Source organism: Paractinoplanes bogorensis (assembly GCF_018829635.1).
Lineage (GTDB): Bacteria > Actinomycetota > Actinomycetes > Mycobacteriales > Micromonosporaceae > Actinoplanes > Actinoplanes bogorensis.
This window is the reverse complement of record NZ_JAHKKG010000017.1, coordinates 115344-171249: the sequence shown is the minus strand read 5'-3', so window position 1 is coordinate 171249 and position 55906 is coordinate 115344. Positions and strand designations below refer to the sequence as shown.

The 55906-nt window shown below is 70.1% G+C and carries 57 protein-coding genes (2 of these 57 only partly in view); 22 read left to right on the top strand and 35 right to left on the bottom strand.

What is annotated here, in order from left to right; genetic code table 11:
* A protein-coding gene (locus tag KOI35_RS42065; RefSeq protein ID WP_215795324.1) for a LysR family transcriptional regulator crosses the window boundary here: on the bottom strand, positions 1-19 show its beginning. 878 nt of this gene lie to the left of the window's left edge; 19 of the gene's 897 nt are visible here — the first part of the coding sequence; its start codon is at positions 17-19; its stop codon lies beyond the left edge, outside the window.
* A 70-nt stretch (positions 20-89) separates the two neighbouring features.
* Between KOI35_RS42065 and KOI35_RS42060 the strand changes: the two genes are divergently transcribed.
* Positions 90-1136, top strand: a complete 1047-nt coding sequence (locus KOI35_RS42060) for a TDT family transporter (RefSeq protein WP_215795323.1) — start codon at positions 90-92, stop codon at positions 1134-1136.
* On the opposite strand, the gene KOI35_RS42055 is transcribed toward KOI35_RS42060, so the two are convergent.
* On the bottom strand, positions 1079-1699 hold the full coding sequence (locus KOI35_RS42055) for an HAD family hydrolase (protein ID WP_215795322.1): 621 nt from the start codon (positions 1697-1699) through the stop codon (positions 1079-1081). The two genes, KOI35_RS42060 and KOI35_RS42055, sit on opposite strands and share 58 nt — an antisense overlap.
* A 41-nt stretch (positions 1700-1740) precedes the next feature.
* Between KOI35_RS42055 and KOI35_RS42050 the strand changes: the two genes are divergently transcribed.
* Positions 1741-2049 (top strand): hypothetical protein, encoded by a 309-nt coding sequence (locus tag KOI35_RS42050; RefSeq protein WP_215795321.1) that lies wholly within the window; start codon positions 1741-1743, stop codon positions 2047-2049.
* On the opposite strand, the gene KOI35_RS42045 is transcribed toward KOI35_RS42050, so the two are convergent.
* The gene (locus KOI35_RS42045) at positions 2050-2439 is read right to left on the bottom strand and encodes a hypothetical protein (protein WP_215795320.1); all 390 of its coding nucleotides are present in this window, start codon (positions 2437-2439) and stop codon (positions 2050-2052) included.
* Positions 2440-2489: 50 nt separating this feature from the next.
* Positions 2490-2909, bottom strand: coding sequence for a PaaI family thioesterase (locus tag KOI35_RS42040; protein ID WP_215795319.1), 420 nt, complete (start codon positions 2907-2909; stop codon positions 2490-2492).
* Between the two features lie 188 nt (positions 2910-3097).
* Between KOI35_RS42040 and KOI35_RS42035 the strand changes: the two genes are divergently transcribed.
* Entirely contained in the window at positions 3098-3346 is a 249-nt protein-coding gene (locus KOI35_RS42035; protein WP_215795318.1) for a hypothetical protein, read from the top strand.
* Between the two features lie 6 nt (positions 3347-3352).
* On the opposite strand, the gene KOI35_RS42030 is transcribed toward KOI35_RS42035, so the two are convergent.
* From KOI35_RS42030 to KOI35_RS42015, 4 genes are all read right to left on the bottom strand, one after another.
* On the bottom strand, positions 3353-4621 hold the full coding sequence (locus KOI35_RS42030; protein WP_308121389.1) for a PrsW family intramembrane metalloprotease: 1269 nt from the start codon (positions 4619-4621) through the stop codon (positions 3353-3355).
* Positions 4618-5184, bottom strand: a complete 567-nt coding sequence (locus KOI35_RS42025) for a hypothetical protein (protein WP_215795317.1) — start codon at positions 5182-5184, stop codon at positions 4618-4620. Before KOI35_RS42025 ends, KOI35_RS42030 begins: the two co-directional genes overlap by 4 nt.
* Before the next feature lie 72 nt (positions 5185-5256).
* Positions 5257-5823, bottom strand: a complete 567-nt coding sequence (locus KOI35_RS42020; RefSeq protein ID WP_215795316.1) for an RNA 2'-phosphotransferase — start codon at positions 5821-5823, stop codon at positions 5257-5259.
* A 43-nt stretch (positions 5824-5866) separates the two neighbouring features.
* Positions 5867-6643: a class I SAM-dependent methyltransferase gene (locus tag KOI35_RS42015; protein WP_215795315.1), complete on the bottom strand. Its 777-nt coding sequence runs from the start codon at positions 6641-6643 to the stop codon at positions 5867-5869.
* Positions 6644-6661: 18 nt separating this feature from the next.
* Here KOI35_RS42015 and KOI35_RS42010 point away from each other — a divergent pair, with 18 nt between their 5' ends.
* A complete protein-coding gene (locus KOI35_RS42010; protein ID WP_215795314.1) occupies positions 6662-7039 on the top strand; it encodes a PPOX class F420-dependent oxidoreductase in 378 nt (125 codons plus the stop codon).
* A gap of 83 nt (positions 7040-7122) precedes the next feature.
* Here KOI35_RS42010 and KOI35_RS42005 read toward each other — a convergent pair whose 3' ends face one another.
* A complete protein-coding gene (locus tag KOI35_RS42005; RefSeq protein WP_014687221.1) occupies positions 7123-7332 on the bottom strand; it encodes a BldC family transcriptional regulator in 210 nt (69 codons plus the stop codon).
* Between the two features lie 304 nt (positions 7333-7636).
* Entirely contained in the window at positions 7637-8476 is an 840-nt protein-coding gene (locus KOI35_RS42000; RefSeq protein WP_215795313.1) for a DUF8083 family protein, read from the bottom strand.
* 155 nt (positions 8477-8631) lie between these two features.
* On the opposite strand from KOI35_RS42000, the gene KOI35_RS41995 reads away from it, so the two are divergent.
* Positions 8632-9711 (top strand): Glu/Leu/Phe/Val family dehydrogenase, encoded by a 1080-nt coding sequence (locus tag KOI35_RS41995; protein WP_215795312.1) that lies wholly within the window; start codon positions 8632-8634, stop codon positions 9709-9711.
* 218 nt (positions 9712-9929) lie between these two features.
* Positions 9930-10145 carry a DUF3073 domain-containing protein gene (locus tag KOI35_RS41990; RefSeq protein ID WP_215795311.1) on the top strand — a complete coding sequence of 72 codons (216 nt, stop codon included), beginning with the start codon at positions 9930-9932 and terminating at the stop codon, positions 10143-10145.
* A 298-nt stretch (positions 10146-10443) separates the two neighbouring features.
* Here the strand turns inward: KOI35_RS41990 and amcA are convergent, their stop codons facing one another.
* The 5 genes from amcA to KOI35_RS41970 all read right to left on the bottom strand — a co-directional run bounded on the left by amcA (position 10444) and on the right by KOI35_RS41970 (position 15135).
* Positions 10444-10680 (bottom strand): multiple cyclophane-containing RiPP AmcA, encoded by a 237-nt coding sequence (gene amcA / locus KOI35_RS48080; RefSeq protein ID WP_246614641.1) that lies wholly within the window; start codon positions 10678-10680, stop codon positions 10444-10446.
* Positions 10646-11752: a cyclophane-forming radical SAM peptide maturase AmcB gene (gene amcB / locus KOI35_RS41985; protein ID WP_308121394.1), complete on the bottom strand. Its 1107-nt coding sequence runs from the start codon at positions 11750-11752 to the stop codon at positions 10646-10648. Before amcB ends, amcA begins: the two co-directional genes overlap by 35 nt.
* A gap of 175 nt (positions 11753-11927) precedes the next feature.
* Positions 11928-13079 carry a phosphoribosylformylglycinamidine cyclo-ligase gene (gene purM, locus KOI35_RS41980; RefSeq protein WP_215795309.1) on the bottom strand — a complete coding sequence of 384 codons (1152 nt, stop codon included), beginning with the start codon at positions 13077-13079 and terminating at the stop codon, positions 11928-11930.
* A 34-nt stretch (positions 13080-13113) separates the two neighbouring features.
* Positions 13114-14673 carry an amidophosphoribosyltransferase gene (gene purF, locus KOI35_RS41975; protein ID WP_215795360.1) on the bottom strand — a complete coding sequence of 520 codons (1560 nt, stop codon included), beginning with the start codon at positions 14671-14673 and terminating at the stop codon, positions 13114-13116.
* Positions 14674-14763: 90 nt separating this feature from the next.
* Positions 14764-15135 (bottom strand): sterol carrier family protein, encoded by a 372-nt coding sequence (locus KOI35_RS41970; RefSeq protein ID WP_308121388.1) that lies wholly within the window; start codon positions 15133-15135, stop codon positions 14764-14766.
* 157 nt (positions 15136-15292) lie between these two features.
* Here KOI35_RS41970 and KOI35_RS41965 point away from each other — a divergent pair, with 157 nt between their 5' ends.
* Positions 15293-17287 carry a carboxypeptidase-like regulatory domain-containing protein gene (locus KOI35_RS41965; protein WP_215795308.1) on the top strand — a complete coding sequence of 665 codons (1995 nt, stop codon included), beginning with the start codon at positions 15293-15295 and terminating at the stop codon, positions 17285-17287.
* A gap of 75 nt (positions 17288-17362) precedes the next feature.
* Here KOI35_RS41965 and purL read toward each other — a convergent pair whose 3' ends face one another.
* The 6 genes from purL to KOI35_RS41935 all read right to left on the bottom strand — a co-directional run bounded on the left by purL (position 17363) and on the right by KOI35_RS41935 (position 24466).
* Positions 17363-19930, bottom strand: coding sequence for a phosphoribosylformylglycinamidine synthase subunit PurL (gene purL, locus KOI35_RS41960; RefSeq protein ID WP_215795307.1), 2568 nt, complete (start codon positions 19928-19930; stop codon positions 17363-17365).
* Positions 19930-20637 carry a phosphoribosylformylglycinamidine synthase subunit PurQ gene (gene purQ, locus KOI35_RS41955; protein ID WP_215795358.1) on the bottom strand — a complete coding sequence of 236 codons (708 nt, stop codon included), beginning with the start codon at positions 20635-20637 and terminating at the stop codon, positions 19930-19932. Before purQ ends, purL begins: the two co-directional genes overlap by 1 nt.
* Complete coding sequence (purS, locus tag KOI35_RS41950) at positions 20634-20891, bottom strand: phosphoribosylformylglycinamidine synthase subunit PurS (protein WP_215795306.1); 258 nt, start codon at positions 20889-20891, stop codon at positions 20634-20636. The genes purQ and purS overlap by 4 nt, the downstream gene beginning before the upstream one ends.
* A gap of 332 nt (positions 20892-21223) precedes the next feature.
* On the bottom strand, positions 21224-22645 hold the full coding sequence (gene purB, locus KOI35_RS41945) for an adenylosuccinate lyase (protein WP_215795305.1): 1422 nt from the start codon (positions 22643-22645) through the stop codon (positions 21224-21226).
* Positions 22642-23949 carry an MFS transporter gene (locus KOI35_RS41940; protein WP_215795304.1) on the bottom strand — a complete coding sequence of 436 codons (1308 nt, stop codon included), beginning with the start codon at positions 23947-23949 and terminating at the stop codon, positions 22642-22644. Before KOI35_RS41940 ends, purB begins: the two co-directional genes overlap by 4 nt.
* A complete protein-coding gene (locus KOI35_RS41935; RefSeq protein WP_246614639.1) occupies positions 23939-24466 on the bottom strand; it encodes a winged helix-turn-helix domain-containing protein in 528 nt (175 codons plus the stop codon). Before KOI35_RS41935 ends, KOI35_RS41940 begins: the two co-directional genes overlap by 11 nt.
* A 133-nt stretch (positions 24467-24599) precedes the next feature.
* On the opposite strand from KOI35_RS41935, the gene KOI35_RS41930 reads away from it, so the two are divergent.
* Positions 24600-25052: an SCP2 sterol-binding domain-containing protein gene (locus KOI35_RS41930; RefSeq protein ID WP_215795303.1), complete on the top strand. Its 453-nt coding sequence runs from the start codon at positions 24600-24602 to the stop codon at positions 25050-25052.
* Between the two features lie 8 nt (positions 25053-25060).
* Here KOI35_RS41930 and purD read toward each other — a convergent pair whose 3' ends face one another.
* A complete protein-coding gene (gene purD, locus KOI35_RS41925) occupies positions 25061-26302 on the bottom strand; it encodes a phosphoribosylamine--glycine ligase (protein ID WP_215795302.1) in 1242 nt (413 codons plus the stop codon).
* A gap of 117 nt (positions 26303-26419) precedes the next feature.
* On the opposite strand from purD, the gene KOI35_RS41920 reads away from it, so the two are divergent.
* The 3 genes from KOI35_RS41920 to KOI35_RS41910 all read left to right on the top strand — a co-directional run bounded on the left by KOI35_RS41920 (position 26420) and on the right by KOI35_RS41910 (position 30540).
* The gene (locus tag KOI35_RS41920) at positions 26420-27712 is read left to right on the top strand and encodes an adenylosuccinate synthase (protein WP_215795301.1); all 1293 of its coding nucleotides are present in this window, start codon (positions 26420-26422) and stop codon (positions 27710-27712) included.
* A gap of 1 nt (position 27713) precedes the next feature.
* Positions 27714-28670, top strand: coding sequence for a diacylglycerol kinase family protein (locus tag KOI35_RS41915; protein WP_215795300.1), 957 nt, complete (start codon positions 27714-27716; stop codon positions 28668-28670).
* 61 nt (positions 28671-28731) lie between these two features.
* Positions 28732-30540: a MinD/ParA family ATP-binding protein gene (locus KOI35_RS41910; protein WP_215795356.1), complete on the top strand. Its 1809-nt coding sequence runs from the start codon at positions 28732-28734 to the stop codon at positions 30538-30540.
* Here KOI35_RS41910 and KOI35_RS41905 read toward each other — a convergent pair.
* Both KOI35_RS41905 and KOI35_RS41900 read right to left on the bottom strand, forming a co-directional pair.
* The gene (locus KOI35_RS41905) at positions 30537-30959 is read right to left on the bottom strand and encodes a DUF3151 domain-containing protein (RefSeq protein WP_215795299.1); all 423 of its coding nucleotides are present in this window, start codon (positions 30957-30959) and stop codon (positions 30537-30539) included. The genes KOI35_RS41910 and KOI35_RS41905 overlap by 4 nt on opposite strands.
* Before the next feature lie 78 nt (positions 30960-31037).
* Positions 31038-32027 (bottom strand): ADP-ribosylglycohydrolase family protein, encoded by a 990-nt coding sequence (locus KOI35_RS41900; protein WP_308121386.1) that lies wholly within the window; start codon positions 32025-32027, stop codon positions 31038-31040.
* A gap of 19 nt (positions 32028-32046) precedes the next feature.
* Here KOI35_RS41900 and KOI35_RS41895 point away from each other — a divergent pair, with 19 nt between their 5' ends.
* On the top strand, positions 32047-33282 hold the full coding sequence (locus tag KOI35_RS41895; RefSeq protein WP_215795297.1) for an LOG family protein: 1236 nt from the start codon (positions 32047-32049) through the stop codon (positions 33280-33282).
* Here the strand turns inward: KOI35_RS41895 and KOI35_RS41890 are convergent.
* Together KOI35_RS41890 and fbaA are read right to left on the bottom strand one after the other, a co-directional pair.
* Complete coding sequence (locus KOI35_RS41890) at positions 33244-33759, bottom strand: hypothetical protein (protein ID WP_215795296.1); 516 nt, start codon at positions 33757-33759, stop codon at positions 33244-33246. The genes KOI35_RS41895 and KOI35_RS41890 overlap by 39 nt on opposite strands.
* A 110-nt stretch (positions 33760-33869) precedes the next feature.
* Positions 33870-34895, bottom strand: coding sequence for a class II fructose-bisphosphate aldolase (gene fbaA, locus KOI35_RS41885; protein WP_215795295.1), 1026 nt, complete (start codon positions 34893-34895; stop codon positions 33870-33872).
* Between the two features lie 171 nt (positions 34896-35066).
* On the opposite strand from fbaA, the gene KOI35_RS41880 reads away from it, so the two are divergent.
* From KOI35_RS41880 to KOI35_RS41860, 5 genes are all read left to right on the top strand, one after another.
* Positions 35067-36632: a hypothetical protein gene (locus tag KOI35_RS41880; protein WP_215795294.1), complete on the top strand. Its 1566-nt coding sequence runs from the start codon at positions 35067-35069 to the stop codon at positions 36630-36632.
* The gene (locus KOI35_RS41875; RefSeq protein WP_215795293.1) at positions 36629-36793 is read left to right on the top strand and encodes a hypothetical protein; all 165 of its coding nucleotides are present in this window, start codon (positions 36629-36631) and stop codon (positions 36791-36793) included. The genes KOI35_RS41880 and KOI35_RS41875 overlap by 4 nt, the downstream gene beginning before the upstream one ends.
* Positions 36794-36846: 53 nt before the next feature.
* Positions 36847-38220, top strand: coding sequence for a 3' terminal RNA ribose 2'-O-methyltransferase Hen1 (locus KOI35_RS41870; RefSeq protein ID WP_215795292.1), 1374 nt, complete (start codon positions 36847-36849; stop codon positions 38218-38220).
* The gene (locus KOI35_RS41865) at positions 38217-40706 is read left to right on the top strand and encodes a polynucleotide kinase-phosphatase (protein WP_215795291.1); all 2490 of its coding nucleotides are present in this window, start codon (positions 38217-38219) and stop codon (positions 40704-40706) included. The genes KOI35_RS41870 and KOI35_RS41865 overlap by 4 nt, the downstream gene beginning before the upstream one ends.
* A gap of 212 nt (positions 40707-40918) precedes the next feature.
* Positions 40919-41734: a DedA family protein gene (locus tag KOI35_RS41860; RefSeq protein ID WP_308121385.1), complete on the top strand. Its 816-nt coding sequence runs from the start codon at positions 40919-40921 to the stop codon at positions 41732-41734.
* A gap of 441 nt (positions 41735-42175) precedes the next feature.
* On the opposite strand, the gene KOI35_RS41855 is transcribed toward KOI35_RS41860, so the two are convergent.
* From KOI35_RS41855 to KOI35_RS41835, 5 genes are all read right to left on the bottom strand, one after another.
* Positions 42176-42850 (bottom strand): class II aldolase/adducin family protein, encoded by a 675-nt coding sequence (locus KOI35_RS41855; protein ID WP_215795290.1) that lies wholly within the window; start codon positions 42848-42850, stop codon positions 42176-42178.
* Between the two features lie 106 nt (positions 42851-42956).
* Positions 42957-43334, bottom strand: a complete 378-nt coding sequence (locus KOI35_RS41850; RefSeq protein ID WP_014440216.1) for an ArsR/SmtB family transcription factor — start codon at positions 43332-43334, stop codon at positions 42957-42959.
* Between the two features lie 57 nt (positions 43335-43391).
* Complete coding sequence (locus KOI35_RS41845) at positions 43392-43787, bottom strand: hypothetical protein (RefSeq protein WP_215795289.1); 396 nt, start codon at positions 43785-43787, stop codon at positions 43392-43394.
* A 452-nt stretch (positions 43788-44239) separates the two neighbouring features.
* Positions 44240-45724, bottom strand: coding sequence for a hypothetical protein (locus tag KOI35_RS41840; RefSeq protein WP_215795288.1), 1485 nt, complete (start codon positions 45722-45724; stop codon positions 44240-44242).
* Between the two features lie 73 nt (positions 45725-45797).
* On the bottom strand, positions 45798-46676 hold the full coding sequence (locus KOI35_RS41835) for a hypothetical protein (RefSeq protein WP_308121384.1): 879 nt from the start codon (positions 46674-46676) through the stop codon (positions 45798-45800).
* Between the two features lie 346 nt (positions 46677-47022).
* Here KOI35_RS41835 and KOI35_RS41830 point away from each other — a divergent pair, with 346 nt between their 5' ends.
* Complete coding sequence (locus tag KOI35_RS41830; protein WP_203376813.1) at positions 47023-47199, top strand: hypothetical protein; 177 nt, start codon at positions 47023-47025, stop codon at positions 47197-47199.
* A gap of 197 nt (positions 47200-47396) precedes the next feature.
* On the opposite strand, the gene clpB is transcribed toward KOI35_RS41830, so the two are convergent.
* Entirely contained in the window at positions 47397-49982 is a 2586-nt protein-coding gene (gene clpB / locus KOI35_RS41825) for an ATP-dependent chaperone ClpB (protein ID WP_215795287.1), read from the bottom strand.
* Between the two features lie 180 nt (positions 49983-50162).
* Here clpB and KOI35_RS41820 point away from each other — a divergent pair, with 180 nt between their 5' ends.
* From KOI35_RS41820 to KOI35_RS41805, 4 genes are all read left to right on the top strand, one after another.
* Positions 50163-51371: a sugar efflux transporter gene (locus KOI35_RS41820; RefSeq protein ID WP_215795286.1), complete on the top strand. Its 1209-nt coding sequence runs from the start codon at positions 50163-50165 to the stop codon at positions 51369-51371.
* A gap of 19 nt (positions 51372-51390) precedes the next feature.
* Positions 51391-51888 (top strand): cation:proton antiporter regulatory subunit, encoded by a 498-nt coding sequence (locus tag KOI35_RS41815; protein ID WP_215795285.1) that lies wholly within the window; start codon positions 51391-51393, stop codon positions 51886-51888.
* On the top strand, positions 51888-53096 hold the full coding sequence (locus tag KOI35_RS41810; protein ID WP_215795284.1) for a cation:proton antiporter: 1209 nt from the start codon (positions 51888-51890) through the stop codon (positions 53094-53096). Before KOI35_RS41815 ends, KOI35_RS41810 begins: the two co-directional genes overlap by 1 nt.
* A 128-nt stretch (positions 53097-53224) precedes the next feature.
* Positions 53225-53671, top strand: a complete 447-nt coding sequence (locus KOI35_RS41805; RefSeq protein WP_215795283.1) for a hypothetical protein — start codon at positions 53225-53227, stop codon at positions 53669-53671.
* Between the two features lie 32 nt (positions 53672-53703).
* On the opposite strand, the gene KOI35_RS41800 is transcribed toward KOI35_RS41805, so the two are convergent.
* The 3 genes from KOI35_RS41800 to grpE form a co-directional block, all read right to left on the bottom strand.
* On the bottom strand, positions 53704-54138 hold the full coding sequence (locus KOI35_RS41800; protein ID WP_215795282.1) for a heat shock protein transcriptional repressor HspR: 435 nt from the start codon (positions 54136-54138) through the stop codon (positions 53704-53706).
* A 138-nt stretch (positions 54139-54276) separates the two neighbouring features.
* Entirely contained in the window at positions 54277-55479 is a 1203-nt protein-coding gene (gene dnaJ, locus KOI35_RS41795) for a molecular chaperone DnaJ (protein WP_215795281.1), read from the bottom strand.
* 67 nt (positions 55480-55546) lie between these two features.
* Positions 55547-55906, bottom strand: the 3' portion of a protein-coding gene (grpE, locus tag KOI35_RS41790) for a nucleotide exchange factor GrpE (protein ID WP_215795280.1). Its footprint extends 297 nt past the window's final position; the window shows 360 of its 657 coding nt (coding positions 298-657); its start codon lies beyond the right edge, outside the window — the gene reads right to left on this strand; it ends in the stop codon at positions 55547-55549.

Below are 55906 nucleotides of genomic sequence, written 5' to 3'. Positions count from 1 at the left end.
TCAACGGCGGCAGGGGCATAAAGACAGGTTATGACCTCAGGCGAGATCGACACCTACTGGCCTCGGCTTTCCCGGCGCAGGGTGGAGACATGTTCGGACCCAATTGGTTCGCCTCCGTCATGGGCACCGGGATCGTCGCCACCGCGGCCGCCACGCTGCCCGTCCAGGTGCCCGGCCAGCACGTCTTCGCCACCGCGATGTGGCTGCTGGCCGCCACGCTCCTCGTCGCCCTCGCCGTGGCCACCGCCCGGCGCGGCACCAGCCATCTCGACGACCCGGTGCTGATGCAGTTCTGGGGTGCGCCGCCGATGGCGCTGATGACCGTGGGCGCGGGCACGCTGCTGCTCGGGCCGGCCGAGATCGCCGTACCGGTCGATCTGGTGCTGTGGACCGCCGGGACCGTGCTCGGTCTGATCGTCGCGGTCGCGGTGCCGTACCGGATGATGACCCGGCCCACGCTGGCCGCCGCGCCCGACTCGGCTTTCGGGGGCTGGCTGATGCCGGTGGTGTCGCCGATGGTGTCGGCGGCGACCGGCGCACTGCTCGTGCCGCACGTGCCGGACGGCCGTGACCTGCTGCTGGCCTGCTACGCGCTGGCCGGGATCAGCCTGTTCGCCGCGGTCCTCGTGATCAGCCAGATCTGGGGCCGCCTGGTCCGGCACCAGGTCGGCGCCGCCCGCATGGTGCCGACACTGTGGATCGTGCTCGGACCGCTGGGCCAGTCGGTCACCGCGTTCCACCTGCTGGGCCGCTCGGCCGAGGGGGTGCTGCCTTCGCCGTACGCGGAAGGGGCCCAGATGCTGGCCGTCCTCTACGGCGTACCGACGCTGGGCTTCGCGCTCTTCTGGGGTGCGCTGGCTGCGGCGATCACGGTCAAGACCGTACGGGAGGGAATGCCCTTCTCTCTGACGTGGTGGGGCTTCACCTTCCCGATCGGCACGGTCGTCACCGGCACCGGAGGTATGGCCGCCCGCACCGGATCGCCGCTGCTCACGACGCTGGCCGTGGTCCTCTTCGTGGTGCTGGTGTCGGCCTGGGCGATCGTCGCGACCCGGACCGTACGGAGCGACCTCTGGCGTCAGCCCAGGGCGGCCAGCACGCCCACGCAGTCGATGGCCGTCACCGCCGGGCGATAGTCGAGCGACTCCGGCCAGGACTGACCCCGGGACACCCAGCCCGTACGTAATCCGGCCGCGGCCCCGCCCCCGATGTCGTACTCGGCGTGGTCGCCGACCATCCACCCGCCCTCGTCCAGGTGGCGGCCCACCGAGGCGGCGGCCAGCTCGAAGATCCGGCGGTCGGGTTTGCGCACTCCGGCCCCCTCCGAGATCGTCCAGCCCGCGACCAGGCGGTCCAGGCCGGTGCGGCGCAGCTTGGCCTCCTGCTGGGCGACCGTGCCGTTCGTGACCACCACCGGTACGAAGCCGGCCGCTGCACACGAAGTCAGCGCGGCCGCCACCAACGGGTCGGGCGCCAACTGGTCGACCATGCCCGCACGCAGCTCAACCAGCACCTCGGCCGGCTCCAGGTGGTAACGGGCCGCGATCACCGGGGCCAGTTCGTCCTTCGGCCGGTAGCCGTCCCGATCTTGTTCGACCAGCCACGGCACCTCGGTATCCCCGAACCGTGTACGGGCCCAGGCCTTGAAGGCTGCTGCGCGGTCAATAAGAGTGTTGTCCAGGTCGATGAGCAGCAACATGTATCGATCTTGTCAGGCTTCGCGGGGACGAGGAGGACGGCGTGCTGACATTCACCAACGCGGCGGAGCAGGCGGCCTGGACCATGGCCGAGGCGCTCAGCGAGAAGGCTTTCGCCGCGATGAAGGGCGCCGAGGAGGCGCAGGAGGTGTTCCGCAAGGGGCGGATGGCGATGCGGCGGCAGTTCAAAGCCCGCGGCCTGTCCGAGATCGACGCGGCCATCCGCTGGAAGAGCACGTCACAGGCGCAGGCGGCGCTGGCCGACCACGAGTTCTACATGCAGGAGGCCTCGATGTACAACGAGGCGGCCACGGCGCAGTACGCGAAAGCGCTGTATCTACGCGGTCGATAGTCAGGCGGCACGGTGGCGCAGCGTCGCCACCGTCGAGCCGGCCAGCGCGAGCAGACAGTCGGGCAACTGGCCGTCGGCGATCGCGGCACCGAACAGCGCCTCACCGGTGGAGATGTCGGCGTTCACGTAGGCGCTGACGAAGCGGGCCACCCAGCGCTTGTCGTACCGCGCGTCGTCGATGCCGGGGAAGTCGAGCGTCCACGCACCGCCGGAGGGCACCTGCCCGACCATGGTGGCGGCCAGGCACCAGGCGACGTCATAGGCGCCGACGATGCCGGAGCGGTCGACCACCGAGTCGAACGTGCCCACCACTGCGTCACTGTCGCCGCTCAGGGCACTCTGAAGAACGAGTGCCGCGTCGTCGATAGCGTGCTGTGGTACCTCGGTCACGTCAAAGAAGGTACGTGGAGTGGTCAAGGTTTGCCCGCTGAGACACGGAATCAGGCTCCGCGCAGCAGACAGGTGATGCGGGCCGTGCAGATCCGCTCGCCGCTGTCGTCGGTGATGACGATTTCGTACGTCGCCATGGTGCGTCCCCGGTGCACGGGGGTAGCGACGCCGGTGACCACGCCGGAGCGCGCCGCCTTGTGATGCGTGGCGTTGATGTCGACACCCACTGCGAACGGCCGGTCGACGGTCTGGCCGTGCATCACCGCCCCGACCGAGCCCAGTGTCTCGGCCAGCACGCAGGAGGCTCCGCCGTGCAGCAACCCGTACGGCTGGGTGTTGCCCTCGACCGGCATCGTGCCCACGACCCGCTCGGCCGAGGCCTCGCTGAGCTGGATGCCCATCCGCTCGCCGAGCGAACCACCGCCACCGGTCGTGAAGAGGTCCTGCACGCTGTCGGCCGCTATGTCCATTCGATGAACGTTACCGGCGAGGCCCGGCTCGCGGTGTTGTGACTTGGGCCCTACTCTTCCCTGCGACCGTGTTTCGCAAGGCAAGTGAGGATTATTCAGGGCGGTGCTTAGCCAGTCGTTGACCTGCGGCTGTGTGCAAGTCGAGGTCGGCCCTGAATAACCCTCATTCACATCGCAGGGAGGCCAGCATGACCGAGCCCCAGGAGACCGTCGAGACGCGTGGGAACGAGCGCGTCGACCTCATCGCGCAGGACTCGAGCGGCGACGGCAAGCCCGACGTCTGGGTGTCCGACACCGATGGCGACGGCAAGCCCGACCTGTTCCAGTTCGACACCGATGGCGACGGCAAGGTCGACATCACGATGGTCGACCTCGACCAGGACGGCAACCCGGACATGATCGTGGACGGCGACGGCGGGCACCCGCCGGCCGTCTGAGTCGTCCTAAGCCCCGCCGAGGGCGCTGAGCGCGACCCAGAGCACGGCGATCGCCACGGCCGTGGTGGCGATCGTCGACGCCCGGTGCCGCCACGTGACCGGGCCCGCGACGGCCTCGGGATGACCGAGGCGTCGCAGCACGGCCCGCTGGTCCCGGACGGCCGCCGCACGTACGGCGGCCGCCTCCGGGTCGGCCCGGCTGAGCTCCACCGCCAGCCGGGCCTGAGCGCGTTGCAGACGGCGTACGGCCGCGGAAGCCTCCCGCCCCGCGTGCTCCCCGGCGAGCCGGCGGGCCGCCGCCCGGCGTGACCCCGACCCGAGCACCTCGAGCTCGCCCGCCGTGATCAGCTGCGGATCGCCCAGCCCGGCCAGCCATCCCGCGTAGTAGTCGGCCTCGCGGTCGTGCACCCGCCGGACCAGCCACAGAATCAGCAGCAGCGGCGGCAGGCCCTTGATCAGCAGGACACCGAGCAGGGCCAGGGTGCCGTTGCCGAGGCCATCGACGAGCACCGGCGAGTTCCACAACGCGTGCGAGGCCCACGCGCCCAGCACGGCCAGCACGGCGACGCCGACCCGATGCGGACGGCTCCGCTCCCGCTTGACCACGAGGTAGCCGATGCCGGCGCCGGCCAGCGCACCGAACAGGGTGTGACTCCAGATTCCGGACAGGAAGCCGCGCAGCAGGAAGGTGGCGATCACCGGCTGCACCTGGTCGCCCTGCCCGGCCAGCGCGACCGCGCCGACGGCGAAGACGATGTCCTCGGCGATCTGGAAGCCGAGGCCGACCATCGCCCCGTAGACGATGCCGTCGAGCACGCTGTTGACCTGCGACCGGGCGATCAGCACGACGGCCACCACGCCGAGGGTCTTGGCCACCTCCTCGACCGCCGGCCCGGCGATCGCGGCCCCCCAGTCGGCCGCCAGGTGCGGCGAGCCGAGCTTGGCGACCAGGTTTTCCAGGGCCGCGCTGCCCGGGATCGAGACGGTGGTGGCCACCAGAGCGCCCCACGCGAACGCCAGCGCGAGCAGTTCGGCCGGTTCCCGTTCGATGAAGTCGAGTTCCGACACGAACAGCCAGAACGGCACGGCGAGCAGCGCGAACAGCAGGACCGAGAGGGCCGTGGCCCGCGGGTAGGCGGTGAAGAAGTGCCCGGCCAACTGGGTCATCCGGACGCCGCCGGCGATCAGCAGGGTGAGCACGACCCAGAAGGCCGGTTCCCGGGTGAGAGCGATCATTCCCGTACGGCCGGAGGGCCGCACCACAGAAGCAGTCACTGCGGCTCGCCGTCCTGGCGCAGGGTGCGGGTGCTCGCGTCGATCTGCGGCAGGGTGCGGCCCAGGTCGAGGTCGTTCCCGCTGATCGTCACCTCGATCGTGTGCCCGCCGGCCACGAAGACGGCGTAGCGCCCGCCCCGGCCGGGCGCGGTGTAGCCGCCCTGGAGCCCGGCCAGCCCACCAGCCGTACTGACCGTGAGCTGGGCGCCGGTGACCTGATAGCCGGTGGTGTCGACGATCCGCTTGCGCAGGCGTTCGGCCGCCGCGGTCAGGTCGCCGTCGAACGGCCGGACGGCGATGGCGTAGCGCACCGGTCCGAGCCGGAAGAGCGCCGTGCCCTCGGTGTCGCCGGGCCGGGTGCCGGTCACGTCGAGCACCGCACCGGCCGGGGGCACCACGGTCACTCCGGCGCCGATCGGATAGGGCTCGTCGGTGCTGATCGCCCGCTCGGAGGGCAGCGAACGATCGATCGCCGGCAGTCCGAAGGCCAGCCCGCCCAGGGTGGCGGCGACACCGAGCGCACCGAGGAGATTCGTCAGCTGACGCCGGGTGAGCCTCGCCATGCCTCAACGCTAACGGCGCGTACGCGACCTCGTGACGTACGGCCATTGTGGAGCACGGAGCAGCCTGGGAGATTACGGATTTGTCGGTTCTTCCGAAAGCCGTTCGGCGGGCACGAAAGAGGTCAGCCAGACCCCGTTGGCGCTGCGGTGGAACACGTGACCACCGGCCGCCAGCTCGCCCGCGGCGACCCGCAGCACCACCACGTCGGACGAACGCCGGCCGCCGACGTTCAGCGCGGTCGGTACATCCGGGGAGAGGTGCACATGGTGACGGCTGCGCGGCCGCAGACCCTCGCGGAGGATCGAGGCGAGGTTGTCGCGGGGCGTGCCGTGGAAGAGCACGGACGGCGGCTCGGCGGGCTCGAGACCGAGATCGACATCGACCCCGCGGGAATGCCCTTGGCTGGCCCGGATCCAGTCGGTGCCGTCGTCGCGCCGGGCGATCGCGAAGCGTGCCTTGTCGTTGCCCGCCACGACGAGATCGAGCTCGTCCCGGGTCAGGCCCAGCGCGGCCAGCAGGTCGGCCACCGGCACCCAGCCGTTCGCGTCGAGGGCGAGCCCGGCCGACTCGGGCCGATGCCGCAGCACCAGCGCAAGACGCCGGCTGACCCGCACCTGCTCGCGGCTCAACCCGGTCATCCGGCCAGCTCCGCACCGCTCGTCCGACCGGCTCCAGCCCGGCTCATCCGGCCAGCTCCAGCACGGCCAGATAGTAGGGCCGGTCCTGATCGTCGATCTCCTTGAGCCGCCACCGGGTGCCCTCGATCAGCGTCTCGAGCTCGGCCGCCGAGCAGTTCAGATAGTCGAACCACTCGGTGGCGAGCCGCCGGTAGCGCAACCGCAGCCGCAGCTGGCCGCCGAGCCGGCCGCGCTCCCGGTTGCGCTGGTGATAGCCGGCGTGCACCGGGTCGGTGGTGCCGTACGGGTCGGTGCCCTGGGCGATGATCCGGGCGCCCGGATTGGCCAGCCGGGCCAGCGCCTCCAGCAGGACCGGGGCCCGCTCGGCGCTCTCGAGCAGGCCGAGGTTGTTGCCGAGCAGCAGGAACGTGTCGTAGCGGGCGCTCGCCACGGCGTACCCGTCGACGGTGTTGCGGACGGTGTCACGCAGGCCGCGTTTGCGGGCCACCTCGATCGCCCCGGCCGACGTGTCGAGGCCGGTCACCGCCATGCCTCGACGTTGCAGCTCGACCGCCGTCCGGCCCGCGCCGACCCCGATGTCGAGCACGTGCCCGCGGACCAGGCGCAGCGCCCGGTGGTCGAACCCGCGCCAGTCGCCCGGCTCCGAGAGATAGTGATCGGCCGGCGCCCCGTTGATCAGGCCATCGTCCCGCTCGATCACCTCGATGACCGGCCGGGGCCAGCGCCCACCGGCCAGCGGCCGCGGTCCCACGCCCGAGCGCACCGCGTACGCGTCCTTGATCATCTCGCCGAACACGTCGCCGATGGCTGGCTCTTCCATGACCACTACCCTTGGCCCATGCCGACGCTGGAGCAACTCGGTTCCGAGAAGTACGTCTCCCTGACGACCTACCGCAAGGACGGAACACCGGTGCCCACGGCGGTCTGGGTGCTGCCGGCCGGCGACGGAGTCGCGATCTGGACGGTCACCGACACGTGGAAGGTGAAGCGGGCGCGCAACAACCCGCACGTCACCGTGGCCGCCTGCGATGTGCGCGGCAACGTCCGGGGCGAGGCGGTCGACGGCCGCGCCCGCATCGGCACCCCCGCCGAGCGTGACCACTTCGCCGGCGTGCTCGGCCGCAAATACCGGATGCTCGGTATCTTCGGCACGCTCCGCTACCGGCTGCTGGGCCAGCGCGACCGGATCACCGTAATTGTGGTCGATCCCGCATAAATCGCCCGCGCGAAGATACGAAGAAGGGGCGATCGTCTTCCCCGACGCTCGCCCCTAGCAACGATCTCGCGAATCGACTGAGGTCAGTCGCCCTGGCGCTGCGTGGGAATCTGCCCCTGCAGCAGGGCGCGAACCTCCGACTCCCGGTAACGACGGTGGCCGCCCAGAGTGCGGATCGCACTCAGCTTGCCTGCCTTCGCCCACCGGGTGACGGTCTTCGGGTCGACGCGGAACATCGACGCCACCTCGGCCGGCGTTAGTAGCGGCTCAGGATCGTGCGTACGCGATGCCATCGGTCACTCCTCCACAGGTACCTATAGACAACGGCCGGGGTCCCGCCGGCCGGTGCGTCTCTCATGGTCCGGCTAGTCCCCGATGTCCGACATGGGCCGAACGGACGAAGGTCCCCAGATAGACGGATGAAGCATGCCCGATTTTTGCGTGTTTTCTACGCCAGATAGTGTCTCGTTTAGTCCGATTATCACGCTTCGGCGAGCCACGATCACGAAGAGTGTTCACCTCGGGAGCGCTCCCAGCGTGGGTAATTACACCACAGATATCCGGTTTGTACCGGCCTTTGTGCAGCTCAGGCGCAACTCAGTTGCACCGCTCCAGCAACTGGACGGCCCGCCAGCGATCGACCAGCGTCTCGTAGGTGGCGGAGGCGTCGTCGGCGTCGCCGCGCGAGAGTGCCGAAAGTCCGGCCGCCACCAGTCCGGGTGAATCGTCACCGGACAAAACGTCATCCGGGAGAAGGTTGACGAGGCCGCCGTAGTCAAGCTCGACGATCGAGCGCGGGTGGAACTCCTCGAGCCACCGGGTGCCCTCCTCGACCGCCTCGGTGATCGGGGCGTCGCCCAGCGACTTACGCAGCACGGAGACGGCCCGGTGGGCCCGCCGGCGGGCCTTGGAGATCTCGGTGCGATAGCGCAGCACGCGCTGGCCCGACGCGAGGTCGATCGCCCGCTCCTCCAGGTCGACGAAGACGAACCAGCGCAGCGGCACGCCCCACGTGGCGATCTGCTCGTGCACCCGGGGCACCCCGTGCTCGAGCACCTTGGCCCCGCTGCGCCAGTCCTCCACGATGGCCTTGGCCTGACCGGCCAGCACGGGCGGGACGAAGGCGTCGGCCAGCACGCTGGGCACGCCGTCGCGCGCGTTCAGGGCCGCCTCGGCGACCCGCAGACGCAGATTCCACGGGCACACCAGCAGCGAGTCGCCCCACTGCAGCACGTACGCCTCGTCGGGCAGATCGGGCAGCCGCGTCCAGCCGGCGCCGAGCGCCTCGAGCACGGCCGTCCGCTGGCGGACCGGGCCCTCGACCGGGCCCAGAGCACGGCCCTCACGCGCGTACTTGCGCCAGAAAACCTGACGGTCGCGGTCGAAGGCGGTCAGCGGCTCGTAAACCCTCAGGTACGACGCGAACAGTGACGGCACGGCGCGATCCTTTCACGAATTCGGCCAGGTGGAATCTCCCGCGCGGACGTAATCCGCTCCCGGCCCGCCCGACTAGGCTCGCTATGTCCGGCACCACCCCCGCCGGGCACGACCGGCCCCACGAGGGCCACGACAAAAGGATCAGGAGAACAGCCATGGGCGTGTTCGACACCGAAGGCACCGACGCCACCGGTCACGAACAGGTCGTCTTCTGCCAGGACAGGCAGACCGGCCTCAAGGCGATCATCGGGATCTACTCCACGGCCCTCGGGCCGGCGCTCGGCGGCACCCGCTTCTATCCGTACGAGAGCGAGGACGCCGCTCTCGCCGACGTGCTGAAGCTCTCGCGCGGGATGGCGTACAAGAACGCTCTCGCCGGTCTCGACCTCGGCGGGGGCAAGGCGGTCATCTGGGGCGACCCGGCCCGGGCCAAGTCCGAGGGGCTGCTGCGGGCGTACGGGCGCTTCGTCGAGTCGCTGCACGGCCGCTATTACACCGCCTGCGACGTCGGCACCTACGTCCCCGACATGGACGTCATCGCCCGCGAGACCCGCTACGTCACCGGCCGCAGCATCGAGCACGGCGGTGCCGGCGACTCCTCGATCCTCACCGCCTGGGGCGTCTTCCAGGGCATGCGCGCCGCCGCCGACCACACCTGGGGCCGCCCGTCGCTGGCCGGCCGCACGGTCGGCATCGCCGGTCTCGGCAAGGTCGGGAAATATCTGGCCGGCCACCTGATCGAGGACGGCGCGACCGTGATCGCCACCGACGTCAACGAGGCCGCCCTCAGCTGGGCCCGCACCACCTATCCCCAGATCGAGCTCGTGGCCGACACCACAACGCTGATCACCTCTGATCTCGACGTCTACGCGCCGTGCGCGCTCGGCGGTGCGCTCGACGACGACACCGTGCCGGTGCTGCGGGCCAAGGTGGTGACCGGCGGGGCCAACAACCAGCTGGCCCATCCCGGCATCGAGAAGTCGCTGGCCGAGCGGGGCATCCTCTACACGCCCGACTACCTGGTCAACGCGGGCGGCGTGATCCAGGTGGCCGACGAGATCGAGGGCTTCAACTTCGAGCGGGCCAAGCTGCGCGCGACCGGCATCTTCGACACGACCCGCCGGATCCTCGAGATGGCCGACACCGAGGGCGTCGCCCCGGCCGTCGCCGCCGACCGGCTCGCCGAGCAGCGGATGGCCGAGATCGGCCGCCTGCGCTCGATCTTCCTCGGCTGAACGGGCCGCCTTCGCCTACCCGAACGGTGGGTCGAAGAGGCGAGTTTGGGGCCTGCCGCGCGTTCCGGGACGGAAAACCGCGACGCGCGGCAGTGTCACACGCAACCCGAGGTGCCGAAGACGGCATCGTCCATGTACCGTAAGACCCACGAGAGATGCCTAACGTCATCGGGGCCCGCCTTCGGGCTGCCCCGAATTCTGTGCGAGGGGGTCGAGCCATGGGGCGCGGCCGTGCTAAGGCCAAGCAGACGAAGGTGGCCCGGGAGTTGAAGTATCACTCCCCGAACACCGACCTCACCGCCTTGCAGCGCGAACTGGCGGGTGCCGGTCAGTCCGACCGTCACTTCGACGACGACAAAGATGAGTTCGTCGACGATGACGAGGACGACGCTGAGGACGACCAGGACACCTGGTCGCCGACAACAAGGCGCTGACCCCGTATTGCACAGAGCACGCGGCTGACCGCGTGCTCACGTGCGTCCGTGGTCAACAACCCTACGGTTCACACCGAAGCCCACGCGGGCCAACACTCGCGTGGGCTTCGAACCGGGTTCAACTGCGCAGACCTGCGTGAACGCGAGAATCGCTAACTGCCCGCACTCGCCTCGTTTGTGAGCAGACAGCCGATTTTCGTCGCCGCGGGGTTTGCGGTGCCGGAAATTGGCTGTCTGCTCACAAACCTCGCAGAGGCGAGTGCCGCGGAGCGAAGCGACGCCATGTCCCAGCAGCCATCTATCTGGGTCTGTTGTTCCAGTTGTAGAACGTGGGGATGTTCTCGAAGTGGTTCCAGGCGCACACCGCCGAGCCGTCCTCTGACGTGCTCTCCGCACGTGCTCGCCGGGCTTCCTCCGCTTCGTGCAGGAGTGCCGCCAGACCGTCCCGGGTGTCGTGCACCCGTGTCGTCACCGGATCGGTCCCCTGCTCTTCCGACCGGTCATCGGACAGCCGAGGGCTCGTGATCTCGGGCATGGTCCAGCACTCCCTCCAGTAGGCGAATCTTGCTGTTCCGGCAGTGGTCCGTCTCGGTGGTGTCGAACCGGCCCTGCTCGAAGTAGCGGTTGGCCGCGTGAGCGCCCCCGCAGAAGCCGAAGTATGGACAGGCGGCGCGGCAGGACTCCACGCCACGCAGGAACTCGCCGATCCACGGGGTGTCCGCCGCGCCGGCCAGGATCTCGGCCAGCGGAGTGCTCAGCACGTTGCCACTGGTGAAATCGCCGTAGCGCGGGTCGGAGAAGCCGGCCAGTTCGGGCGAGAGCAGCACCACCGAGCCGTCGTGGGCGATGGTCGGGATCGGGTCGAGCTGCCGGGGCAGCAGATCGTCGGCGGTCTCGTCGAGCACGGCGGCGACGTAGCGCAGGCTCCACTCGACCTCGCGCAGGTGGATGCGCGGATCGGCCCGCCAGGCGGTGACCAGCTCGGCCCAGAAGGCGGTGACGTCGGCGGCCGTGTGCCGGTTGGTCCGCGTGTTCACGCCTTCCAGTTCCTCGACGTTGATGCCGAGCACGTCGCAGCCCAGGCCGAGGAAGTAGTCGTAGAGCTCGGTCGCCGTGCCGGGCCGCGGATCGCCGACCACGCAGAGCGCCGAGAAGCCGATGTCGTGCCGGCGCAGCGCCTCGATGCCCCGCACGATCCGGTCGTACGCCGGTCGGCCACCCCGGGTGACCCGGTCGCCGTTGCGCGGCTCGGGGCCGTCCACGCTGACGCTGACCCGTACGTCGTGGGTCTGGAAGAAATCGCACCAGGCGTCGTCGATCAGGGTGGCGTTGGTCTGCACGTGATGCTCGACGCCAGGCCCGAACGGCTCGAACAGGGCGGCCAGGTGATCGCGGCCGGCGGCCAGCGGCTCCCCGCCGTGCCAGACCACCGAGAACCGGCCGTCGCGGGCCCAGCCCTCGATCGACGCGGCCACGGCCCGGGCCACCTCGACCGGCATCCGGTTGTCGGCGGCCCGGAACGGGAGATAGCAGTAGGCGCAGTCCAGGTTGCAGAGGGTCGTCGGCTGCATGACGACGTAGGTGGGGACACTCGCGATGCCCCGCATCCCGCTCCAGACCGGCGTCATCGCCGCACCCCCGTCCCGTGACTCATGCTTTGCCGCGTTCCCGCAAAAGTGTGCGGAACTCACGTCAGAGGCTAGGCTCTGCGGTCCAGCCGAGTAAACGAAAGATCCGCATGTGCCGGATATCGACACACGCGGATCACTTCGGTTTGAAACGTCAGCCCCGGGTGTACTGGCCCATCATCTGCACCTCACCGGTGCCCTCGATGACCTCGCCGACCTGCCACGCCTCGACGCCACGGCCGGTCAGGTAGGCCATCGCGCGGTCGGCGTCGTCGGACGAGACGATCGCGAACATGCCCACGCCCATGTTGAACGTGGCCTCCATCTCGTGGTCCTCGATCCGGCCCTTGGCCTGGATGAGGTCGAATATGGGCTGCGGTCGCCAGGTCGAGCGGTCGACCACCGCGTCGGCGTTGGCGGGCAGGATGCGGTTGAGGTTGCCCGGGATGCCGCCGCCGGTGACGTGGGAGAACGCGCGGACGTCGGTCTCCTCGATCAGGCCCAGGCAGTCCTTGGCATAGATCTTGGTGGGGGTGAGCAGTTCCTCGCCCAGCGTGCGCTGGCTGCCGAAGTCGTCGACCACCGAGTCGAGACGCATGCGGCCGGCGCCGAGCAGCACGTGGCGTACGAGCGAATAGCCGTTGGAGTGCAGCCCCGAGGACCGCATCGCGATCACCGCGTCGCCCAGCTCGACCCGGTCGCGGCTGAGGATCTCGCTCTCCTCGACCACGCCGACACCGGTGGCGGACACGTCGTATTCGTCCGGGCGCAGCACGCCGGGGTGCTCGGCCGTCTCGCCGCCCAGCAGGGCGCAACCGGCGTAGCGGCAGCCGTCGGCGATGCCGGCGCCGATCTCGGCCACCTTGTCCGGTACGACCTCGCCGCAGGCGATGTAGTCGAGCAGGAACAGCGGCTCGGCGCCACAGGCGACCAGGTCGTCGACGACCATGGCGACCAGGTCGATGCCGATGGTGTCGTGGATGTCGAGCTGCTGCGCGATCACCAGCTTGGTGCCGACGCCGTCGGTCGACGAGGCCAGGATCGGGCTCTTGTACTTCGAGGTGTTCAGCTTGAACAGCCCGGAGAAGCCACCCAGGTCGCCCATCACCTCGGGGCGGGTGGTGCGCTTGACCTTCGACTTGAGCAGCTCGACGGCCCGGTCACCGGCCTCGATCGAGACGCCCGCGTCCGCGTAGGTGGCCGTGCGCTTGCGCACGGCGCGGCCGCCGCCGGCCGTCCAGGGCCGGCGGTCGGCGCCCTCAGCGCCGTTGGACCCGGCACTGTTGCGCTCGGACACGTGCGTCACGGTTCTCCCCTTAAACGTGCTTCGTCAGTGAAACTCATGCGCCGCCGCCCTGACCGGCCAGCTCGCGAACGTCGTACTCGGTCTCGAGCTCGGCGACGGCCGCGGTCGCCGCCTCGTCGGTGGCCGACGGCATCGAGGCGCGCTTGCCGACGCCCTCGAGCAGGTGCTTGCCGATCAGGTTGCCGGCCGGCAACTCGATCGGATAGTGACCATCGAAGCAGGCCATGCAGAGCCGCGTCTTCGGCTGCTCGGTGGCCGACACCAGACCGTCCAGGGAAACATAACCCAGGGAGTCGGCTCCGATCGAGCGGCGGATGCCCTCGTTGTCGAGCCCGTTGGCCAGCAGTTCGGCCCGGGTGGCGAAGTCGATGCCGTAGAAACAGGGCCACTTGACCGGCGGCGACGAGATCCGCACGTGCACCTCGAGCGCCCCGGCCTCACGCAGCATGCGCACCAGCGCGCGCTGGGTGTTGCCGCGGACGATCGAGTCGTCGACCACGACCAGGCGCTTGCCCCGCACGACCTCGCGCAGCGGGTTGAGCTTGAGCCGGATGCCCAGCTGGCGGATCGTCTGCGACGGCTGGATGAAGGTGCGGCCGACGTACGCGTTCTTGGTCAGCCCGGCGCTGAAGGTGATGCCGGACTCTTCGGCGTAGCCGATCGCGGCCGGGGTGCCCGACTCGGGGACCGGGATGACCAGGTCGGCTTCGACCGGGTGCTCGCGGGCCAGCACGCGGCCGATCTCGACGCGGGCCGAGTACATGTTGCGGCCGGCGATCGTCGTGTCGGGGCGGGCCAGATAGACGTATTCGAAGAGGCAGCCCTTGGGCTCGGGCGCGGCGAACCGGGTCGACCGCAGGCCGTGCTCGTCGATCGCGAGCATCTCGCCCGGCTCGACCTCGCGGACGAAGCTGGCGCCGACGATGTCGAGGGCGGCGGTCTCACTGGCGACCACCCAGCCTCGCTCCATGCGGCCGAGCACCAGCGGGCGTACGCCCTGGGGGTCGCGCGCGGCGTAGAGGGTGCTCTCGTCCATGAAGACGAAGCTGAAGGCGCCCTTGAGCCCCGGCAGCACCTCGAGCGCGGCGGCCTCGACCGAGAGATCGGGGCGGCTGGCCAGCAGGGTGGTCACCAGGGCGGTGTCGGAGGTCGCACTGTCGGCTTCGAGGCCCCGCTCGGCGACCTCACGGGCCAGCTCGGCCGTATTGACCAGGTTGCCGTTGTGGGCCAGCGCGATGGTCGTGCCGGCCGTGGTGGCCCGGATCGTCGGCTGGGCGTTCTCCCAGTTCGAACCGCCGGTGGTGGAGTAACGCGTGTGGCCGATCGCCAGGTGGCCCTGCAGGCTGGCCAGGGTCGGCTCGTCGAAGACCTGGGACACGAGGCCGAGATCCTTGTAGACCACCACGCCGGAGCCGTCACTCACCGCGATGCCGGCTGCTTCCTGGCCGCGGTGCTGAAGAGCGAAGAGCCCGAAATAGGTGAGTTTCGCGACCTCTTCCCGGGGGGCCCAGACACCGAAGACGCCGCAGGCATCCTGGGGGCCGCGCTCCTGGGGGTCGAGATCGTCGGTCAACCGGCCGTCGCCTCGGGGCACCTGTTGCTCCCTCATGCTGATCTGCTCGAACTTTGCTGGACCGCTCCGACGGCCCAGTGTACGCGAGCCGCGGGGGTGCGGCTCGGGCTGTCAATCGGCCGCGCCACCGGTCAGCGGAAGGTATTCGGTGAGATCGGTTCGAATGCCGCTCGCCCGCAGCCGTCCGTCACGCAGCGCATCGGCCCAGCTCACACGCTCCGTGGCGACCAGAACCCAGGTGACCGGGTCCGCTTCGACCACATTGGGCGGTGTGCCACGGGTGTGCCTGGGACCAGGAACACACTGAATGGCACCGAAAGGCGGAATCCGGACCTCCACCGATCGGCCAGGCGCCTTGGCCGACAACTCCGCGAGGAGCGCTCGCACAGCGTCACGCAGCACTGATCGCTCGGGCTGGACGCCGCGATCCAGCGCGTCCAACGCTTGGCGGACCGACTCGGATTTATTGTGCGCAGGAGACACGTCGGGACAATACGACTCGCTTCAGCGAGATTGGTACGCGGCCCTGGGTCGCGCTGGGGACGTTTGACAAGGCATAGTGGCCGACGGTGTTTTAGTCGCGGGATGTAACCGGCTCCCCCAATCGGCCGGTGACCGTGCGACCGGAAGGCGGTGGAAGGTGACGACGCACCTACGAGCCCGGGCTGCCCAGGCCGGTGCGTTACTGGCGGTGGTCGTCGGCGGAGTCTTCGCCGCCCCCGCGGTGGCGCTCGCCGAGGCACCCGCCGTGCAGATCACCGACCTCTCGACCGAGGTGCCCTCGGGCGCCAAGATCGACATGACTTTCCAGGTCCGCGAGACCAACGGCAACGACGGCACGCCGGCCACCGTCGAGGTCAACAGCGGTGGCATGCGCTGCGACGGCTGCGGTCGCCGCATCTCCCCGATCTCCGGTGACGGCACCGAGTTCAAGGTCCAGTTCACCGCGCCCGACGTCAACGCCGGTGACACGCGTCAGGTGACCGTACAGATCACCGCCACCATCGTCGGGCAGCAGGGTCGTGAGACCGGCCGGGTGAACCAGCAGATCACGGTCAAGGGTCCCGACGCGCCGCAGGCCGTCCGTCAGGTCTCGGGCCGGGTCAAGGACCAGGACGGCAAGGGCGTCGCCGGGGCGCTGGTCGCGATGCGGGACGGCGCCAACAAGACCTTCCAGGCGACGTCGGACGGCTCAGGTCAATACTCGTTCACCTCGTCCGACAACAACCCGATCACGGCCGGCACGATCTCGATCGCCGCCGGCAAGGACGGCTTCGAAGAGGCCGCGGTCCAGCGGCAGGCCTCGGCCGGCCAGAGCCTGGTCGTGGCGCTGACCCTGAAGTCGACGGCGCCCGCGACGCCGTCCGCCACGGCCACACCGAGCGCGACGGCCAGCGCCTCACCGACGGCCGAGACGAGCGCCGAGGCGGCGCCCGACGAGACCACCACCACCGAGGCTGCCCCCGACAACGCCGCGTCCCAGGAGGACAGCGGCGGCTCGATGCTCTACATCATCATCGGCATCCTGCTGGTCGCGGCCGGCATCGGCGCCATCGTGCTGGTCATGCTGCGCCGCAAGAACAACGACGACAATGACGACGACGACCCGACCGGCCTGCCCGGCTCCGGCGGCGTCGTGCCGCCGAGCCAGGGCCGCTACGGCGGCGACGCCACCCGCGTCGCGGCGCCGGTCGGCGGCGGCCGGGCCAACGACGCGACCATGATCGCTCCGCTGTCCGGGGCACCGTCCATGGCGGACGCTCCGACGGTGATCCACCGCATGCCCGCCGCCGAGGACGAGTTCCCCGACCCCTACGGTGCGCCGATGCCGCCGCAGGGTGGCTACGCGGGTTCGGGCGCGGCCGCCGGTGGCTGGGACCAGCCGGGTGGTGGCACCAACCAGTACGGCGGGGGCACGCAGCAGTACGGCGGCGGCACCCAGCAGTACAACGGCGGCGGCCAGTACGGCGACTCCACCCAGTACGGCCGGCCGCAGGACGACGCCAACGACTACGGCCAGTCGGCCGACCAGCAGCAGGGTGCCGGCTACGGAGCGTACGGCGAGCCCACCGGCATGTACCGGCCCGACGCCGGGCACGACGACGGTGGCTACGGCGGCTACGACCAGGGTGGCGGCTACGGCGACCAGCAGCAGTACGGCGGTGGCCAGTACGGCGGCGCCCCTCAGGGCGGCGGCTACCAGGGCGGCGGCTACGCAGCGGAGCCGGCCGACCAGGGTGGTTACGGATCGTGGGGCGCCCCCGGCGACGGCATCGACAACAACGGCTACGGCCCGCAGGGCACCGGTCAATACGGCGCTCCGCAGGGCGGCCAGCAGTACGGCAATGCCCCCCAGGGCGGCGGCCAGTACGGCGGCGCCCCTCAGGGCGGCCAGTACGGCGGTGGCGGCTACGACGACGGCTACCAGGACGACCAGCGCGGCGGCTACGACCCGCGCCAGGGCGGCTACCAGGGTGGCGGTTACCCGGGCAACGACCAGGCCGGCTATGACGACCAGCAGCAGTACGGCAACCAGCAGGGCGGCTACGACCAGCGCGGTGGTGGCAACTACGGCGGCCAGCCGCGCCAGGGTCAGGACTCGCCGGCCCCGCGCCGCGGCGGTCACGACTACTGAGTTTCCCGGGCACGACGAAGCACAAAGAAAGCCGGCCAGCGATTTCGCTGGCCGGCTTTCTCGTGTCAGTGACCGCTAGGCGATCGGACCGCCCGGCGTCGAATCCTTGGCCTCGGATGCCGAGGCCGCCGACGTGCCGTCCGCCTCGATCGGGGCGGCCGACTCCATGGCCGCGCCGGAGGCTCCCGCGATCAGCACCTCGTCGCCGCGGTCGGACCCGGCCGGCGCGGACGGGTCGGCCGCGTGCTCCGGGTCGCCGTGCCGGTTGGCCAGCTCGGCCGTGCCACCGAACAGGGCGGGCAGCGTCGCCTCGTGCGCCGTGCGTGCCTCGTCGAGCGGGATGCTGAACTGGTCGCGCACCTCGAGCACCGGCTCGGCCGAGGTGGCACCGAGTTGGACACAGGGCACGCCGTATTCACCGGCCAGGGCCGCGAACGCCTTGTCGTGCCCGCGTGGCACCGCGACCAGCGCACGACCGGCCGACTCGCTGAACAGGTGCACGAAGGCGGACTGGCCGTCGTCGGGCAGCGAAACCGTCACGCCGACGTTGCGCCGCAGGCAGCTCTCGACGAGGACCTGCGCTAGGCCGCCGTCGGAGAGGTCGTGCGCGGCGCTCACGTGACCCGCCTGCGAAGCGCGGGCCATCAGCATGGCCAGGCGACGCTCCTTCTCGAGGTCCACCTTGGGCGGGCGTCCGCCGAGGTGGCCGTGGGTGACCCAGGCCCATTCGGAGCCGGAGAGCTCGCACGAGGTCTCGCCGAGCAGGTAGACGAGGTCGCCCTCGCTGCCGGCCGGGAAGCCCATCGGGATGCGCCGGGCGACGTCGTCGAAGACGCCGAGCACGCCGACCACGGGGGTCGGGTGGATCGCGGCGGCGCCGGTCTGGTTGTAGAAGCTGACGTTGCCCCCGGTCACCGGGGTGCCCAGCTGCTGGCAACCGTCGGCCAGGCCGCGGACGGCCTCGGCGAACTGCCACATCACGGCCGGGTCTTCGGGCGAGCCGAAGTTGAGGCAGTCGGTCACCGCGACCGGTTCGGCCCCGGTGACGGCGACGTTCCGATAGGCCTCGGCCAGCGCGAGCCGCGCCCCCTCGTACGGGTCGAGCCGGGCGAAGCGGCCGTTGCCGTCGACCGACAGCGCGACGCCGAGACCGGTGCGCTCGTCGATCCGCAGCACACCCGAGTCTTCCGGCTGGGCCAGCACGGTGTTGCCGAGCACGTAACGGTCGTACTGCTCGGTCACCCACGTCTTGTCGCACAGGTTCGGCGAGGCGATCATCCGCAGCACGGTCTCGCGCAGTTCGTCACCCGTGGACGGGCGGGGCAGGGTTTCCGCCTTGTCGGCCTGAAGCAGTATCAAGTCGGCGGGCTCGCGGATCGGGCGGGCATAGACCGGGCCGTCGTCGGCGAGCGAGCCCGGCGGCACGTCCACCACGACGTGGTCGTTCCAGGTGATCACGAGTCGGCCGGGCGAACCGTCCTCGCCGGCCGGGGTGACCTCGCCGATCGCGGTGGCCCAGACGCCCCACTTCTCGGCGACGGTCAGCACGCGGTCGAGGTTTTCCGGCGTGACGATCAGGAGCATGCGCTCCTGCGACTCGCTGGCCAGGATCTCGGTCGGCGACATGGACGCCTCACGCAGCGGCACCCGCTCGAGCCACACCCGCATGCCGGTGCCGGCCGCGGCCGCGGTCTCGGTGAGCGCGCAGGTCAGACCCGCGCCGCCGAGGTCCTGGATGCCGGCGACGAGGCCGGCGTCGTACAGCTCGAGGCAGCTCTCGATGAGCAGCTTCTCCATGAACGGGTCGCCGACCTGCACCGACGGGCGGCGCTGCTCGGCACCCTCGTCGAAGGTGGCCGAGGCCAGCACGGAGACACCGCCGATGCCGTCGCGGCCGGTACGCGCACCGAGCAGCACGACGACGTTGCCGACGCCGGCCGCCTCCTTGTGCTGCAGACGCTCGACCGGCAGTACGCCGATGCTCAGCGCGTTGACCAGCGGGTTGCCCTGATAGGTCGGGTCGAAGACGATCTCGCCGCCGATGTTGGGCAGGCCCAGGCAGTTGCCGTAGCCACCGATGCCGGCCACCACACCGGGCAGCACCCGGGCGGTGTCGGGGTGGTCGGCCGCACCGAAGCGCAGCGGGTCCATCACCGCGATCGGGCGGGCGCCCATCGCCAGGATGTCGCGCACGATGCCGCCGACGCCGGTGGCCGCGCCCTGGTAGGGCTCGACGAAGCTCGGGTGGTTGTGCGACTCGACCTTGAAGGTGACCGCGAGCTCGTCGGAGATCTGCACGACGCCCGCGTTCTCGCCGATGCCGGCCAGCATGCGGGTGCCGCGCGGCGCCTTGTCACCGAACTGCCGCAGGTGCACCTTGCTCGACTTGTAGGAGCAGTGCTCGCTCCACATGATCGAATACATCGCCAGCTCGGAGGCGGTGGGACGGCGACCGAGGATCTGCCGGATCCGGTCGTACTCGTCGTCCTTGAGGCCGAGCTCGGTGTGCGGCTGCAGCTCGTCGGAGGTGCTGAGAGCGCGCTGCACCGTGTCGGGGCCGCCGTCGAACTCGTTGACCAGCACGTCGGTCGCGGCAAAGCCCGTCTGCTTCGGCGCCGCGGACGTGTCCGGCTGCGTCGTCATTACTGGTGTCCCCCTGCGTTTGCCCCCGCGGACGACCCGGCCAGGGCCCGCAGGACGGAGGTGAAGAAGCCGAGGCCGTCGAGCGACGGACCGGTCAGCGCCTCCACCGCGTGTTCCGGATGCGGCATGATGCCGACGACGTTGCCGGCCTCGTTGGTGATCGCGGCGATGTCGCGCTGCGAACCGTTCGGGTTTCCGCGGATGTAGCGCGCCACCACGCGGCCCTCAGCCTCGAGCTGGTCGAGCGTGCGCTGGTCGGCGACGTAGCAGCCCTCACCGTTCTTCACCGGGATCAGGATCTCCTGACCGGCCGTGAACGAGTTGGTCCACGCCGTGTCGGTCGACTCGACGCGCAGGAACTGGTCGCGGTTGCGGAAGTGCAGGTGCTGGTTGCGGGTGAGCGCACCGGGAAGAAGATGCGCCTCGCAGAGGATCTGGAAGCCGTTGCAGATGCCGAGGACCGGCAGACCGCCGCGGGCGGCGTCGACGATCGAATCCATCGCCGGGGCGAACCGGGCGATCGCGCCGCAGCGCAGGGCATCGCCGTAGGAGAAGCCGCCGGGCAGCACCACCGCGTCGACGCCGTGCAGGTCGGGGTCGCCGTGCCAGAGTCGGACGACGTCGGCGCCGGCGATGCGCGCGGCACGGGCCGCGTCCCCGTCGTCCAGCGATCCCGGGAAGGTGACCACACCGATGCGCATGGTCAGGCGACCTCCGCCGCAGCGTCCTCGTGGACGTGGATGGTGAAGTCTTCGATCACCGGGTTGGCGAGAAGCTTGTCGGCGATCTCGCGAGCCCGATCGAGATCGGGCGCCCCCTCGAACTCGATCTCGATGCGCCGGCCGATGCGGACGGACGTGACATCGGTGACGCCGAGCCTGGGCAGCGCATTCGCAACCGCCTGGCCCTGCGGATCAAGGATCTCCGGCTTCAGCATGACGTCGACCACGACGCGAGCCACGGGCACTCCTGACTGATAGGTGTAAGCACGTGGAGCCTACCTTGCGAACCACGCTACGGGATTCTCGGCCGGTGTCGCGCACGCGACGCTCGGCCCGCTGAGCAGCCAACTCACCGGTGATCTCGACCACCCGTGAGATCAACCGCGGGGTCATCACACGGTGATAGGAGTCAGGTGGGTTCTAGGCGGCGTCGCGCGGGCGTTCTACGGTCAGTTCACGATCTCCGAGAGACCGTGCGGTGGCCGCCCCGCCACCGCACGGACGGGACTCCGCCGGGGCGCGTCGTGATGATCATCTCCGCCGCGCCCTAGCGGCATGTCGGCCCCAGGCTTCAGAGGATCGGAGCCGGGGCGTACTTCGCGGCGTCGGGGTGCGCGGCCACGATCGTCGCGACCCGGTCGGCCACCGTACGCACCTGCGACGGCGCCGCCCCCACGAAGGCGGCGTGATCGGCGACCAGGGTGTCGATCTCGGCCCGGGTCAGCTTGAGCCGGCCGTCGGCGGCGAGCCGGTCGAACAGGTCGTTGACCGTGGCGGCCTTCTCCCGCATCGCGAGCGCGACGGCGACGGCGTGCTCCTTGATCACCTCGTGTGCGACCTCACGGCCGACACCCTTCCGTACGGCCGCAACAAGGATCTTGGTCGTCGCGAGGAACGGCAGGAACCGGTCGAGCTCGCGGGCGATCACCGCGGGATAGGCACCGAACTCGTCGAGCACCGTGAGGAACGTCTGGAACAGACCGTCGGCGGCGAAGAACGCGTCGGGCAGCGCGACCCGGCGCACCACCGAGCACGAGACGTCGCCCTCGTTCCACTGGTCACCGGCCAGCTCGCCGACCATCGACAGGTAGCCGCGGACGATCACGGCGAGACCGTTGACCCGCTCGGACGAGCGCGTGTTCATCTTGTGCGGCATCGCCGACGAGCCGACCTGGCCCGGCTTGAAGCCCTCGGTGACCAGTTCCTGCCCGACCATCAGGCGGATCGTGGTGGCCAGCGAGGACGGCCCGGCGACGACCTGGGCCAGCGCCGAGACGACGTCGAAGTCGAGCGAGCGCGGATAGACCTGGCCGACGCTGCTGAGCACCCGCTCGAAGCCCAGGTGGGAGGCGACCCGCTGCTCGAGCGTGCCGAGCGCGTCGAAGTCGCCGTCGAGCAGGTCGAGCTGGTCGGCCGCGGTGCCGACCGGACCCTTGATCCCGCGCAGCGGATACCGGGCGATCAGGTCGTCGAGGCGCTCGTACGCGATGAGCAGCTCTTCCGCCGCCGAGGCGAACCGCTTGCCCAGCGTCGTGGCCTGGGCCGCCACGTTGTGCGAGCGCCCGGTCATGACCAGGTCGGAGTATTCGACCGCGCGCTCGGTGAGCCGGGCCAGGGTGGCGATCACCCGCGCCCGGATCAGCTCGAGCGACGCCTTGATCTGCAGCTGCTCGACGTTCTCGGTCAGGTCGCGGGAGGTCATTCCCTTGTGGATCTGCTCGAACCCGGCCAGCGCGCTGAACTCCTCGATGCGCGCCTTCACGTCGTGCCGGGTGACGCGCTCGCGGGCCGCGATCGAGGGCAGGTCGACCTGGTCGAGCACCGACTCGTAGGCCTCGACGGCGCCCTCGGGCACGGCCACGCCGAGATCGCGCTGGGCCCGCAGCACGGCCAGCCAGAGGCGGCGCTCCATCCGGATCTTCTCCTCGGGCGACCAGAGGGCGACGAGGTCGGCGGAGGCGTAACGAGCGGCGAGGACGTTCGGGATGGTCACGCCACAGATTCTTTCACGACGCCGGCGGGCTCCTCGGGCAGCTTGTGCGGGAGGGTGCGTACGTCACGGCTGATCAACATGACGGCCACCGAGACCGCCATCAGCACCCCGGCGCCGACCAGAGTCGTCTCGACGCCGAAGACATGCGCGATCGGGCCGGCCGCGAGCTCGCCGATCGGCATGGCCACGAACGATCCGACCATGTCGTACGAGTACACGCGGGCCAGCTTGTCCGGCGGGATGTGCTCCTGCATGGTCGTCTCCCAGGCGACGCCGAACTGCTCGACCGAGAGCCCGGCGATGGCCGCGCCGGCGATCAGGGCCCAGAAGTTCGGGTACGCCCCGAGCAGCAGCAACGGCACCGCCATGCCGAAACAGGCCACGCTGCCGAACAGCAGCAGCCGCCGCACCCGCAGGCGCATCGCGATCAACGCGCCGACGATCATGCCCGCGGTCTGCGCGGCGAGCACGATTCCCCAGGCCCGGCGGCCGATGGTGTCGTCGGCCACGACCGGACCGAGGACGAAGAGGCCGCCACTCCAGACCGCGTTGCCGAGTGCCGCGCCCGCCACGACCACCCAGAGCCACTGCCGGGAGCGGAATTCCGACCATCCCGTACGCAGGTCGGCGAACACGTTAGGCCGAGCCGGCTCGACTGCCGGAACGCCCTCGGAACCGACCGGAGGCTCGGTCGACGCGGCCGGAGCCGGGGCCGGAGTCGCCACCAGCGAGCGCAGGGGGATGAACAGCAGCCCGGACAGAGCGAACGTGACGGCGTCCACGGCGATGCCCCAGCCCGGGTTGGTCGCCGCGACCACGACCCCGGCCAGCGGCGCGCCGAGGATCGCGGCGGAGTTGAGCCCGAGCCGGTTGACGGCGTTGGCCTGCTGGCGGATCTCGGCCGGCACGGTCAGCGGCAGGATCGACGAGCTGGCCGGCAGGGCGAGCGCGCCCACCATGCCGTTCATCGCGCCGAGCACGATGAGCAGGGGGATCGTCGCGTTGCCGGTGAGCACGAGGGCGGCCACCGCGCCCTGGGTCAGCGCCGCGGCCAGGCTGGCGCCCACCATCAGCAAGTGCTTCGGCATGCGGTCGGCGAGCACCCCGCCGAAGAGCAGGAACGCCACGTTGACCAGCGTCCGGGCCCCGACCACGAGACCGAGGTCGGTTGCCGAGCCGGTCAGGTCGAGGACGGCGAAGGCGAGCGCGATCGGCGCGAAGGAGTTGCCCAGCGCGTTGACCGTGCGGCCGGCCAGCAGGAAACGAAAGGGTGCGTGACGCAGCGGCGCGAAGTTACTGCCCATCGGGTGACTCCATCTCGAACATCGCCACAGTGGTGCTGGTGCGGATGGTGCCGGGAGTGCGCGGCGGCTGGGCCGCGTCGTGCAGCTCGCGGAGCGCCTCGCCGACCTTGCCGTGGATCTCGCGCCAGACGACGGGATCGATCCAGAGGTCGCCGTCGCCGAGAACCGAGGCCGTCCCGGCCGTCCAGCGCCCGAGGGCGACACGACGAACGAGCTCGTGCCCGAGCGCGGCGAAGAGCTCGCCCTTCTCCTCGGCCGACTCGGGTTTCCGGTCGAGGCGGGCGTCGTAGCGGTAGCGCTTGGCCACACCGCCGCGGATCTTCTCCTCGCCGACCAGCACGATCACACCGGCCGAGTGCAGGTTGCGCAGGTGGTAACTCGCGTTGGCGTGCGTGAGGCCGAGCTCGCGAGCCACGTCGGCCGCGGTCAGGGCGGCTCCGGTCAAAAGAGACAGGATCTGCAGGCGTACGGGATGGGCCATCGCCCGCAGCGACGCGCCCTCTTCTCCCAAAGACATGTTGGGGAGTCTAGGGACGCCGAGGGCCGACTGTCCAATGAATGTTTGGGAGTGGCACACTGCACGGTGGAGTGGCAACGTTCGCTAAGGTTACTGGCGAGTAGGTATTGAGCTCATCTTGAAAGGTCCACCGATGACTGATTTCAACCCGGACGCTCTCTCCTCGATCGGCCCCAAGGAGTTCGCGGCGCTCGTCAAGGCGACCCCCGACGCGAAGCTCGCCGAGGTGATGGCGGGCGACTCGCGCACCAAGATCCTCGACGAGGTCTTCAACCGCATGCCCACGCTGTTCCGCGCCGAGCGGGCCGGCAACACCAGCACGGTCATCCACTGGATCATCACCGGTGGCGCCGACGGCGCGAGCGACACCTACGAGACGGTGATCGAGAACGGCGCCTGCACGGTCACCAACCAGCCGGCCCGCGACCCCAAGCTGGCCATGACCATGGACGCGGTCACGTTCCTCAAGGTCGTCTCGGGTGACGGCAACCCGATGATGCTGTTCATGACCGGCAAGATCAAGGCCAAGGGTGACCTGGGCCTGGCCGCCAACGTGGCCAAGCTCTTCGACATCCCCAAGGCCTGACCGCTCGGTCAGAGCTTGATGCGTCCCTCGACGGCGCCCAGCGCGATATCAGTGCGGAACTGGGCGCCGTCGAGGCGTACGCCGTCGACCAGGGCGTAGGCCGCCGCGCGGGCCGCAGCCAGGTCGGACCCGGTAGCGGTCACGCTCAGCACCCGGCCACCGGCCGAGACCAGCGCGCCGTCGGCACGACGGGCCGTGCCCGCGTGGATCACGCCCGGCACCTCGGCGCCGTCGATCACGTCGCCCGTACGCGGCGTGGCCGGATAGTTCTGACTGGCCACCACGACGGTGATCGCCGCACCCTCGCGCCACCGCAGCGGCGGCAGCTGGGCCAGCGTCCCGGTGGCGGCCGCGTTCAAGAGTGAACCCAGCGGCGACTCGAGCAGGGCCAGCACGACCTGGGTCTCCGGGTCGCCGAATCGCGCGTTGAACTCGATGACCTTGGGGCCGTCGGGGGTCAGCGCGAGCCCGACATAGAGCAGCCCCGAGAACGGAGTGCCGCGGCGGCGCATCTCGGCCAGCGTCGGCTCGACCGTCTCGGTCAGCACCCGGTCGACCAGGTCGTCCGGCGCCCAGTCGAGCGGAGCGTACGCCCCCATGCCGCCCGTGTTGGGGCCCGCGTCGCCGTCGGCCAGCCGCTTGAAGTCCTGCGCCGGCATCAGCGGGACGGCCGCGGTGCCGTCGGTGACCACGAAAAGCGACACCTCGGGGCCGGACAGGTACTCCTCGATGACGACCGTGCCGCAGTCGGCCGCGTGCTGCTCGGCGGCCGCCCGGTCGTCGGTCACCACGACGCCCTTGCCGGCGGCCAGTCCGTCGTTCTTGACCACGTAGGGCGCGCCGAGCTCGTCGAGCGCCCGGCCGGCCTCGTCCGGGGAAGTGCACGCATACGACCGGGCGGTCGGCACCCCGGCCGCGGCCATCACGTCCTTGGCGAAGGCCTTCGACCCCTCGAGCTGGGCCGCGGCCGCGCTCGGGCCGAAGCAGGCGATGCCCTTGGCCCGCACCGCGTCGGCCACCCCGGCCACCAGCGGCGCCTCGGGCCCGACCACGACCAGGTCGGCGGCCAGCTCGACGGCCAGCGCGGCCACGGCGGCCGGATCGGTCGCCGTGATCTCGTGCAGCTCGGCCACCTGGGCCACGCCCGGGTTGCCGGGGGCGGCGGCCAGGAACTCCACCGACGGGTCGGCGGCGAGGCCGAGGGCAAGGGCGTGTTCACGGCCGCCGGAACCGATCAGAAGTACGCGCACGACGGGCGATCCTACCGGCGGTCCGCTTCCCCACGTCGCACAGCAGGGCAGTCGCGTAAACTTCGGCAGTACCCGGACCTCTGCCGAGTACGACTGTTCGACGGAAGGCTCACGCAAGTGCCGGTGATCGTGTTGGTCGGCGCCCAATGGGGCGACGAGGGCAAGGGCAAGGCCACTGACCTGCTGGGTGACCGGCTCGACTACGTGGTGAAGTTCAACGGCGGCAACAACGCCGGTCACACCGTGGTGATCGAGGGCGAGAAATACGCGCTGCACCTGCTGCCCAGCGGCATCCTGTCTCCGGGCGTGGTCCCGGTGATCGGCAACGGTGTGGTGATCGACCTCAACGTCCTCTTCCAGGAGATCGACGGCCTCGAGTCGCGCGGCATCGACACCTCACGGCTGCGGATCAGCGCGAACGCGCACGTCATCCCGTCCTACAACCGCTCGCTCGACAAGGTCAGCGAGCGCTACCTGGGGGCGCGGCGGATCGGCACCACCGGGCGCGGCATCGGCCCGACCTACGCCGACAAGATGAACCGCGTCGGCGTCCGGGTGCAAGACCTGTTCGACGAGTCGATCCTGCGGCAGAAGGTCGAGGCGGCCCTGTCGTTCAAGAACCAGGTGCTGTCGAAGATCTACAACCGCCAGGCCGTCAAGGTCGACGAGGTGGTCAACGAGCTGCTGTCCTACGTCGAGCGTCTCCGCCCGTACGTGGGAGACACCGCTCTTGAACTTTCCGAGGCGCTCGACGAGGGCAAGGTCGTGCTGTGCGAGGCCGGACAGGCCACGCTGCTCGACGTCGACCACGGCACCTACCCGTTCGTGACCAGCTCGAACGCGACGGCCGGGGGCGCCTGCACCGGTTCCGGCATCCCGCCCACGCGCATCGACCGGGTGGTCGCGGTGCTCAAGGCGTTCACCTCGCGCGTCGGCGAGGGCCCGTTCCCGACCGAGCTGCACGACAAGTTCGGTGACCACCTGCGTGAGGTCGGTCAGGAATACGGAACGACCACCGGCCGTCCGCGCCGGATCGGCTGGCTCGACCTGGTGATGGCCCGGTACGCGCAGCGGATCAACGGCGTGACCGACTTTGTGCTGACCAAACTCGACAATTACGACGATCTCGACGAGATTCCGGTCTGTGTCGCGTACGAGGTGAACGGCGTCCGCCACGACGAGATGCCGATCAGCCAGACCGACTTCCACCACGCGATCCCGATCTTCGAGACGATGCCGGGCTGGAAGCAGAGCATCATGGGCGCCCGCTCGTTCGACGACCTGCCCAAGGAAGCGCAAGACTTCGTGGTGTTCGTCGAGGAGCGCATCCGGGCCCGCATCTCCGTGGTCGGCGTCGGCCCGGCGCGCGACCAGGTCATCGAGCGTCACTCGGTGCTGAGCGGAGCCTGACATGTACGACGTGGTGGTGCTGAGCCTGGCCGAGGGTCAGGGCTCCGGGGGCGGTTGCGGCGACGAGTGCGGCGGCTGTGCCCCCGCCACCGCGTGCGCCCCGCGGGTGCCGGTGCTCAAGTGCGCCGACGCGCTCACCGCGGCCGGCGCCCGGGTCGAGATGATCACCGCCGCCTCCGATCAGGAGATCGACGAGGTCATCGCCCGCTTTGACGGCCCGGCCCGGCCCGACGGCCTGACCTGGCCCGACGCCGACAGCAAGCTGCGTCTCGTGGTGGCCACGTCGACCGACGGTCAACTGCGGGCCGTCGTCCGCCGGCTCGTTCGCCGCTATGCTCCGCCGCCCAGCAAGCGTCCGGACGACCTCGCCGTCGGCCGCACGGTGCCCGACCTGCCGCCGCTGGCGATCCTGCCGCTCGATGCGTCGAACAGCACCGATCTGGCGTTTCAACTGCGTCTTCCCCGTACGCCGGAAGCCGTGGCCGCCGCAGTCCTGAGCGGCCCGGTGCGCCGGCTCGACCTGCTGCGCAACGACGGCGGATCGGTCACGGTGGACGGCGCCCTGGTCGGCGGCATGGACGACGACGGGCGCGCGGTGCCGTGGCGGGGCCGGGTCGAGGTCGACGACGCGGTGCTCTCCGACGGTGACGACCCGATCCTCGCCTGCGCGATCGGCAACGGCGCGGGCTACGCCGAGTTCGCCGGGCTGCGCATGCTCGCCGACGGTGACGCGCTCGACGGCCAGGTCGAGGTCGCGGTGGCCGTCCCGACGATCGTCAAGCAGCGGTTCCGGGGCACCAAGATGCGGGTCGAGGTGCGTCGCGCCCGTGGCCGCGCGGTGTCGGTGCTCCCCCGCGACGGCGAGATCCAGTTCCTCGACGACGGGGTCGGCGGGGCAATGAACCGCAAGCGTTCATGGTGGACCGAGGCCGGAGCCTGGGCAGTGTACGCAAGCTGACCTACTGTTCTCGTAGGACGTCTCGTACGGCATTTCGGGGAGGGTCGCACCAGTGGCATCGGTGGAGGACGAGGACGCCGACCGCGTCTACGTCCCAGGCACGTCCAGCAACCCCGCACCTCCCGATCGTGACGTCGAACCGTTCTGGGAGCCGGAGGAGATGGAAGCGCCGGTGCACGGGCGGCCGGTTCCCCATGAGGCGCCGCCACCGGTGCCACTGCCGCCCGGTGCTGGTCCCGGGGTCTATCGGCCGGGTGAGCGGATTCCGGTGCCGCCGCCGCATGCGGTGCCCATTCCGCCGCCGGCCCACATCCAGGTGCCCGCGCCGCGGCCGGCCCACAACGACACGGCGCCGCCACCCACTCAGGCCTGGCCCAATCTGGAACGACCGGCCGAGCCGCCGGCCGCCGCACCCGTCTCCCCGGAGGCCGCCGAGTCTGGGTCCGGTGTGCACAGTTCGCCCGACTCGCCCTGGTCACAGCCGCCGCATCGGCCGGCCCCGGCGCCCGAGCAGGCCTCCCCACGGCCCGAGCAGGCCTCCCCACGGCCCGAACAGGCCCCGCATCGGCCCGAGCCGGCTCCGCCCGCGTCAGCATCGGCCGCCGTGCCCGTCCAGCGGCCGGAACCGAGAGCGCCGGAACAGTCCGCCGACGAGGGCCAGGCCAACGGTTCGGTCTACCGCCCGGCCACTCCGCCGCCGCCGAATGCACACGGCGCGGCCGCCGTACCGCAGCAGCCTTATCCCCCGCAGCAGGCGCCGCCGCAGCAGGCCCCGCCGCAACAGCCCTATCCCCCGCAGGCGCCACCGCGGCAGATGCCCGGCCCTTATCCGCCGACCATGGATCCGCGGGCGATGCAGCATCCACCCGCCCCGGCTCAGCCCGTACCGCCATCCCCGTCGACCGATCCGTTCCAAGATCTGCCGTGGGTCTCCGACGGCACCCCGACGGCCGAGGAGTTCGCCCGCCGCCGGATGGCCAAGCCGGCCGACCCGGTGGCCACCCAGGGCCCACGGGCGATGCTCCGCAAGGGCACGATGGGCCTGGTCAAGCTGGCTCCGGGCAAGCGCGAGCAGGAGTACAAACAGGACGTCGAGATGGTCCGCCGCAACTTCGGCGGGCTGCGGCAGGTCACCGTCGTCAACCCCAAGGGCGGCGCCGGCAAGACCGTGGCCGTGCTGCTGCTGGCCATGACGTTCGGGCAGAAGCGCGGCGGCTACGTGCTGGCCTGGGACAACAACGAGACCCAGGGCACCCTCGGCATGCGCGCCCAGCAGGATTTCCACGCCCGCACGGTGCGCGACATGATGCGCGACCTGCACCTCTTTCGTGGTTCCCACGGTCGGGTCGGTGACCTGTCGCAGTACGTACGGGCGCAGGGCGAGGGCATGTTCGACGTGCTCGCGTCCGACGAGTCGGCCACCGCGGGCGAGATGCTCACGGCTGACGCGTTCGGTGAGATCCGCGAGATCGTGAGCCGCTTCTACAAGTTGATCTTCGTCGACACCGGCAACAACGTACGGGCGCAGAACTGGCAGGCGGCCATGGACGCCACCGACCAGCTGGTGATCACGATGTCGGCCCGTAACGACTCGGCCGAGACGGCCGCCCGCATGCTCGACCACCTCGAGCAGAGCGGCCGCCAGCGCCTGGTCCGGCAGGCCGTCAGCGTCGTGTCGATGCCCCCGACCCGCAAGGACATCGACCTGCCGGCCATCCAGAGACACTTCGCCGCCCGTACGCGGGCAGTTCTGCTGGCCCCGTACGAAAAGCTCATCGACTCGGGTGAGCCCATCCGCTACGGCCACCTGTCCAGCAACACCAAAGACGCGTGGCTCAAGATCGCGGCGGCCGTAGCGGAAGGTCTCTAGGTCAGAGCGTCGGCCGCGGCCGGGTCGGAGTCACGCAGGAACTGGGCGCAGCGGGCGGCCTCGTCGGCCTCGCCGATCTCGGCCGCAGCCTGCGACAGCGAGTGCAGACACCGCAGGAACCCCTGGTTGGGCGCGTGCGACCACGGGATCGGGCCGTGCCCCTTCCAGCCGTTGCGCCGCAGCGCGTCGAGGCCGCGGTGATATCCGGTGCGGGCGTACGCGTAAGCGGTGACCGGCTCGTCGGCGTCGAGGGCGTCGGCCGCGAGGGCCGCCCAGCCGCCGCTGTATGCCGGGTGGGCCGCCGCGACGGTCTTGATGGCCACGGTGGTGCCGCTCGCCAGGGCGTCGGCGAGGGCCTTGTCGGCCTCGACGTCGGCGGGGAGCCGGGTGGCCGGGGGCTCGGGAAGCAGGTTCTGCATGACCTTATTCAACCGGCCCGTCGGCGAAGCATTCCGGCGGGGCGGCAGAGATCACCCAGGATTTTCCCGCCGTTCTCGTCATTCCCACGACCGGGCGATCCGGGCCAGCCGATCGGTGTACTCGATCTGCTGCTGCCACGCCGCCGGCCACGCGCTCAGACCGAGCGAGGCGCCCGCGAACGCCCCGGCCAGGCAGGCGATCGAATCGGAGTCGCCGGACGAGGCCGCGCCCCGGCCGAGCACCGCCACCGGCTCGTCGGGCGAGATCAGATAGCAGTACAGCGCGGTCGCCAGCGCCTCCTCGGCGATCCAGCCCGCACCGGTGGCCCGGCACGGGTCGCCGGTGTAGTCGCCGGCCGCGAGCGCGTCGCGCACCCGGTCGAGAGCGGCCGCGGTCTCGTCCCAGCCCAGCGCAATGAACTCTTCGGGTGAGGTGGACGGGTAGCGGGTCCACAGGTCGCCCAGCCACTCCTCGCGGTAGATCTTGCGCTGGCTGTCGCTGCGCTCGCGCAACGCCTCGAGGAGGTCACCGGGAGCCAGACCGCTGGCCAGCCACCGGCACGCGTACGCGGTCAGCTCGCTCGCGGCCAGTCCGGTCGGATGCCCGTGGGTCAGGCCGGCCTGCAGCTGAGCCAATCCGGCGCGCTGGTCCTCGTCGAGGTCGGGGTGCAGCCCGACCGGGGTGACCCGCATGTTGGCCCCGCACCCCTTGGACCGGGCCACCGTCGCCTGCTGCCACGGCCGCCCGTCGTGCAGGGCGGCACACGCCTGCAGGCAGGTGTTGCCGGGCGCGCGGTTGTTGTCCGGGCTCGCCGCCCACTCGAGGAACGCCCGGCGCAGCAGTGGTTCCAGCACCGACGGGGTGATCGCGGGCGCGGCCAGCATCGCCTCGCCGACCGCGAGCGCCATCTGGGTGTCGTCGGTGACCAGGGCCGGGCGGCCGGTCAGCTCCCGGGGGCCGTCGGGCCCGTAGGTGGCGACGATGGTTTCGTAGGTCTGGAACTCGGTCGGCTTGCCCAGCGCGTCCCCGTAGGCCAGTCCGTAGAGCGATCCCGCAACGTTTTGCACCCTGGCTACCCTACGTGTCATGCCCGGCGACCCTTTGCTGCCCGTGTTCGGTGGCCTCCCGTTCGACGCCACCGCCTCCGAGATCGAGTCGCGCGCCGAGCTCGACCACCATCTCGCCGACAAGTCGCTGGCCGACCTGGTCATTCTCGGGCTGCGGCTCGACCTCGACCCGCCCGATCTGCACGACGTCGACGTCCGCGGCGCGATCTTCGTGGGCTGCCGGCTGGCCGGTGACGACGTCGTGATCGATCTCATCCGCCGCGGGGCGCACGTGATCCCGCCGTTCGACGCGCGGCCCTATCCGACGCATCCGGCCATGCTCTACACACCGGAGGATCTGTCCTACGGGTTCGCCGCCGACGGCTTCGCCGGCATGTTCGACACGACGGTCTACGACCACTTCGTGGCGCACGGCGGCGCGGCGCCGGACATCCGCGAGGCGATCGCGCAGCGGCTGCACGACGCGGGCATCGACAACGCGCTCGGCAAGGCGCTGGCGGCCTGGGTGGACGCGCGCGGCCGGGCCGGGGCGGTCGGCATCATGGGCGGGCATGCCGCGCCGCGCGGCTCGGCGGCGTACGAGATGGCGGCCATCCTGGCCTGGCGGCTCGCCTCGATCGGGCGGCTGGTGGTGACCGGCGGCGGTCCGGGTGTGATGGAGGCGGCGAACCTCGGCGCCTATTTCGCGACCCGCCCGGCGACCCAGCTGCACGAGGCGATCAAGATGCTCTCGGTCGCGCCGCACTTCGCCGATCACGAGCCCTACACGGCGGCCGCTCTGGCCGTACGGACTTCGTTCCCCGCTCCGGCGACGGCCGTGACCGACGTGGTCGGGCGGCTTCGCCACGGTGGCCTGGCCCTTCCGACCTGGCTCTACGGTCATGAGCCGGCTAACTTGTTCGCCGGTCAGATCGGCAAGTACTTCTCGAACGCGGTCCGCGAGGATTCGATCCTGCGACTCTCGCGGGGCGGCATCGTCTTCGCGCCCGGCTGGGCCGGCACGGTGCAGGAGATCTTCCAGGCCGCGACGAAGACCTTCTACCAGACCGACGGGCCGTCCGGCGCGTTCGTCTTCCTCGGCGTCGACCACTGGCGCGCGCTGCCGGTCGAGGAGCTGCTGCGGCCGTTGCTGGCCCGCAGCCCGTACGGGGATCAGTCGAACCTGGTCGTGGTCACCGACTCGATCGACGAAGCGATGGCGGCCTTGGCGAAAGGGTCAGGCGACATGCACGCGCCGCCAGTTGGTCACGGGTAGGTCGGTCTCGGGCACGTCGGTGATGCCGTTCTCGTCCATCGCGTTGTAGACCGCGAGGCGTGCCCCGTCGAAGAGGAACTCGACCGCGTGCAGCACCCGGGGCCGCCACTCGGCCACCGTGACCAGCTCGATGATGTTGACCGCGCGCAGGACGGTGCCGCGGGCGTGCCGCAGCGCCGCGATCGGATCGGGGCGCCAGTCGAAGTGCTCGTACCAGTCGATCGGGACGTTGAGGTCGATCTTGTCCCAGGTGATCGCGCACTCGTCGAACTTACGATGAGTAATCTCGACGTGCGTGGTTCCAAAGTCGAGGATCACCGGGCCGTCGGCGAACCAGCCGCGCTCGGCCATGTCCCACATCAGCCAGCTCGATCGCAGTTTCCGCCCGATGAGCCGCACAAAGCGGGTGCGGTGGACGGCCGCGAGCGCGTCGGCATCATGGTGCCAGTCGGGTTCATAACCATCGATGCCGAGCACTTCGTGATCCTCCTCCCGGGGGAAGGATCGATCGTATACATACCTCTGAGTAACCCGGCAAGACGAAGACGGCCGATCCCCCCAGTTGGGGACCGGCCGTCACGAAGTGATTACTTCGAGAGAGTGGTCCCGGTCGAGCGGAGGTTCTCGCACGCCTCGACGACGCGCTGGGCCAGACCGGCCTCGGCCAGCTTGCCCCAGGCGCGCGGGTCGTACGCCTTCTTGTTGCCGACCTCGCCGTCGATCTTGAGGACGCCGTCGTAGTTCTTCATCACGTGGTCGACCACCGGGCGGGTGAACGCGTACTGCGTGTCGGTGTCGATGTTCATCTTGACCACGCCGTAGTCCAGGGCGCCGTGGATCTCGGACAGCAGCGAGCCCGAACCACCGTGGAAGACCAGGTCGAACGGCTTCTCCTTGCCGTACTTGGCGCCGACCGCGTCCTGGATCTCCTTGAGGATCTCGGGGCGCAGCTTGACGTTGCCCGGCTTATAGACGCCGTGCACGTTGCCGAAGGTCAGGGCCGTCATGTAGCGGCCCTTCTCACCCAGGCCCAGGGCGGCGGCGGTGGCCAGGCCGTCTTCGACGGTCGAGTAGAGCTTGTCGTCGATCGCGGCGGAGACGCCGTCCTCTTCGCCGCCGACCACGCCGACCTCGATCTCGAGGATGATGTGGGCCGCCGCCGACAGGGCGAGCAGCTCCTCGGCGATCTGCAGGTTCTCGTCGACCGGCACGGCCGAGCCGTCCCACATGTGCGACTGGAACAGCGGCGCCTGGCCGTTGGCCACCCGCTCCTTGCTGATCGCGAGCAGCGGACGCACATACGCGTCGAGCTTGTTCTTGGGGCAGTGGTCGGTGTGCAGCGCGATGTTGACCGAGTAGTTCTTGGCGACCTCGGTGGCGTACTCGGCCAGCGCGACGGCGCCGGTGATCATGTTCTTGATCGTCGGGCCGGACGCGTACTCGGCGCCACCGGTGGAGATCTGGACGATGCCGTCGCTGCCGGCCTCCTGGAAGCCCTGGAGGGCCGCGTTGAGGGTCTGCGAGGACGTCACGTTGATCGCCGGGTAGGCGAACGCGCCCGACTTGGCGCGGTCCAGCATCTCGGCGTAGACCTCGGGAGAAGCGATGGGCATCGGTGCGCTCCTTGCTCGTTGCTGGGCTTTCGACTGCCGGATTCAGAGGGCAGGACCGCGCTGTCCTCCAGCTGGCAAGTATTCCGTAGCCGTTCCGGCGATGAGAAATGACCCCGTAACTAACCAGGGAATCCGGCTCATAGGACATAGAGGGCGATTTACGCTCCGACCATGTCATTGGTTTCGCGTGTCCTGGCGGTCTCGCTGCTTCTGGTCCTGCTGCCGCTGCACCCCGCGGCGGCGGCCGCCACGACAGCCACCGCGGAACCACGCCTCTCGCGGGTCACGCTGGCCCCGGGCGGCCCCGAACGAGGATCGCTGCTCTGGGTGCACACGGACAACGTCGAGCCCTACGCCGATCAGCGTCTCGAAGTGACCGTCGAACTCGGCGCCGCGGCCGCGTTCACCGAGACCGACCTCGTCTCGATGGTGAACAGCAACACCATCGAGCTCGTAGTGGCCGGTGTGCCGTCGGCGCCGCCTCGACCGCCGTCGCCCTGCGTGCGTACGGGAACGAAATTCGCCTGTTCCTGGACAACGTCCTACAACGCGGCCAAGTCGGTCGACGTGGCCGCCGTGCTCCTGGTCAAGCCCACGGCCGCCGCCAAGACCGGGGACAGCGCTGAGGTGACGGTGACCGCGCGTCTCGGCGACGGGCCGATCGGCACGTCGACCTCGATCGTGCAGGTCGGCGTGGGGGTCGATCTCGTGGCCGGCCAGACGCCCAAGGTCAAGGCGGCGCCGGGAAAGACAGTCAAAGTCGTTCCCGCCGTACGCAACAACAGCGCCACAACCGCAACCGGCGTCACCCTGTTCATCGACGCCGATGCCCGGCTGCTGGCCCCGACGTCCTACCGGAACTGCCGGTACGGCCTGGTCATGATCTGCACCTTCGACACCGCGCTGGCCGCCGGGCGCACCTACGCGCTGGCCAGGCCGCTGCTCCTGCGGTCGCCGGCCGACACCGTTCCCGGCAGCGCGACCGAGGTCATCCACGGCTGGGCCACCAAGGATGAATGGGAGGACGAGAGTCTCGGCGACCAGATCGGCACCCCCGGCACCGGCGCCCCGCTCACCCTCACTCCGGTCGCCTCCGCCCAGGCCGAGCCGCCCCAGGCCGACGTGAACCCGGAGAACAACTACGCCGTCACCAAATTCACCGTCGCGGGTAAGGGCTTCCCCGTCCTCTCCGCGATCGGCAGCGCCCGGGAGTCGGCCGTCGGCAGCGAGCTGCAGCTCTCGCCGGGGCTGATGAACTTCGGCCCGGGCACCCTGCGCCCCACCCTGTTCACCAACAACGCCCTTCCCGTCGCCGTGCGGCTTCCGGCCAACGTGACGAGCGCGGGTTCCGACGACTGTGTGTCCGACTCGGACGACGTGTACTACTGCTCGCTGCAGCGCGACCTCGGCCCCGGCCAGCGGGCCACCTTCGCGTTCGCGGCCGAGGTCACCGACGGCTGCGGAGACCCCGGCAAGGTCTCGGTGCCCGACCGTCTGGTCACGGCCGACTACAACCCGCGCACCAAGCACACCGCCACGCTCTCGGTGACGGTGGCCGGCGCCACCTGCGTCGCCCTGCCGATCACCGGCCCGCGGGCGGCGTGGACCGCCCTGGCCGGGCTCGCGCTGGTCACGGCCGGTCTCGTGCTGGCGTTACGGCGTACCCGGCGAGCGGTTTGCGCGCATGCTGAGGGGGCAAGTTCGGCCGGATCGCCTCTGGAAGGACAAGCCCGATGACATATCCGCAAGACCTGGAAGCGCCCGTCGAGGACGACGCCTACGCGTTCCCCGAGATCGAGGACGTTGCGCCTCCTCCCACTGAGCTGAGCGTCGAGACACCGGAATGGGACGCGCAGGACCGCAGCGAGATCGTGCCGGGCGAGGACGAATACCGCTGACCGACCGGCAAATGGGTCGACCAAGATCGCGTTGAACGCCCATCATCGATGACGTGCTGCTCACCGTGACGACCACGCACCGGCCGGCCACCGACCTCGGTTACCTGCTGGTCAAGCATCCTGACCGGATCCACTCGTTCGACGTGCCCACCGGCACCGCGTTCGTGATGTACCCCGAAGCGACCGACGAGAGGTGTACGGCCGCGCTCCTGCTCGACGTCGACCCTCAGCGGCTACGGGGCCGGCGGGACGCGTTCGAGCTGAGCCAGTTCGTCAACGACCGGCCCTACGCCGCGTCCAGCCTGCTCGCGAGCGCTCTGGCCAAGGTGTTCCGCAGTGCGCTGCGTGGCGCCTCCAAGGATCGGCCCGAGCTGGTCGGGGTGGCCCTGCCGCTGGAGATCCGGGTGCCGGTCCTGCGCGGTTCGGCCGAGCTGGCGACCCGCCTGTTCGAGCCGCTCGGCTGGTCGGTCGCGGCCACCCCGATCCCGATCGAGCCCGAGCTCGGGGGCGAGAGCCGCTACGTCGACCTCACGCTGACCGGCTCGCGCACCCTCTCCGCGGCCCTCAACCACCTGTACGTCCTGCTGCCCGTGCTCGACGACGCCAAGCACTACTGGGTGGCGCCGGACGAGATCGACAAGCTGCTGCGCTCCGGAGCCGGCTGGCTGGCCGGTCACCCCGAGAAGGTGCTGATCGCCCGCCGCTACCTGGCCCACAAGCGGGCCCTGGCGACGACCGCGCTGCAGCAGCTCGAGGGCGAGGAGGCCGAGGAGCCGCCGGCCGAGGAGGAGGCCGAGCTTCCCGTCGTACGCAAGCAGTCGCTCGCCGAGCAGCGACGCGACGCCGTGCTGGCCGCGCTGACCGAGGCCGGCGCGACCCGCGTGCTCGACCTCGGCTGCGGTGGCGGTGCCCTGCTCGCGGCCCTGCTCAAGGATCGGCGCTACACCGAGATCGTCGGCACCGACGTGTCCGCCCGGGCGCTCGAGATCGCGGCCCGCAAGCTGCGGCTCGACCGTCTTCCCGAGCGGCAGCGCGACCGGCTCAAGCTGTGGCAGTCGGCGCTCACCTACCGCGACGACCGGCTGCAGGGCTTCGACGCCGCCGTCCTCATGGAGGTCATCGAGCACGTCGACCCGCCCCGGCTGCCCGCGCTAGAGGCGACCGTGTTCGGTCACGCCCACCCGGCTTCGGTCGTGGTGACCACGCCCAACGTCGAATACAACGTCAACTACGAGGGTCTGACCGGCATGCGTCATTCGGACCACCGCTTCGAGTGGACCCGGGCCGAGTTCGCCGCCTGGGCCACCCGGGTCGCGTCCGAGTACGGCTACACCGTCGACCTCCGTGGTGTCGGTGACGCCGACGAGGCCACCGGCTCACCCACCCAGCTCGCCCTCTTCACGACCACCCCGGAGGTGACCGCATGATCGACATCCCCGAGCTCTCCCTGGTTGCCCTGGTCGGCATCTCCGGGTCCGGCAAATCCACCTTTGCCCGTACGCACTTCAAGTCCACGCAGGTGCTGTCGTCCGATTTCTTCCGGGGCCTCATCGCCGACGACGAGAACGACCTGTCCGCCTCGGCCGACGCCTTCGACACGCTGCACTACATCGCGGGCAAGCGCCTCGCCGCGGGCCGTCTCACCGTGGTCGACGCGACCAACCTGCAGCAGCACGGCCGGGCCGAACTGGTCCGGGTCGCCCGCGAGCACGACGTGCTGCCGGTCGCGATCGTCCTCGACGTGCCCGAGCCGCTGGCCTGGGAACGCACCCAGGCCCGCCCCGACCGTGACTTCGGGCGTCCGGTGCTCACCCGGATGAGCCGTGACCTGCGCCGGTCCATCGGCTCGCTGGCCCGCGAGGGCTTCCGCAAGGTGCACGTTCTGCGTGGCGTGGAGGCGATCGCGGCGGCCGAGATCCGCTACGAGAAGCTGTTCAACGACCGGCGCGACCTGACCGGCCCGTTCGACATCATCGGCGACGTGCACGGCTGCCGGGCCGAGCTCGAGATCCTGCTCGAGCGGCTGGGCTACGCCCTGGTCCGCGACCCCGACCGCCGGCCGATCGACGCCGTGCACCCCGACGGCCGCACCGCGATCTTCGTGGGTGACCTGGTCGACCGTGGGCCCGACTCGCCCGGCGTGCTGCGCCTGGTGATGGGCATGGTCGAGGCCGGCCACGCGATGTGCGTCAGCGGCAACCACGAGCAGAAGCTGGCCCGCAAGCTCAACGGGCGCAACGTCCAGCTGACCCACGGGCTGCCCGAGACCCTCGCGCAGCTCGACCTCGAGACGCCGGCCTTCACCGAGTCGGTCAAGACCTTCATCGAGGGGCTGATCAGCCACTACGTGCTCGACGAGGGTCGACTCGTGGTGGCACACGCCGGGCTCAAGGAGGCGTACCACGGCCGGGCTTCGGGACGGGTGCGCAGCTTCGCGCTCTACGGCGAGACCACTGGCGAGACCGACGAGTACGGCCTGCCGGTGCGCTACCCGTGGGCCCGGGACTACCGCGGGTCGGCCGCCGTCGTCTACGGGCACGTACCGACACCCAAGCCGGAATGGATCAACAACACGATCTGTCTCGACACCGCATGCGTGTTCGGCGGATCGCTGACCGCGCTGCGCTGGCCGTCGCGTGAGCTGGTGGCGGTGCCGGCCGCCCAGGAGTACTACGCGCCGGTGCGTCCTCTGATCACGAACACGCGGCCCGACGTCGGCCTCGACATCACCGACGTCACCGGTCGCCGCCACCTCGACTACGGCTACGGAAAGGCGCTGATCCCGGCCGAGAACTCGGCGGCCGCGCTCGAGGTGATGAGCCGCTTCGCCCTCGACCCGGCCACCCTGGTCTGGCTGCCGCCGACGATGGCGCCGTGCTCGACGTCGACGCTCGACGGCTATCTCGAGCACCCGGCGACGGCGTTCGACGACCTGCGCTCGGCCGGTGTCCCGCGGGTGGTGTGCGAAGAGAAGCACATGGGCTCGCGGGCGGTCGTGCGGGTGTCCCGCTCCGGCGAAGGGGACGCGGTCTGGACGCGTACGGGAAGGCCGTTCTTCGGACCCGAACTCGACGAGCCGCTCCTCGCCCGGGTCCGCGCGGCCTGCACCGGCCTGTTCGACGAGCTCTCGACCGACTGGCTGCTGATCGACTCCGAGCTGCTGCCCTGGTCGGCCAAGGCGGCGGGCCTGATCCGCGACCGGTACGCCGGGGTGGGCGCGGCCGGACGAGCCGCGCTCCCGGCCGCGCTCGGGGTGGTCGACCAGGTCGCCGCGCGCGGGCTCGACGTGACGGCGCTGCGTGACCGGCTCGCGCTGCGGTCGGCCGAGATCGACGGCTACTCGGCGGCCTACCGGTCCTACGTGAAGCCGACCGACGGGCTCGACGGGATCACGCTGGCGCCGTTCGCCGTGCTGGCCGGAGCCGGGGTCTCCTACGCCGACCGTGACCACGGCTGGCATCTGGCCCTGGCCGATCGGCTGGTCGAGACCGATCCGTCGCTGTTCACCCCGACCCGCCGCATGATCGTCGACCTTGACGACCCGGCGTCCGAGGCCGCGGCGACCGAGTGGTGGCTCGAGCTGACCGCGACCGGCGGCGAGGGCATGGTGGTCAAGCCGTGGAGCGGGCTCAAGGCGACCGATGCCAAGGGGCGCCTGATCCAGCCCGGGGTGAAGTGCCGGGGCCGCGAATACCTACGGATCATCTACGGCCCCGAGTACACCCGGCCCGAGCAGCTCGACCGCCTGCGCCGGCGCAACCTCGGGCGTAAGCGGAACATGGCGCTGCGTGAGCACGGGATGGGGCTGGCCGCGCTCGACCGGCTGGCCGAGGGGGCGCCGCTGTGGCGCCTCCACGAGCTGGTGTTCGCGATCCTGGCCACCGAGTCGGAGCCGGTCGACCCGCGCCTCTGACCCTGCTCGTTCTGCGTCCTTGCGTCCGCCCGCCGCGTCGTCTTTCGTGCGGCCCGCCGCGTCGGTTTTCGTACGGCCCCGGCGCGTCCACAGCCGTTCGGACCCGGCGGGCCGCACGAACGGACGGCCCTGACCTGCTGAAGAAGTCAGAAAGATTCCGCACAGCAACTGGACACGAAAGGCGTAGGAAACTAGCAGTACTCTGACTCCCCGTGGACATCCGCGCTCTGGGCGAGACGCTCGCCTTCAACCCCATGGATCCGAAGGATCTGCTGCACACCTTCGGCCTCATCGGGGTCTGGGTGATCATGTTCGCCGAGACGGGCCTGCTGGTCGGGTTCTTCTTCCCCGGCGACTCGCTGCTGTTCCTGGCCGGCGTCGCCGCCTCGCCGGTGGCCGACTCGATCTTCGGATCGGGCACCCAGCTCTCCTTCGTGGGCCTGCTGATCGGCGCCCCGATCTGCGCGATCGTGGGCGCCCAGCTCGGCCACTGGCTGGGCGCGCGCTACGGCACGCGCATGTTCGACAAGCCGGAGTCGAAGCTCTTCAAGAAGGAGTACGTCGAAAAGGCGGAGTACTACTTCGAGAAGTTCGGCCCGGCCAAGGCCGTCGTGCTGGCGCGCTTCATCCCGATCGTGCGCACGTTCCTCAACCCGGTGGCGGGCACGCTCGGCATGCCGGCGCGCACGTTCTTCCTGTGGAACGTGGTCGGCGCGATCCTCTGGACCGACGGCATCATCATCATCGGGCGCGTGCTGGCCCAGCAGATCTACGACGCCATCGGTGACCACATCGACCGCTACATCCTGCCGGTGGTCGCGCTGATCGTGCTGATCTCGCTGCTGCCGATCATCATCGAGGTGCTGCGCGAGCGCCGGCACAAGAAGAAGGCCGGCCCGGCCGCCGAGCCGGAGCCGTCGGCCGCGATCGGCGTGGTGGCCGCCGCGAGCATCGCCGGGCTGGTCGAGGCCGCCCGCCACGAAGACGATGACGACGACCGCACCCCGCGGTCGCACCGCCGCCACTGAACCTTTCCTCGCTTCTCCTGACGCCCGGTGCCATTGGCGCCGGGCGTCGGTCGTACGGGCCGCGACGCACGCCCGGATGCCACGAGCGTCAAACGTTGTGACCGCGACCCACGCCCCGGTGCCACGAGACCCGGGCGTCAAACCTTGCGACCACGACCCAAGCCCCGGTGCCACGAGACCCGGGCGTCAGACCTTGCGACCACGACCCACGCCCCGGTGCCACGAGCGTCAGACCTTGCGACCGCAACGCACACCCCGGTGCCACGAGCCCCGGGCGTCAGACGTTGTGACCACGACGCAAAGCGCCCGGCTGACCTCATGGTCGGCCGGGCGCTGCTGTTTTGTGAGCCTCGATTCGGAGGCCGTTGGTGGGGATGGCCCGCTCGCGCCCGTCGGGGGCGGGGCGTCGAGCAGCCGGGGTCCTGCTTTGGTGGTGCTGGTTCAGACGGTTACCGCGGTGGAGCCGTGCAGACGGTCGATGAATTCCTCGGGACAGTCCCGGAGGTTTTCCAGGCGACCGGCACACAGCGCCCGATAGGTGATCTCCGCGGCTTCCTCGAGGTTGCGGGCCCGCTTGTGCGCCAGCTCGATCGAGTCGCCCATGACGACACAACCGTGCTGGCTCAGAACCAGACAGTCGGTGCCGTCGGCGGCCATGGCAGCGGTGAGAGCCGCCAACTCGGTCGTGCCGGGCAGCCGGAACGGCACCGTCGACACACGACGCAGATAGAACGCGTGGTCGGTGGTGACGATCCGGATGTGCTCACCCAACGCATCGAGCAGCAGTGCGGTCTGCGGATGCAGGTGGATGATGGCGTTGACGTCGGGGCGGGCCCGATACAACGCCAGGTGCAGCGCGAGCTCACTGGTCGGCTCGATCGCGGGTGGCGGCACACTGCCGACCACCGCGGGCGAGCCGTCGGAAACCTGGACGGCGGCGAAGGTGGTCCGGCTCAGCCGGCCCAGCCATGAACCGCTTCCGGTGACCCAGATGGCATCCTCGTCCGGGATCCGGGCGGAAAGGTTTCCACCGGAACCGGCGACGAGACCGGCCTGGACCACGTCGAAACCCACGAACGCGAGCTGGTCGCGCAGATCGCCGTGGACGTAGTTCACCTGTACTCCTGAAGGTCCTGGGGGTGGAACTGCAGGCGAAAAGGTCATGTGCCTGGCGTCACGCCCCACGTGATGCCGGTGACGCCAGGCGTTCCCTACGGTGCGGTCAGCGCGCCTTCTTCGTAGCCCGCTTGCGAGGCGGGGTCAGGAGGTCGGCGATGGTCGCGATTGCGGTGGGCACCAGGCGGTAGTACGCCCAGACGCCCCTCTTCTCCCGCTCGAGCAGTCCCGCCTCGGTCAGGATCCGCAGGTGATGACTAACGGTCGGCTGCGACAGTCCGAGCGGAGCGGTCAGGTCGCACACGCAGGCCTCGCCGTCCGTTGCGGACTGAATGAGGCTGAGAAGCCGCAGCCGTGCCGGGTCGGCGAGGGCCTTAAGCACACCCGCCAGCCGCTCGGCGTCGGCACGTTCAATTGGCTCGCCGGCAAGCGGCGAGATCTGAGGCATTGTCATTTCCGCCAACGCAGTTCCCACGATCTCCATCCTTCCACCAACTGCATCGATTCTCCTGCATGTGAGCAGGAACGAACCGGCTAACTTTCAGGCCGTAAGGCCGACGTCGATCACCGGGTCGGCCGGTCGGGACTGCCCGGCAACCCGAGCCCCCGAACGCACCGAAACCGTCGTACCGACTTCGGTCTCTGCCTCCTGCAACGCCTCAGCCGCCGTCTGGTCGCTGCTCTTCCGTGTCGAGGTCTCGCTCCCCGCCCCGGGAGTGAGACGCCCCACATTGTCAATTCCTCGATCCTTTACGGGTCGCCGATCCGTTTCGCCCCGGCCCGCACCAGCCCGGACGACCGTCATCTCGCCACCTTGCGCGACCTCCCGGACCAGGCGGCCCGGCACCGGAAGTTCACGACCCGATGAAAGCACGGCGCCACGCTGCGCGACGGACAATTCAGTGATGAATTTACGCAGGTCGTGGCGTGCTTGCATGTATCGAGCGTACTGGCTGGAACGAAACTGGAACCTTTCGCCCCGGCGGTGCGGAACGTAACTATTGACGCACGGCATTGGGTCGATCTAAAAGGAAACCTTACAGATCCGGCGGTCCCTTTCGCCCGTTGCGGAGAACATCGATGCAGCTCAAAGCTCCTATGCCGCGCGTCACATGACGATCGCCCGACAGATCACCCGCTCGGGGTGCTGAGAAGCTCCTGTGAATCGTGCGATCCGACGTTTACCCATCCAGCGAAAAACCCCCTCCGACCGGCCCCCGGCGCGCTATCCGGACAGCCGATTGAGGGACGAAGCCGGAGCGCAAAGTTACCCGTTCGGGTGACCCATACCCATCAATATGAGGGGTCACTCCATCAAATTGAGGGGGTAACCGGTCGGTAACAACCGGAAGAGGACGTGACCGGAACTCATCATCCGGCCCCGGCCCCTCAGGACGACGGCGGGGGTGGGTTGTCGGCCGGGCTCACCGGGCTCGACTCCACAGCGGCCGGCGGCACGCTGGACGGGCTCGACTCGGCGCCCGCGGGCGGCGGGGTCGAGGGGCTCGGCTCCACGACGGGCCGCGACTGCTCGAAAGCGGCGGACGGCGAGGCGTCCGAAGCAGCGGGCTGAACCGGCTCAGCGGCCGCAGGCGACGGACTCGGCTCCACAGCGGGCTGCCCGAAAGCCACAGACGGCGACCCACCCGAAGCAGCAGGCTGAACCGACTCGGCGGCCCCGAGCGACGAGCCCGGCTCCACGACGGGTCGCGACCGCTCGAAAGCGGCGGACGGCGAGGCGTCCGAAGCAGCGGGCTGAACCGGCCCGGCGGCCGCAGGCGACGAACTCGGGTCCACAGCGGGCTGCCCGAAAGCCACAGACGGCGACCCACCCGAAGCAGCAGGCGACTCGGCGGCCGTGGGCCGGGCGTACGGCGAGTCAGGGTCGGCCGGCGGGTGCTGCGTGGTCGACGGCGTGGGGACGAAGGCCGGCGCGGTGAAGCCCGAGTCATGGCCGTCGGGGCGGGCGTAGGGTGACGGACCCGGCGCGGGCTGACCCGGGGCAGGCTGACCCGGCATGGGCTGGGCAGGCGAGCCGTAGGGCGACGGGTAGGCCGCGCCAGGAGCTGGATAGCCGGGACCCGCCGGATAACCCGCGCCGGACGAATAACCCGGGCCGGACTGATATCCCGGGCCGGCCGGATAGGCGCCGCCCGGATAGCCCACTGCCACACCCGGCGCCTGGGCCACCGGCATCCCGGCCCCGGGCATCATCGCTCCCGGCATGCCCGCGCCCGACGTCGGCACCCCAGGCATCGGCACCCCAGGCATCCCGGGACCCGGCATCGGTGCGCCCGACGTCGCGGGCGTACGGCGGAAGAAGGCCCGCGGCGCCGTCATCACGAGGATGCCGACCAGCACGTAGCCGAGGATCTGGGCGATCGACAGCCCAGCGTTGGCACCGATCCAGCCGCCCGGATAGGCGTCGGACAGCTGCCCGCCCAACGACAGCGGGGCCGATTCGCCGCTGCGCTGGGCGGCCACGGTCAGCACGCCGGCCGCCCCGCCCACGATGCCGAGGACGCACACCACCAGGGTCGCGACCCGGGCGGCGTTGCTGCCCCGCCGCAGCGACAGGCCGATCACCACGAACAGCGCGAACGCGATCACGGCCAGGGCCAGCGCGATCGCCGCCCCCAGCCAGACCACCGCCACGTAGTACTCCGGGTCGGTGCCGCTCCCGAACTGCTGCAGCGGCCCGCCGGTGACGTCGCGGAACCGGCTGATCGTGCCGGGCACGATGGCCAGCGTCGCGATGGCGTAGATCAGCCCGACTCCGGCCATGAGCCAGAGCAGACCGGCGGCGAAGGTCACCGTCGGCGGCCGGCCCGAGGGTGCGGGCGCGAGCGGCTGCGGCTGGACTGGGTACGACATCGACGACTCCCCGCGGTGATCCGTTGCGCCCCGAACCTACCCGGGCGCAACGGCGAACGGGGTACGAACCCGGTCAGGCCGGGTCGGTGGGCGGCCGCGGAGGCTGTTCACCGGACGACGGCGGCGGCTGCGACCCGGGCGGCGGCGTCGATCCCGGCGGCGCGAACGGGTTGGAGGCCGGCGGCGTGGACCCCGGATAGGGCGGCAACCCGGGCGCAGGCTGACCCGGCTGCCCCTGGGTCCCGGGGCCATAGCTCGGATACGGAGGCTGCTGCTGCCCCGGATAGGGAGGCTGCTGACCCGGGTATGGGGGCTGCTGACCCGGGTATGGGGGCTGCTGACCCGAATAGGGACCCGGGTAGGGCATCGACGGATCCCAGGCACCCGCCGCGGCCGGCTTCCGGAAGAAGTCGTTCGACGCGGGCAACGCCAGCAGGATCACCGCGGCCAGGATGGCGATCAGCCCGACGGCCGCCAGCGTCGTGGTCGCGGGCGTGAACCAGGACGGCATCGCCTCGTTGATCCGCCGCTCCACCTCGTCCGACGAGGGGGCGCCGCTCGTCGTGCTGCCGCCGTTGACCCCGCCGACCAGCGCCGTGCCGCCCAGGTTGATCCCCAGGCAGCAGAGCGAGATGCCGCCGATCACCCAGGTGACGATGCGGGCCGCGTTCTTGCCGCGGCTGTCGAAGTAGCCCAGCACGGCGAACCCGACCCCGAGCAGCAGGTTGATCACTGCACCGCCGATGAAGGCGATGCTCACGATCGAGTCGGCGCCCTCGGCCTCGGTGCCCGCGTACGCGTCGCGGACGGCGGCCGAGAGGTCGGAGGAGATGGAGAACGTCAGGATCGCGTTGATCACCTGGATCACGGCCACGGCGTAAAGCAGGTAGGACGCGACGCTCACCACAGCCGGGCGCGTCTGCGGCGCCGGTGGGTAGCTCGGATAGGTCACAATGCCCCCAAAGTCGTGATCCACTCACGGTATCGGGCGGCCGCCATATCCGCGACCGAGCCGCAGACCCTGCCGTTCTATGGGAACATCGGGCGACGATGCCCGAAATATCCGTAAATAGGTCGCTCGTTCAGGGGGCGACACGGGTCGATGGCGATCCCTACACTTCCATCCGTGACACCGACGCGGCAGCAGAGCGCTCCCGCGGTGTCCCGTGCCCGCATGACGAGTCGCCCGCCCACCCATGAGGCCGAGGCAGACCGTCACAGCCGGGCAAGAGTCCCGTTACGCCGGCCGCGTGAACACACCGCGGCGGCCCCAGACCTGTTAAGGACCGGTGAGTCCCATGCCCCACGCCGACACTCTGACCGTCGTTCACCATGACGACACGAGGACCCGATTCAAAGACGTCCGATATCAGCTCCACCGCGACGGCATCCGCATCTGGTCCGACGAGGGCGAGCAGGTCGTCACCGACGTCCTGATGACCCAGGCCTACCGGCAGAGGCCGGCCACCAACTAAATCTGACAACTGAACACGCGAGGGGCCCCGGGCAAGATCGAAAGATCAAACCCGGGGCCTTTTCCCGTACGGGCTCAGCCGCGCGAGAAACGCAAGCGTGCGTAGACACTCAGCCGCGCGAGAAGCGCAAGCGTGCGCAGACACTCAGCCGCGCGAGAAGCGCAAGCGTGCGCAGACACTCAGCCGCCTGGGAAGGCTCACCCGCGCGACACCGAGAGCCCGTCCTTGCCCTCACCCAGTTCGACCACGACCGTGTCGCCGTCCCGGATCTCGCCCGCCAGCAGCGCCTTGGCCAGCGCGTCCCCGATCGTCGACTGCACCAGCCGCCGCAGCGGCCGGGCGCCATAGATCGGGTCGTACCCGTGCTCGCCCAGCCAGTCGATCGCCGACCCGCTCACCTCGAGCGTGAGCCGCCGTTCGGCGAGCCGGGTCCGCAGCCGGGAGAGCTGGATGTCGACGATCGCCGCCAGGTCGTCCCGGTTGAGCGCGTGGAACACCACGATGTCGTCGAGCCGGTTGAGGAACTCGGGCTTGAAGTGCCCGCGCACCACGGCCAGCACCTCGTCTCGCCGCTCCTCGTCGCCCATGGTGATGTCGGCCGCCTGCGAGCCCAGGTTCGAGGTGAGCACCAGGATCGCGTTGCGGAAGTCGACCGTGCGGCCCTGACCGTCGGTCAGCCGCCCGTCGTCGAGCACCTGCAGCAGCACGTCGAACACGTCGGGGTGGGCCTTCTCCACCTCGTCGAGCAGCACGACGCTGTACGGGCGGCGGCGCACCGCCTCGGTGAGCTGCCCACCCTCCTCGTAGCCGACGTATCCGGGCGGGGCACCGACGAGCCGGGCGACCGAGTGCTTCTCGCCGTACTCGCTCATGTCGATGCGGACCATCGCCCGCTCGTCGTCGAACAGGAACCCGGCCAGCGCCTTGGCCAGCTCGGTCTTGCCGACGCCGGTGGGGCCGAGGAACAGGAAGCTGCCGGTCGGACGGTCGGGGTCGGCGATCCCGGCCCGGGCCCGCCGCACCGCGCCGGCCACCGCGGCCACCGCCTCGGCCTGGCCGACCACCTTTTCGCGCAGGGATTCCTCCATGCGCAGCAGCTTGGCGGTCTCGCCCTCCATCATCCGGCCGGCCGGGATGCCGGTCCACGACGAGATCACCTCGGCGATGTCGTCCGCACCGACCTCCTCCTTGACCATGAGCGGCTCGATCCGCTCCTCCTCGGCGTCCGAGGCCAGCTGCATCTCGCGCTCGAGGGCGGGGATGACCTCGTAAAGCAGCCGGGACGCCTCGAGCAGGTCGCCGTCGCGCTGGGCCCGCTCCTGCGACGCCTTGGCCTCGTCGAGCCGCTTCTTGAGCTCGCCGACCCGGTTGAGGCCGCCGCGCTCGCGCTCCCACCGGGCGTTGAGGGCGGTCAGCTCCTCCTCGCGGTTGGCCAGGTCGAACTCGAGCCGGGCGAGCCGGTCACGGGAGGCCGGGTCGGTCTCCTTCTCCAGCGCCAGCTTCTCGACCCGCATCCGGTCGACCTGCCGCTGCAGCTGGTCGAGCTCGACCGGCCGGGAGTCGATCTCCATGCGCAGGCGGGACGCGGCCTCGTCGATCAGGTCGATCGCCTTGTCGGGCAGGAACCGGTCGCTGATGTAGCGGTCGGACAGCGAGGCCGCCGCGACCAGGGCGGCGTCGGTGATCTGCACCCGGTGGTGCGCCTCGTAGCGGCCCTTGAGCCCGCGCAGGATGCCGATCGTGTCTTCGACCGTCGGCTCACCGACCACGACCGGCTGGAACCGGCGCTCGAGGGCCGGGTCCTTCTCGATGTGCTCGCGGTATTCGTCGAGGGTGGTCGCGCCGACCATCCGCAGCTCACCGCGGGCCAGCATCGGCTTGAGCATGTTGCCGGCGTCCATCGAGCCCTCGCCCTTGCCGGCCCCGACGACCGTGTGCAGCTCGTCGAGGAACGTGACGACCTGGCCGTTGGAGTTGCGGATCTCTTCGAGCACGCTCTTGAGCCGCTCTTCGAACTGGCCGCGGTACTGCGCGCCGGCCACCATCGCCCCGAGGTCGAGCGAGACCAGCTTCTTGTCGCGCAGGGTCTCGGGCACGTCGCCGGCGATGATCCGCTGGGCCAGTCCCTCGACGATCGCCGTCTTGCCGACACCCGGCTCACCGATGAGCACGGGATTGTTCTTCGTACGGCGGGAAAGAACTTGCACGACGCGGCGGATCTCGGCGTCGCGGCCGATGACCGGGTCGATCTTGCCGTCCTGGGCCAGCGCGGTCAGGTCGACGCTGTATTTCTCGAGCGCCTTGTACGTCTGCTCGGGGTCGGCGTTGGTGACCCGACGCTCGCCCCCACGCACCTGCGGGAACGCGGCGACCAGGGCTTCCTCGGTGGCGCCGACGTCCTTGAGCGCGCGGCCGACGGCTCCGCCGACCCGGGCCAGGCCGGCCAGCAGGTGCTCGGTCGAGATGTATTCGTCGCCGAGCGGCTGGGCGATCAGCTCGGACTCGCCGATCGCGTTCACGAACTCGCGGGAAAGGCTGGGCTCGGCGGTGCTGGCGCCCCGGGCCGAGGGAATCTGCTCGACGGCGCGCAGCGCGACCCGGCGTACGTCGGCCGGGTTGGCCCCCACCGCGCGCAGCAGGGCCGGGGCCGTGGAGCCGCCGGTGTCCAGCAGTGAAAGCAGCATGTGCCACGGCTCGACAGTGGCGTGACCGCGCCGACCGGCGTCGGCGACCGCCCCCGTGATGACATCGCGGCTCTTGGTGGTCAGGCGTTCGGCGTTCATGTGCTCCCCTGATCGGAAATCACGTAGTCAGTCGGTGAGCGCGTCAAGCACAGACTTGAGCGTACTCAACTCAACTCTATGCCCGCCACGCCATAGCGACAACGCGTGGGAGTGAAGCGTCAGTGACGGTCACCACCGAACGGATCAGGGACCGCGACGAGCGCCGTAACGTAGCGAATCATGGCCGCACCACCCGCGGCGCCCGATCGCATTTCGAGGCGTCTGCTTCCGCTCGCCCTCATCTTCGTCGCGGTCGGCATCTCGACCTCGTTCGTCGGGCCCTACCTGGCGCTCTTCCTGAGCGACGCCATCCATGCGGGCCCGGTCAAGACCACGGTCTTCCTGGTGGTCGCCCCGCTGTCCGGCGTCGCCGTGTCGTGGGCGGTCGGCCGGCTCTCGGACCGTCGCCCGATCCGCCGCCGGTTGCTCATCGCCGGCGCCCTGGCCGGAGCCGCGGGCATGGCGGCCACCGCGTTCGTCCGCGACTACTGGGTGCTGTTCGCGCTCACAATCACCCTGACCGCCCTGGCCGGGACCCTCTTCCCACAGACTTTCGCGTACGCCCGTCAGGTGCTCCAACGCGGCGACCCCAAGCGCGCGGCCATGGGCATCAGCTCGTTGCGCACTCTCTTCTCGGTCGCCTGGGTGGCCGGGCCGCCGCTGGCTGCTCTGCTGTTGGCCGAGCGCGGCTTCGCGTACACGTACGGGCTGGCCGCGATCATGTATGTGGCCGTCGCGCTCATCGTGCTGCGCTTCCTGCCCGAGGTCGGTCGTCCGGCCGGTCACGCCGAGCCGGTCGAGGCCGACGCGCCGGAGGCCGGCCGGTGGACGATTCTGCTGCTCATCGCCGGTTTCACCGTGGTCCAGACGGCGATGACCCTGAACGTCCAGGCGATGCCGCTCTTCGTCAGCCGCGAGCTGGGCGGCTCGGTGCGCGACGCCGGCCTGATCCTCGGGCTCTGCGCCGCCATCGAGATCCCGCTGATGCTCGGCTTCGGGGCGCTCTCCACCCGCGTACCGCTGCGCGCCCTGATTCTGTTCGGGGTGGTCTGCGCGATCGGCTATCAGGGCATCGCGCTCGTGGCCGGCTCGATCTGGGTGCTGGCCGCGGCCCAGTTGCTCAGTGCCACCTTCATCGCGGCGTTCGGCGGGCTGAGCATCTCCTACATGCAGGATCTGCTGCCGGGCCACCCCGGACGGGCCACGACGCTGGTCACCAACACGTTCCCGATCGGTCAGATCCTGGCCGCTCCGGCGTTCGGCCTGGCGCAGCAGTTCGGCTTCCGTCTCGCGTACGGGCTGAACCTCGGTCTTTGTGTCCTGGGTCTGCTCTTGATCCTGGCCGCCCGGAACCGCCGCGTCCCCAACCGCACGGGTCAGAACACCTAGATCGGGTTACGGTGGGATCGTGCGTGTACGGGTGGAACAGACTCCGCTGCCGGGTATCGGCGTTCGCCATGATCTGGTCACGTCGTCGGGGCGTACGGTCGGGGTCGTCTCGCATCGCAACGGCCGCCGTGACCTGGTGCTCTACGACGTCGACGACCCGGATTCGTGCCTGGCCTCGATCCCGCTGACCGATGACGAGGCCGAGGCCTTGGCCGACGTGCTCGGCGCCTCGCTCATGCTGGGCCAGCTGGCCGGTCTGCGGCAGCAGGTGGGCGGGCTGCTCACCGAGCAGATCGCGCTGCCCGCGGGTTCACCGTTCGTCGGCCGCCAACTGGGTGACACGCGGGCCCGCACCCGCACCAGCTCGTCGATCGTGGCGGTCATGCGCGACCGCGAGGTCATCGCGTCGCCCGGGCCCGACTTCGTCTTCGAGGCGAACGACGTGGTGGTCGCGGTCGGCACCCGGCAGGGCCTGGACGGCGTGACCGCCATCCTGGCCGGCGAGACCGACGACTGATGCATGGCACCACCATCCTCCTTATCGAGGTAGGTGCACTGCTCTTCGCGCTCGGAATGCTCGGCCGGCTCGGTCGTCGCATCGGATTGTCGCCCATCCCGCTCTACCTGCTGGCCGGGCTCGCGTTCGGGCACGGCGGCCTCATCCCGCTCTCGGCCAGCGAGGAGTTCATCGAGATCGGCGCCTCCATCGGCGTCATCCTGCTGCTGGTCATGCTCGGCCTGGAATATTCGGCCGGCGAGCTCGTCGGCAACCTGCGCGCCGCCGCGCCCGCCGGTGTGATCGATGCGCTGTTCAACGCCGTACCGGGAGCTGCCTTTGCCTTTCTGATGGGCTGGGACTGGCGGGCCGCGCTGGTGCTGGCAGGCATCACCTGGGTCTCGTCCTCGGGCGTGATCGCCAAGGTGCTGGGCGACCTCGGCCGGCTCGGTAACCGCGAGACGCCGGTGATTCTCTCGGTGCTGGTCATCGAAGACCTGGCCATGGCCTTCTACCTGCCGCTGGTCACCGCTGTGCTGGCCGGGGTGGGCCTGATCGGCGGGCTCAAGGCACTCGCCATCGCGGTCGTCACCGTGCTCGCCGTGCTGGTCGTCGCGATCCGCTACGGCCGCCAGATCAGCGCGCTGATCTCGGCCCGGGACGCCGAGGCGCTGTTGCTCGGCGTCTTCGGCCTGACCCTGTTCGTGGCCGGCGTGGCCGAAGAGCTGAACGTCTCCGCCGCGGTCGGCGCGTTCCTGGTCGGCATCGCGATCTCGGGACCGGTGGCACACCACGCGACCGAGATGTTGTCGCCGCTGCGGGACCTGTTCGCCGCGGTCTTCTTCGTCTTCTTCGGCCTTTCGACCAACCCGGTCGACATGCCTCCGGTGCTGCTGCCGGCGCTGGGCCTGGCCGTGATCACGATGCTGACCAAGGTGCTGACCGGTTATCTGGCCGCCCAGCGGGTCGGCATCGCCCTGCCCGGCCGGCTGCGCGCGGGGCTGGCCCTGATGCCACGCGGCGAGTTCTCGATCGTCATCGCCGGGCTCGCCGTCGCCTCCGGGGTCGAGCCGGGCCTGGCCCCGCTCGCCACTGCTTACGTCTTGATCACGGTGGTGTCCGGTCCGATGCTGGCCCGTCTGCCCGACTACGAGTGGTTCAAGACCTTTATCCGCAGGTGGCGGCAGCCTTCGACCCCTCCGGTACGTCCGCTCGCGGCCGAGGACTGACGTTCAGGCAGCTCAAAGCTACTGGTCAGTATCATTTGAGGCGAACGTGAGACTTCCATCAGACATCAAGTTCGCGCTACCGTTCCCTCCCGACAACTGACTGTTACCAGAATTTCTCGGGCGGCGACGTGGCAGTGCGTGAGTCGACTTTCTACGGGTTCGCTAATCCGGTCGATCCTCGGCCGGAGGAGCTTCAGGCCTGGGCCTACCATCCGGAGGCCGTTCCCCTCAGTGGCATGCCCCCTGACTGGGACCTGCTGATCTCCGGTGACGTGCTCGCGCCCACCATCTTCGAGCTGGCGATGGACAGGCAATGCCCGTCCCGCCGCTTCGCACAGCACTGTATGTACATCTACGCCGCCGACGGCGTCCGGCAAAACGCGTCCGGCCAGCGCAAACGGCGGCTCAAGAAGTTCGTCGAGCGCGCCGAAGAGGTCGGCGACGAGCCCATGTCGATCTGGGCGCACAACTGCCGCGTCCTGATGAGCCGGCCCGAGATCTTCGACTACTCCGACTGGATCGAGGGCGGCCTGGTCCGCCACCCCAGGCGACTAGGCCTCTTCAATCGCAGATAGAAATATGGCCCCGCCGAGCGGGGCCATATTCTTTATCGGTCCGATGCCCTTCGCGGTCGCCAGACGACCAGGGCGGTTGACGGGCGTTCCTGGCGGACGAGGTCTCGTCCGCCGTAGGGGCTTTCGAGCTGAGCGATCCGGGCGTACGCCTCGGTCAGCTCGTGCTCGAGTTCGGCCAGCCGCTGCTGGAGGTCGCCCACCAGCTGCTCGAGGCCGATGATGCGCTTGACCCCGGCCAGGTTGACGCCTTCCTCCTGGCTGAGTTTCTGCACCTCGCGCAGCAGCGCGACGTCCCGTTCGCTGTAGCGGCGCCCACCCCCGCCGGCCCGGCCCGGCTGCACCAGCCCGAGCCGGTCGTACTGCCGGAGAGTCTGCGGGTGCATCCCGGCCAGCCGTGCGGCGACCGAGATGATCAGGACCTTTGCGTCGGAGGTCTGCTCAACTGAGATGCTGATCTCCTCGTGCACAACCCACCTCCTGCTCAGTGCTCATGCGCTCGATCACGCGTGCGCCGCTACAAGTTGATGAGTTCAGACTCCGATCGACGACGGCTTCGCCGGCGGCGCTCGGTGCCTGAACTCATCAACGCGGCAACGCGCTCCTCGCTAAGCATTCCGGCGCACCCGAGCCTCGAGCCGCTCCCGCCCGGCGGGCGGGGTCAGCTTCGCGAACCGCTCCAGTGCGTCCCGGGCCTCCCCCGTGACACCCCCCGGCACCTGAACGTCAACCGTGACGATCAGATCCCCGGGCTGCCCGTCCTTACGTGGCACTCCCTTACCGCGCGCCCGCAGCTTGCGGCCGCTCGGCGTGCCCGGCGGCACCCGCAGGGTGACCGGGCCGTCCAGCGTCGGCACTCGCAGATCCGTGCCGAGCACCGCCTCGGCAATGGTGACCGGAACGACCAGGGTCAGGTCATCACCCGTACGCCCGAACAAGTCGTCCGGTCGCACCATGACCTGCACATAGAGGTCGCCCGCGGGCCCGCCCCGATCGCCCGGCTCGCCCCGGCCGCTGAGCCGGATGCGCTGACCGTCGGCGACCCCGGCCGGGAACCGGACGTTGATCGTGCGGTTTTTGGTGACCCCGCCCGTGCCCCGGCACTCGGGGCACTTCTGGTCGACGATCGTCCCCGCGCCCTGGCAGTCGCGGCACGGCTCGGAGAAGCTGAACGACCCCTGGTTACGCGAGATCAGTCCGCTGCCCTGGCACTGCGGACAGGTCCGCGGTGAGGTGCCCGGCTTGGCGCCGTTGCCGTGACAGGTCTCGCACTCGCCGGCCGAGCGCAGCGTGAGCGGCAGCGTCGTGCCGCGTACGGCCTGCGGGAAGTCGAGTGTCACCTCGGTCTCGACGTCGCGACCGCGACGCGGTCCCCCTCGTCGGGCGGCGCCGCCACCTGGCCCACCGCCCGAGAATATCGACGAGAATATGTCCGAGAATCCGGCGCCGCCGAAGCGCCGGTCGCCCGCCGCCCCGCCCTGGGCACCGGCTCCGCTGAAGCCGCCGAACAGGTCGGACGGGTCGAACTGGGTGCCACCGGTTCCCGATCGAGCCCCGCGACGGAACGCCCCGGAGCCGAAGAGCGACCGCATCTCGTCGTACTCTTTGCGCTTCTTGTCGTCCGAGAGCACGTCGTAGGCCTCGGAGGCGGCCTTGAACTTCTCCTCCGCCTCCTTGTTGCCGGGATTGCGGTCCGGGTGCAGATCGCGGGCGAGCTTCCGGTACGCCTTTTTGATCTCGTCGGTCGGAGCGGACTTGGGCACGCCGAGAACGGCATAGAAGTCCTTCTCGAGCCAGTCCTTCGAGCTCATCCCGCCTCCCTCCTCCTGCGGAAGGTCCCGCCTGCCGCAGTGCGGCAGGCGGGACGAACGTGTGAGATCACTCCGGGTCGGCGACCGCGACCATGGCCGGTCGCAGCAGCCGCTCGCCGAGGGTGTAGCCGCGGCGCATGACCTCGATGCAGGTCGGCTCGGTGACGTCGGCCGACGTCTGGTGAGCGACCGCCTCGTGGCGGTTGGGGTCGAACGGGTCGCCCTTCTCGCCGAAGGCCACCAGCCCCAGCTTGCCGGTCACCGTGGTCAGCGACTCGGCCACCGAGGCGAACGGACCGACCAGGTCGCCGTGCTCACGGGCCCGGTCGATGTCGTCCAGCACCGGCAGCAGCGCGGTCAGCACCGCACCCGTCGTCAGTTCGGCGGCCGCGCCCCGGTCGCGGTCGACCCGCTTGCGGTAGTTGGC

What these genes read in the sequence shown, in the direction of transcription:
- KOI35_RS42060 (WP_215795323.1), top strand. Translation starts at nt 90, where the DNA reads ATGTTCGGACCCAATTGGTTCGCCTCCGTCATGGGCACCGGGATCGTC.
- KOI35_RS42055 (WP_215795322.1), bottom strand. Translation starts at nt 1,699, where the DNA reads ATGTTGCTGCTCATCGACCTGGACAACACTCTTATTGACCGCGCAGCA.
- KOI35_RS42040 (WP_215795319.1), bottom strand. Translation starts at nt 2,909, where the DNA reads ATGGACATAGCGGCCGACAGCGTGCAGGACCTCTTCACGACCGGTGGC.
- KOI35_RS42035 (WP_215795318.1), top strand. Translation starts at nt 3,098, where the DNA reads ATGACCGAGCCCCAGGAGACCGTCGAGACGCGTGGGAACGAGCGCGTC.
- KOI35_RS42025 (WP_215795317.1), bottom strand. Translation starts at nt 5,184, where the DNA reads ATGGCGAGGCTCACCCGGCGTCAGCTGACGAATCTCCTCGGTGCGCTC.
- KOI35_RS42020 (WP_215795316.1), bottom strand. Translation starts at nt 5,823, where the DNA reads ATGACCGGGTTGAGCCGCGAGCAGGTGCGGGTCAGCCGGCGTCTTGCG.
- KOI35_RS42015 (WP_215795315.1), bottom strand. Translation starts at nt 6,643, where the DNA reads ATGGAAGAGCCAGCCATCGGCGACGTGTTCGGCGAGATGATCAAGGAC.
- KOI35_RS42010 (WP_215795314.1), top strand. Translation starts at nt 6,662, where the DNA reads ATGCCGACGCTGGAGCAACTCGGTTCCGAGAAGTACGTCTCCCTGACG.
- KOI35_RS42005 (WP_014687221.1), bottom strand. Translation starts at nt 7,332, where the DNA reads ATGGCATCGCGTACGCACGATCCTGAGCCGCTACTAACGCCGGCCGAG.
- KOI35_RS41995 (WP_215795312.1), top strand. Translation starts at nt 8,632, where the DNA reads ATGGGCGTGTTCGACACCGAAGGCACCGACGCCACCGGTCACGAACAG.
- KOI35_RS41990 (WP_215795311.1), top strand. Translation starts at nt 9,930, where the DNA reads ATGGGGCGCGGCCGTGCTAAGGCCAAGCAGACGAAGGTGGCCCGGGAG.
- amcA (WP_246614641.1), bottom strand. Translation starts at nt 10,680, where the DNA reads ATGCCCGAGATCACGAGCCCTCGGCTGTCCGATGACCGGTCGGAAGAG.
- amcB (WP_308121394.1), bottom strand. Translation starts at nt 11,752, where the DNA reads ATGCGGGGCATCGCGAGTGTCCCCACCTACGTCGTCATGCAGCCGACG.
- purL (WP_215795307.1), bottom strand. Translation starts at nt 19,930, where the DNA reads ATGACGACGCAGCCGGACACGTCCGCGGCGCCGAAGCAGACGGGCTTT.
- KOI35_RS41940 (WP_215795304.1), bottom strand. Translation starts at nt 23,949, where the DNA reads ATGGGCAGTAACTTCGCGCCGCTGCGTCACGCACCCTTTCGTTTCCTG.
- KOI35_RS41935 (WP_246614639.1), bottom strand. Translation starts at nt 24,466, where the DNA reads ATGTCTTTGGGAGAAGAGGGCGCGTCGCTGCGGGCGATGGCCCATCCC.
- KOI35_RS41930 (WP_215795303.1), top strand. Translation starts at nt 24,600, where the DNA reads ATGACTGATTTCAACCCGGACGCTCTCTCCTCGATCGGCCCCAAGGAG.
- KOI35_RS41915 (WP_215795300.1), top strand. Translation starts at nt 27,714, where the DNA reads ATGTACGACGTGGTGGTGCTGAGCCTGGCCGAGGGTCAGGGCTCCGGG.
- KOI35_RS41905 (WP_215795299.1), bottom strand. Translation starts at nt 30,959, where the DNA reads ATGCAGAACCTGCTTCCCGAGCCCCCGGCCACCCGGCTCCCCGCCGAC.
- KOI35_RS41895 (WP_215795297.1), top strand. Translation starts at nt 32,047, where the DNA reads ATGCCCGGCGACCCTTTGCTGCCCGTGTTCGGTGGCCTCCCGTTCGAC.
- fbaA (WP_215795295.1), bottom strand. Translation starts at nt 34,895, where the DNA reads ATGCCCATCGCTTCTCCCGAGGTCTACGCCGAGATGCTGGACCGCGCC.
- KOI35_RS41880 (WP_215795294.1), top strand. Translation starts at nt 35,067, where the DNA reads ATGTCATTGGTTTCGCGTGTCCTGGCGGTCTCGCTGCTTCTGGTCCTG.
- KOI35_RS41875 (WP_215795293.1), top strand. Translation starts at nt 36,629, where the DNA reads ATGACATATCCGCAAGACCTGGAAGCGCCCGTCGAGGACGACGCCTAC.
- KOI35_RS41865 (WP_215795291.1), top strand. Translation starts at nt 38,217, where the DNA reads ATGATCGACATCCCCGAGCTCTCCCTGGTTGCCCTGGTCGGCATCTCC.
- KOI35_RS41850 (WP_014440216.1), bottom strand. Translation starts at nt 43,334, where the DNA reads ATGGAGATCGTGGGAACTGCGTTGGCGGAAATGACAATGCCTCAGATC.
- KOI35_RS41845 (WP_215795289.1), bottom strand. Translation starts at nt 43,787, where the DNA reads ATGCAAGCACGCCACGACCTGCGTAAATTCATCACTGAATTGTCCGTC.
- KOI35_RS41840 (WP_215795288.1), bottom strand. Translation starts at nt 45,724, where the DNA reads ATGTCGTACCCAGTCCAGCCGCAGCCGCTCGCGCCCGCACCCTCGGGC.
- KOI35_RS41830 (WP_203376813.1), top strand. Translation starts at nt 47,023, where the DNA reads ATGCCCCACGCCGACACTCTGACCGTCGTTCACCATGACGACACGAGG.
- clpB (WP_215795287.1), bottom strand. Translation starts at nt 49,982, where the DNA reads ATGAACGCCGAACGCCTGACCACCAAGAGCCGCGATGTCATCACGGGG.
- KOI35_RS41820 (WP_215795286.1), top strand. Translation starts at nt 50,163, where the DNA reads ATGGCCGCACCACCCGCGGCGCCCGATCGCATTTCGAGGCGTCTGCTT.
- KOI35_RS41810 (WP_215795284.1), top strand. Translation starts at nt 51,888, where the DNA reads ATGCATGGCACCACCATCCTCCTTATCGAGGTAGGTGCACTGCTCTTC.
- dnaJ (WP_215795281.1), bottom strand. Translation starts at nt 55,479, where the DNA reads ATGAGCTCGAAGGACTGGCTCGAGAAGGACTTCTATGCCGTTCTCGGC.